Genomic DNA, 55,972 nt, shown 5'->3' on the forward strand with positions numbered 1-55,972 from the left:
GTCGTTCAAGGAGACGACGTTCACCAACGATCCGGGCGTCGCATCGCTGCGCGAACAGGTGAGCAAGGCCGTCGCCATCGGCCTGTTGCAGCCGCTGAACATCGACGGTCTCTTCGATCCGGCCCCGCTCAACGCGGTGCTGGCGGCATCAGGCAAACCGGCGGTTGCGGCGTGACCCGCTGTGCGGACGCCGGTGAGATCACCGTGACTGTTCCCACGCCGCCTCCGGTACCGCAGCCGGCATTGGAACTGGTCGACGTGACAAAGCGCTATGGGAAGGGATCTGCCGCGGTAGCAGCCTTGGACCCGGTCAGCCTGACGGTCACCGAAGGCGAATTCGTCTGTCTGGTCGGCAGTTCCGGTTGTGGCAAGAGCACGCTGTTGTCGATCATCGCCGGACTGGACGCGCCGTCGAGCGGGACGGTCGAGACGTTCGGTCGCCGGGTGGCACTGATGTTTCAGGAGCCGGCTCTGTTCCCCTGGCTGACGGCAGCAGCCAACGTCGATCTCGCGCTGCGGGCGCGTGCGGTGCCGCGGGACGTGCGCCGCGAGCGGGTCGCCCGCCTGCTGACCACGGTCGGGTTGGCCGAATTCGCCGGCAAGCGTCCACATCAGTTGTCGGGCGGTATGCGGCAGCGGGTTGCGCTGGCCCGCGCGCTCGCTCAGGACGCCGACGTGCTGCTGATGGACGAGCCTTTTGGCGCGCTGGATGCACTGACGCGTGATCTGCTCCACGAGGAACTCGAGCACATCGTCGAATCACAGGGATTGACCGTGGTTTTCGTGACACACAATGTGCGGGAAGCGGTGCGGCTGGCTGACCGGGTGCTTCTCTTGGGGGCTCGACCGGGTCGTGTGGTCGAAGAGTTCCAGGTTCGGGCATCGCGTCCTCGTCAGATCAACACCGCCGACGTCGCGGAGTTGGCGGCACACATCACGGGGCGACTGCACGAGGAAGGCAGCGGTAATCGTGGTCGGTAGTGGAGTCGCCGAATTGGCTGGGTCGGCACGGCACACCGCAGGTCGACTGCAGTCGGTGCTGGCATCGCTGTGGGCGAAGGCGCTGGCCCTGCTGGTCGTGTTGGGGGCGTGGCAGCTGGTCTGTCTGAGCGGCTGGAAATCGTCCGTGGTCTTGCCCAGTCCCGCGGCTGTCGGCGCCACCCTGTGGCAGCAGTTGCACGATGCGGTGTTGTGGCAGGCGGCTTCGACGACGATGGCGCGGGCGGTAATCGGTTTCGGCTTGTCGCTGCTCATCGGTACGGTCATCGGTAGCGTTCTGTCCCGTAACAAACTGTTGCGCAACACGTTCGGCCCACTGATCACCGGACTGCAGACGATGCCGGCCATCGCCTGGTTTCCCTTCGCGATCATCTTCTTCGGTCTCAACACCTCGGCCATCCTGTTCGTCATCGTCATCGGTGCCGCGCCGTCGGTGGCGCTCGGCGTGATCTCGGGCGCCGACCACATTCCACCGCTGCAGTTGCGCGCGGCAAAGACCATGGGGCTGAAGCGGTTTGCGCTGTACCGGCATGTGATCCTGCCGGCCTCACTGCCGACGTTCGTCAGCGGATTACGTCAGGGCTGGGCGTTCGCATGGCGCAGCCTCATGGCGGGTGAACTGGTCGTGATGGTCGCCGGCACTGCATCGATCGGGGTCCTGCTGGAGAACGCGCAGAACATGAGTGACATGCCGCTGGCCATAGCCGTCATGATCGTCGTGCTGGTGATCGGCATCATCGTCGACTCAGTGTTCGGCGTGGCGGACCGACAAATCCGCCGGTACTGGGGACTGGTCGACGGTGACCGCGAATGACCGGCGGTGCGGGACCATTCCGCCTCTGGGCCTTCGGCGATGCACACGTGGGCACCGACCGGAGATTCGGCAGAGACAGTCTGGCCGAGGCGATCTCGCAGTCCGAGGCCGGCGGGTCTGAGGGTGGCCCGGCGTTCGACTGGGACATCGCAGTGGACGTCGGCGACATGTCCGGCGCCCATCACCACCTGCCGGACGACGCTGAGGGGTGCGAGCTGCGGCGGCAGTTCGCCAGCCTGCGCCGTCATCGGCGCGAGGACATCTACAGCGTGTGCGGCAACCATGACCGCAGTGGGCTGGACGAACCCGAGGCCTGGTGGTGGCAGAAATGGGTTGACCCGCTCGGACAGCACACCGCATCTTCCGGAGTCGACAACGCCCGCCGGCCCTTTGCGGTCGACGGGGTTTGGCAGCACTACGCGTTCCGGGTGGGGAACCTGCTGTTCCTCATGCTGAGTGACCGCAACGAACCAACCCAGTCTGTCGGTCGCGGCACGTTGGGCGGAAACCCCGGGGGAGTGGTCAGCGGTGAGACGTTCCGATGGTGGAAAGCCATGGTGCTGGCCAATCCCGACGCGATCATCGTCACGGTGCACCACTACGTCCTCAAGGACACCACGGTCGCCTCGGGAGAGTGGGAAGGCGTGCGTCGCGACGCCGACGGCCAGTTGGTCGAGCACTACCACCGGCCGTTCGCGGCAGGCACACCGCAGGGCGCGTCGTACCTGTACTGGGTCGACAGTCAGCCCGACTCCGGCGCCTTCGAGCAGTTCCTGGCCGCGCATCCGGGGCGAGTGCAGCTGTGGATCGCCGGGCACACCCACACCCATCCCGATGACAATTTCGGTGGCAAGAGTCATATCGAACAGCGCTGGGGCACATGGTTTCTCAACGTCGCCTCGTTGAGCCGGCACCACATGCCGATCACGACGCTGCCACTGAGTCGGTTGCTGACGTTCACACCGGGCAGCGCGGAAGTCCGGGTGCAGTGCTACCTGCACACCAGCCAGCACGCGCCGCAGGGCTGGTATGACAAGGCGGAGAAGGTGATTGCGCTGCAGACGCCGTTCCGCTGGACCGGTTCGCCGGCGGAATGATCTACAGCGATTTGCCGACGAGCGCGGCCAGATCGGCGATGCGGTTGGAGTAGCCCCACTCGTTGTCATACCAGGACACGACCTTGGCTTGGTTGTCGATGACCTTGGTCAGCCCCGCATCGAACAGCGAACTGTGCGGGTCGGTGACGATATCGGACGACACGATCGGCGCGTCGTAGTACTTCAAAATTCCCTTGAGCGGCCCCTCGGCCGCCGCCTGCATCGCGGCGTTGATCTCCGCAGCCGACGCCGACTTGCCCAGCTCGGCGGTCAGATCGGTGACCGACCCGGTGGGCACCGGCACCCGCAGCGCGTACCCGTCCAACTTGCCCTTGAGTTCGGGCAGCACCAGGCCGATGGCCTTGGCCGCGCCGGTGGAGGTCGGCACGATGTTGATCGCCGCCGCGCGGGCCCGGCGCAGATCCTTGTGCGGCCCGTCCTGCAGGTTCTGATCCTGGGTGTAGGCGTGGATCGTGGTCATCAACCCGCGCTCGATCCCGAACTCGTCGTTGAGGACCTTGGCGATCGGGCCCAGGCAGTTCGTGGTGCACGAGGCATTGGAGATGATGTCCTGACTGCCGTCGTACTTGTCGTCGTTGACCCCCATCACGATGGTGATGTCCTCACCGGTCGCCGGCGCGGAGATGATGACCTTCTTGGCCCCGGCTTCCAGGTGGCCACGGGCCTTGGCGGCGTCGGTGAAGATACCGGTCGATTCGACCACGATGTCCACACCCAGATCGCCCCACGGCAGCGCCGCCGGGCCTTCCTTGACCGCCAGGGCCTTGATCTTGGTCTCACCCACGATCAGGGTGTCGCCATCGGCACGGACGTCATAGGGCAGCCGGCCCAGGATCGAATCGAACTTCAACAGATGCGCCAACGCATCGGTCGAGGTCAGGTCATTGACCGCCACGATCTCCAGATCGGTGTTCTGACCTTGCGCAATTTGTGCGTCCAGGGCCCGGAAAAAGTTACGCCCGATACGCCCGAAACCGTTGACGCCGATCCGAATAGTCACTGCTGATGCTCCTCGCTTGATCGTTTCAGAACGAACCATACACTCATTGGGACTTTCTGCAAGCCCATTACGTACTTCAAATACCTAAGTGGTGGTGACTTACGCTTGCCTCGGCACGTGCCGCCTTGCTTCAATGGCAGTCATGGCGCTCAGCGGCACGTCGGTGTCACCTACTGCCGGCGAAGTGTTCGCCGTGATCCGGGATCACCGGGCTATTACCCGCAGCGAGATCGGCCGAATCACCGGCCTGTCCCGCACCGCAGTGACCACACGGATCGCGGCACTGGAAGCCGACAATCTGGTGATCGAGCCCGAGCATGTGGCGTCGACGGGCGGGCGTCCGGCCACGCAGCTCATGTTCAACGTCGATGCCGGCATCGTCTTCGCCGTGGCCATCGGGCGCAGTCGCACCCAGCTGGCATTGTGCAACCTCGCCGGCGAAATCCTCGCCACCGCCGAGATCGATCAGGAGCCCGGCATGGGCCCGGACGATCTGATGCCCGACCTGGTGAAACGGCTCGATGAGCTACTCGACGACTCCGGGCGCCGCGGCGACCGCATCTTCGGCATCGGTCTCAGTCTGCCGGGCACGGTCGATCGGCAGCTCGGGGCGAGCCTGGACTCACCGAACATGAGCGGGTGGGACGGTGTGCCGCTGGCGCCGTACTTCCAGCACCTCACCGATGCGCCGGTGGTCATGGACAACGACGCCAATGTGATCGCACTGGCCGAACGCCGTTTCGGATTTGCCGATGTGCAGGACATGCTGGTTGTCAAAGCCTCCACCGGACTGGGTGCCGGCATCGTGATGGGCGGGCAACTTCGGCGCGGCGCGGTGCAGGCCGCGGGCGATTTCGGGCACAGCAAGATCGCCGCGGCTGCAGGTATTTCGTGCCGCTGCGGTGACACGGGTTGTGTCGAGGCGGTTGCCGGCGGTTGGGCGATCGTGCGTGATCTGCGACGTGATGGGTACGCCGTGGGCCATCTGCGGGACGTCGTGGCATTGGCGCATGGTGGAGATGCCAAGGCCCGCAGCAAAATTCGGGACAGTGGTCGGCATGTCGGCGAAGTGCTCGCGGCAGCTGTCAACCTGATCAACCCTGCCGTGTTGGTCGTGGCCGGTGACATGGTCGGTGCATACGACGTATTCGTGGCCGGTCTGCGAGAGACCCTGTACGGCAACGCCAGCACCCTGGCGACCCGCACCCTGCAGGTCGTCCCGTCGGTGCTTCAAGAGCGTGTCGGCATCATCGGCTGCGCGACCACGGCACTCGATCACATCTTGAGCCCTCGGATGATCGATAACTCCCTGCAGGCCAGGCTCCAGCACTCAGGCACCTGATGTTCGCGCCACGCGACGGATGAGTGTTCGGGTGGCTTTTTCCAGGATCTCCTGAGCCGCAGCGTCGTTGCGCTTCTTCTCAGCGCGCCCGACGGCTGCGGAAATCGTCAGACCTTGTTCGTACGCCGAGACCACCCGCGGATCGACGTACGAACTACGCGCTACCGCCGGGGTGTTGCCGAGTTCTTCGGCGACCTCGCGAAAGACCGCAGTCCGGGCACGACGGATGGCTGTCTTCGTGTCTGCCGGTGCAACGGCGGCGAAACCCGCGGCAGCGAGCACGGTGCCGTGCCACGTTCTCAGGTCCTTCACGCTGTACTCCTCGCCGACAAGCTCTTTGAATCGGGCGTTCAGGTCGTCAGCGTGCAGCTCCACGCAGCCCGAACCGGTGCGGCAGTACAGGAATCGGTCGGTCGGGCCTCGTCCCCGGCGCAGCGCTCGGACTGCGCGGACCACTTGTGGATCGGCCAGTTCCAGATGCCGCTGCACACCGCTCTTCGCCGGGTAGTCGAATATCACTGTGCCGCTGCGCACCTCGATGTGTTCGCAGCGCAGCGTGGCGAGTCCGCAGGAATCGTTGTCCTGGGCGTACTCCTCGCCGCCTGCGCGGAAATACCCGAGATCGATCAGATGCAGGGCCAGCGCGAGCACGCGCTCGCGGTGCAGTCCCCGGCCGGTGAGATCGGCTGCGATCCGGCCTCGCCAGTCGGGCAGGACCGTGGAGAGCTCGAGCACGCGGTCGAACTTCTCTTCGGTGCGTTCCTGTTGCCACACAGCGTGATAGAGGTACTGCCGGCGTCCCGCGGCGTCGGTACCCACGGCCTGGATATGACCGTTGCGGTGCGGGCTGATCCAGACTTTTCGCCACGCGGGTGGTATCACCAGGTCCTGGATTCGTTGCAGCGTCGCTTCGTCGGTGACGGGTGCGCCGGCGGTGTCGTAGTACGAGAAGCCGTTGCCGCGCCGCCTCCGTGTGATGCCGGGCGACGAGATGTCACTGTGTCGCAGCCTCATGGCAGACCTGCCCGGTGTCTGTGTCGCACCGTCGGTCCTTACCCCGGATCGGCTTCGGCGACACCTCTCCGACGCGGGCGTCAACCCCGGCGGTACCGGACAAAATGATGCGTAGGTCACAGTGTCCTACGTCACACTCTGAGCAGACTGCTCAACATTTCCGCTGGCTGTTGACGTGATCTCGGCAACACGGCAGATTTCGCGGCACCGATTGCTTGTGGTTTGGCCATGCCGATCCCGATCTGCTCGTGGAGATTGCGGGACACAAGGGTCGGCGGTGCGAGTGGCTCGGGGCCGCGGGCACCAATCCTGCACAGGCAACAACACACTGAGGAAATTGATGTCTCGTTCACGTCTGACCAACGCCGTCACCATCCGTCGCGTGGCAGCGGCCATCGGCGCCGGCGCTCTTGTGGCCATGGGGGCCGCCACTGTGGCGGTTGCCGAACCGGCGCGGGAGAACCCGGTTGGCGCCAATGGCTCGACGACCACCAAGGAGGCGCCTCCCACCGCGCCGCTGACCCCCTCCGCCAGCCCGGTCGTCAAGGCCGCGCCCTACGGCAAGAGCTAGGTACAAACGCCGAAAGGCCAGCTATTGCAGTCGCTTTCGGTAAGGTAGCAATAGCCGGCCAGCCGGACGACGAACTCAGGCGCGCGGCATGATCATCACTGGGACCGGTGAATGACGCAGAATCTTCGCCGCGGCCGATCCGAGGAACACCCGCGCCGACTGCCCGGCCGCGCCCGACCCGAGCAGCAGCACATCGCCCGGCGCCCAGCCCGTGTTCTCCACGGCCTGCTGCCAATCCCGCCCGCTGCTGACGACCATGTCCACGTCGGGCACCGCCAGATTTTCACGAACCTTGTTGAGCTGCTTGGTGACTTCGTCGGCCGTGCGCTTCGACCATTGCGCGACGACCATGTCCTCGGCACCCACCTCGAGTGAGGGCCCGCCGAACGCCCACGCGGGCCGCACGGTGAATGCCACGATCCGCAGCTTGGCGTTCCAGTCCCGGGACAGCTCCGCGGCAGCGCGGACCAGTCCATTGGTGTCGGCCTCACCGCCATACGCCGCAGTGAGCCGACGGATCGGTTCGTGGCTGAAGGCATATCCGCGCGGCGCGATCGCTACCGGAACCTGCGCGGTGTGCACCAGCCGCTCCGTCACGCTGCCGAGGGCCACGCGTCCCAGTAGGCCGGACGACGACGATCCGAGAACCACGGCGCGGGCCTGAAACTCCTGGGCCTGCTCGAGCAATCCGGTTGGGATGGAACCGGATTCGTGCACCAGCGTCGGGACGTCCGGTCGCCCGGGCAGGCTGTCGACGACGGCCTGCAAGGACTGGGCCGTCTGCGCCTTGATGTGCCGCAGGTACTCGTCCTCGACCGGGTCGTTGCGTGGTGGCCACGAGCGCTCGAGAACGGCCGCCGCGATGACCTTCTCGCCGGTGGTCTGTGCGATCTGCACGGCGAGGTTGATCGGTGCGCTGCCTTGCCGGGACGCGCTGAACCCGGCGATGATCGTCACGCGACAGGCTCCTCGGAGGGCGCCATCGCGATCACGTTGGTCACCGGGATGTGGTAGTCGGACCGGGCGCGGTCGACGACGTCGAAACGGTGCCAGATCGACTGCTCCGGCGGCTCCGTCGCGATGACGATCTGGTCTGGATCGAATTCGGCGACGGCGGCCGCCAGCGCGCGCAGCGGTCGGTAGTCGCCCAGCTTGCCGTCGGCCTCCAGGTTCGCCGAGTGCAGTGCGGCCAACGTTTGGTCAAGGCGTTGCTGGGCAAGGACTTTGGTGGCCTCCCAGACATCGAGGGGGCTGTGCGAGGCCGCGGCTCCGGTCTCGATCGGGCTCACCGGCACGACGACGTGATACGTCGTGGCGTTGTCGGCACCGATCGCGCGCAGTTCGTCGAGCAGCTCCTCGGAGCCGACGGTTTCGTTGGCCAGCACGAGCACCCGGTGCGGCCGCTCGGTAGCGGTGACGGGCTCCGGCACCGGCCGACGGGAGTTGAACCAGCGGTTTGCGAAGAACAAGCCGATCACGACGGCCCAGGACAGCAGGCTCAGCGTCAGGGCCCTTCTGTTGTCGCCACCCTGAACGAACATCTGGACCAGGATCGCCGTCATCGCCAAGGCCGTGATGATGGACAACACGGGGAACAGCCACATCTTGACCTTGAGCTTGTCGCCACCATTGCGGTACCGCAGCACGATCTGGGAAATCGCGATCAGCAGGTAGACGAAGAGGATGACCGCACCGCTGGAATCCAGCAGGAACTTGAAGATGAAATCCGGCGAGAAGGCCGAGGCGATGACGCCGAGGAACCCGATGACCGACGACGTGAGAATGGCGGCGGCCGGCCGCCGATCGCGATCATTGACAGCTGGCGCTGACTCAGGGCCTTCTTGAGGGCCGGTGTCCCACTCACGTCGTCTCCTTCGCGCTGCCCTGACGGCATTTGTCAGGGCAGTAACGCGCAACCATGCCGTACCGGGGGAGCGGTGGGATCGCGACGCCCGGGTCGGCGTCGTCGATTCCGAAGGCTCGAAGTTCGGCAATGACTTCGGGTTTCGTCGTGCGCTCGAGGAGGCTGTGCATCCGCACGTCGTCGACGGTCCCGAGCTGGCGGCTGAAGGTCATCGGCGTCATCGCCGTGTCGTCCAGTAGCACCGCGCGATTCAGCGATCGGGCCAGCAGGTCGACGATCAGCTGAATCTGGGCACTGGGATCGGTGCCGTGCGGTTCGGCCATGCGCCCCCATTCGGATCTGTGTCGGCGGCACCGCGCTCACAGGAACCGCAACGTTTGTTGCCGGTATCGTCGCACGGGCTCCGCGGCGGACGGGGCGTTGACGGTGGAGATGGACGATGTTGCCGGCAGTGTGGTCGGAAGTGCGGTGGGCCTTCACCCCGCCGCGCAGCTGGCTGCTGGGCGTGGCGGCCAACGTCGTGCTCGCGCTGCTGTGGCTCGCCGTGGAGCCATTGACCTCCGGGGGACGGCATCATCAAGACTGGGTGATCCTCGTCGGCACCTACTTCTCGTCCTTCGTCCTCGCCGACACCACGACGACCAATGTGCTTGGCGCCGACCATGATCGGGTCCAGCGGAGTCTGGACGCAGCTACGGCGCCCTGGCGGATATTGCTGCAGAAGAACCTGGCGCTGCTGATTCTTGTCGGACTTCCCACGCTTGCGGCCGCAGCAGTGCTCACCGTCTGGCTGGAAACCCCGGCCCGGCTCGGCGTGACGATCCCGAATGTCGCGGTGCCGATCGTGTCCTGGCTGGGCGTGGGCAACGCGGTGTCGGTATTGCTGCCGGTTGCCGAAGTTCCGCTGGTGCAGCGGTGGGGCCAGCGTCGTGACCGGCGCCGTATCGCACTGTGGTTGTCGTCGCTGGCGTTGCCGTACGCCTTGTATTTCGTCGCCGACCCGGTCGGCGGCGTCGAACACCGTGAACTGTGGCGGTCGCTACCGAACGCCGTCGCCCACGTCTTCGGGCCCGTCCTCGGCCGCGACACGAAAAGTGCTGTGCACCTAGGTATCGCGGTTGTGGTGTGGCTCGCCGGGACGCTGTTTGCCGACTGGTGGGTGCGGCGCCGGGGCGTGCGGTTCCGCTGACCGCTACTGTGGTGGCGCTGTGTCCTGTGCGGTCTGCTCCGGGCCTGGGAGCCACGGCGCGCTTGCCGGCATGTGGGCCGGCGCCGCGGTGGTCGGCCGAGTCCCGGCAGGCGCGGGACCGCGGCCGGCCTGATCGGCGGCCTGCACCGTCGTCGATGACCATGGCGCGGGTCCCGCCAGTGCGTCGGCCGCCCACCCGGCCTGCAGTTGACTCACCGCGAAGTTGACACCCTGTGTGACCAATCCGCTGTCCTCGTAACTGTTGTGGGCATCGAAGCTCGACCCGTGCGCGTCGCACACGAGGTCGTTGGGTGCGCACAGATCGATGGTCTTGGGCTGGTAAACCGGGCCGACGGTGACCGAGGGGGAGCCGATGGCACGCATGAACCGTGGGGAGGGCTTGCCGAACAAGGCAACTGCTGCAACATGATCCGCCACGTCCGGTGGCATGGGAGCCGGCACCTCAGCGGCGGAGATTCCGTCAGGAATGGTGCCCGCGGTGACGAAGCCGGCAACCGCGGCGCCCTGCGAGAACCCGCCGAGCACCATCTTGGTCCGCGGACAGGCTGCCGCGGTCGTCACGATTTGCCTACGGGCATCGCGGATTCCGTCGACGGCGGTGGGGAAGTCGGTTGTCGCGGGATAGTCGACCGCATATACGTCAAGGGTTTTCGGGCTGATGGCGGTACGCAGTGAATTGATGAACGCCGTCCCGACCCCGCCAGGTCCCGGCGCTTCGTCGGTACCACGGGCGAAGACGACCTGGGCGTCGGGGCAGTCGGCTGCATGTGCTGCCAGTGGGAGCGCTGCGGACATCAATCCTGGTGGTAGCACCAGGATTGCGACCAGACTTCTGATTCGGCTTTTGCTTTTGCTTGGCCTCACCGGTCCATGCTGACACATCGGCATCTCGTCCGCGCGTTAGCTGAGCTCGGCGCGTTCAAATCGTGACATACCAAAAGTCCGTTATTGCGTTTCGGCGGTGACGAATTCGGCGATCGCGTTCCGTATCTGTTGCGGGCCAAGGCTTGCCGGCATCCGTCTGTGCAGGCAGCGTCCGCGGCGCGTGCGGTACTGCCGCCGTGGTTGGTCGGCGTGGGCTTCCGGCGTCGTTGGGTGCCGGGTCAGCTTGTGGGACTGTCGCTTTCACCGTCGTCACCATCTCCGCCCTTGGGTGGGTAGAGCGTCGGGTGGTGATACTGGTTCGTCCTGGGTTGGCCGACATCGAGCAGTGGTGGTGGGGTCCAGTGGGTGCGGCCGTCGGGGCCCATGGTGGTGGTCCAGCCGCCGGTGTCGACGAGGCGGTTGTCGCGGCCGCAGGCCAGGGTCATGGTGTCGATGTTGGTCAGTCCGTCATCGCGCCAGTTGGTGAGGTGATGGGCCTGGCTGCGGGAGGCGGGGGCGGTGCAGTTGGGTCGGGTGCAGCCGTGGTCGCGCCCGAACAGTGCGAGGCGTTGGGCGGTGCTGGCGGTGCGGGCTGCCCGGCCGAGATACAGGGGTTGGCCGGTGTGCTCGTCGAAGACGGCGAGGTAGTTGTCCGAGCCCTGGGCCGCCATCCGGATCAAATCCCTGATCGGGAGCTTGGTGCCGGTGTGCGTGAGCGCCATCCCGGCACGCTTCTCCAGGTCGGTGACGGTGCAGTTGGCGACCACCGCGACGGGGAACCCGTTGTGCACCCCCGAGGTCCCGGTGGCGAGCATCATCCGGCCCACGAACGTGAAGGCGTCGTACTGGCGCTGCGCGAGGGTGCGGGTATCCGCGTCGATCTGCTCTTGAGTGGGTGTGCCGGAGTAGCAGGGGTGTGGGTCGGCGGGGTTGCACATGCCGGGGGCGGCGTACTTGTCGAACAACACTTCCCAGTAGGCCCGCCCTTCGGGGTCGAGTTGGGCGGTGACGTCGGTGCGTCCGTCGGGCCGCTGCTTACCCATCACGAACGAGCGTTTCGGGTCGGGCTCGTTGTCGTCGGGTTCGGGCCCGTCCTGATCCAGCCGATACAACAAGTCCGCCGCGAATTTGCGGAGGTCTTCGGGGGTTTTGACCCTCGCATCGGCCACCAGATCCGCCTCACACTGGGCGAGGGTGATCGGGTCGGCCGCCCACAGCGGCAGCTTGCCGAAGAACCAGGTGATCACCGCGATGTGCTCGGCATTGATCGCACCGTCAGCCAGGGCGGCGGCGACCAGTTCCCACACCGGACCGAGCGGCTCGCCCGTGATGGCCGAGCGCGGGCCCAAATTATCCGTGTCGCGGACCCGGCGGCGGGCTTCCTCCCGGCTGATCCGCAACCGCACATGCAGGACTTCGGGCCAATCCTTGGCCCCGATCTCTTTGGCGGTGGCTTGGGTTTGGGCGGCGGCCAGGATCTGGTGATCGACGGCCTCGGCCGCACACTTAAGGGTTTCGCGGCGGGACTGCACCTCCAACAATGTCCGCACATCCAGGCCGGTGTAGTCCAGGGCTGCGAGCCCGGCCTGCGCAGCCTCGTAGGCGGCGTAGGCCTCCTCGACGGCGGCTGGATCGGTCATTCCCATGCATCGAACACTAGTTCGAAGGTCCGACAAGAAACCGCGGTTTGGGACGCCTGTGCCGAAAGTGACCAATGAGGTCAAATAGTTTGCCCGGCCAGATGATCCGCCTCGTCGAGGTCGTATGCCAGGGCCTGTCGCCTGAGGTCGACTTGACGTTCAGATGTCCGCACTGCATCATTTGAACATGTTCACTGAACACGTTCAGTCGAGAGCCGCGGCACGCGATGAGACTCGCGCGAAAGTGCTCTCGTCGGCCGAACGGCTCTTCCGGCAACAGGGTTTCGCCGCGACGACCGTCCGGCAGATCGCCACCGATGCCGGTGTCAGCACTGGCACGGTGATGGGGGTCGGCGATAAGGACGGGTTGCTCATCGAGGTGTTCGACGAGTGGATCGGCGCCGTGCACCGTGACCGTCAAAGTGGCGGGGGAACGCAGGATTCGTTGACCCCCGAGGGCGCGGTCGACGCCGTGATCGGATTGCTCGCACCGTTTCTCCGGTACTTCGTCGAGGATCCTGCGTTGTCTCGGCAGTACTCGTCGATCATCGTCCGCGGCACCCATGAGTCGGCGATCTTCCGCGACCTCGCCGTCGCACTCGTCGCCGAACTGCGGAATGTGCTGGCGTGCGCCGGACTGCCCGATGCTGCTGCGGAGCGCGCGGCCCGGGTCGTCTACTTCGCCTACCTCGGCATCGTCATGACCGGTGGCAACCACGCCTCGGGTGGCGCGTCGGTGCCAGACCAGCTGCGCGACGTCGTCCGTTGCGTCATCCACGATTCAGTACAAGGAGATGAGCAGTGACCGGAATTCCGCACTACTGGTGGCCCACCGCGATCTTGGCGGCGGCGCTCTTCGGTGATGCCTTGATGTCGATCCGCCCGCCGCAATTCATCCGCGGATGTCTTGAGGGAGTGCGTCTTCCGGAGGATTGGTGGTGGGTGCTGATCGTCGTCAAGCTGCTCGCCGTGGCGGGACTGCTGGCCGGCCTGAAGTATCCCGGCATCGGGGTGGCGGCCAACGCCGGCGTGATCGTCTACTTCCTGTGCGCGGCCTATGCGCACTACCGCGCGAATTTTCTCAAGCAGGAATTCTGGCTCAATTGCCTTGGCATGCTTGGACTCTCGGTCGGCGTCTTCGTGCTGTCGTACGTGATATGACGGCTACCGGAGCATCATGACGGTGAACGCGATGACACTGACCACGACGATGCAGGCGCGTAAGGCGTTGGGGGGCAGGCGGCGTCCGATCTTCGCCCCGATGTAGCCGCCGATGGTCGAACCGACGGCCAGCAGCAGCGCCGGTAGCCACGCTACCTGGCCGACGACGATGAAGATGATGGCCGCGACCGAATTGACCAATCCCACAGAGATGTTCTTCACGCCGTTGAGGCGCTGCAGATCTTCTGACACGAACAATCCGAACAGGGCCATCATGATGATGCCTTGCGCCGCACCGAAATAGCCGCCGTACACCGCACACCCGAACACGCCCGCGTACAGCGGCGCGGCATGGTCGGTGGACCGCGGCGCGCCGCGGCGCGCATCGAGCGCGCGGCGCAACACGGGCTGCACCAGGACCAGTGCGCCGGCCAGCAGGATCAGCCACGGTACGACTGCGGTGAATGCGCCGGGCGGCAGTTTGAGCAGCAACACCGCGCCGACTATCGCCCCAGCCAGTGAGACCACGCCGAGCCGGAGGATGCGGGGGCCCTGGCCGCCGAGCTCGTGCCGGTAGCCGTAAGCGCCGGTGAAGTTGCCCGGCACCAGTCCCACGGAATTCGACATGTTGGCGACCAGCGGTGGGTAACCGACGGCCATCAGTACAGGGAAGGTGATCAGGCTGCCGGAGCCGACCACGGCGTTGATCACTCCCGCGGCGATGCCGGCCAGCAGCACCGCGGTGATCGCGAGGGCGGTCAGGGGCGCGTCTTACTGTGCGGTCTCACCCCGTGAATTCTTCACTGGCGTTCCTGTGAGGTTGCAGCGGCCTGGAAGAACTGCTCGACATCGGCGGTGGTCAGGGTCTCGACGCCGATCAGCGCCAGGTCGGCGAGCCGCTCGGGCGTCACCTGCGAGGTGGCGTCGGTGACCAGCGCGGCGCGGAAGTCCCGCTCGGAGGCGTCGAACAGGGTGGCGCGCGGACAGTTGGGCAGGTTGCAGCCGGCCACCACGACGGTGTTGACGGCGAGGTCGCGCAGATGCTCTTCCAGCGCCGTGCGGTAGAACGCCGACCACCGTGGTTTGAACATGACGACCTCGCCCGCCGCCACGTGCTGGACGCCGCCCGCGAGTAGCGAGTCGTAGTCGAGGGGATGTGCCAGCAGTTCCCCGGGTACCGCGGCTCCGTCGGTGTGCGGGGCGGCGATCTGCTTCCCGGACTCGATGGCGGCCCGGCGTGGTGGGTCGGCATCGCTGCCGCCGGGGACGTACAGCCGCACGATGTGCACGATCGGCCGGTGCGCCGCGCGGAACGCCGCGAGCAGCCGGGCCATCGCGGGCACCCGCTCGCCGGTGCCGTCGACTTGCGACGGGCCCGAGACGAAATCGTTCTGCACGTCGATCAGCACCAGGGCGCTGCGTGCCAGGTCAGGGGAGGTGTAGTCGTGGCCGGCAGACACAGCTGCGATCTTTCCAGACAACCTGCCGACGTGAGCCACTCTTGACGACCTGATCGCGGCAATGCTAAGCAACTGCACAGCATTTGTTGCGTGCCCACCCCGGGGCGCGCGCTCGCTGACGATGAGAGGCACGCGATGACGCTGCAGTCGGTCTTGGAGGACATCCAGAAGCGCCCGGGTACGGGTGAGCTCATCCCGATCATCGATCCGGTGAGCGAAGAGCAGATCGGCGAGTTCACCGATTGCGGACCCGAGTTCGTCGATGAGGCCGTCGCCCGCGCCAAGTCATCCTTCGAGGCCGGCGTGTGGTCCGGGCTGCCCGGCCGGGAACGCGCCAAGATCCTGTGGCGCATCGCCGACCTGATCGACGAGCACACGGCTGAGTTCGCGGCCATCGACTCGGCCAACACCGGCATGATGAAGATGCAGTCCGAGCTCGTTGTGCCGACGTGCGCCGAGTTCTTCCGCTACTACGCCGGCTGGTGTTCCAAGATCAACGGCACCGCCTACGACATCCGCACCAGCGGTATCGCCTCGGACGCCTACGTCGATCAGCACGGTTACACGCTGCGTGAGCCGTACGGTGTCGTCGGCCTGATCTTCCCGTGGAACGGCCCCATCTTCAACGCCTGCGCCAAGATCGCCCCGGCGCTGGCCGCGGGCTGCAGCAGCCTGGTGAAACCCGCTGAGGAGACGCCGCTTTCGGCGTTGCTGCTCGATCGCCTGATTCACGAGGCCGGCGTGCCCGAGGGTGTTGTCAACCTGATCACCGGGTACGGCCACACCGCAGGCGCCGCCATCACGGCGCATCCCGACGTCGAAAAGGTGGCCTTCACCGGTTCGACGGAAGTCGGCAAGGAGATCGTCAAGGCCTCGGCGGGCAACCTGAAGAAGGTCATGCTGGAGCTCGGTGGCAAGTCGCCGGTGCTGATCTTCGACGACGCCGAGCTGGACAAGGCCATCTTCGGCGCGGCCATGGGCATCTTCATCCACTCCGGGCAGGGATGTGTCTGCGGCTCAAGGATTTTCGTGCAGCGCGGCGTCTACGACCAGGTGGTCGAGGGCATCGCGAACGTCGCCAACTTCATGAAGTACGGCGGTCCGGAGGAAGAAGGCGTGATGAGCGGCCCGCTGATCAGTGCCAAACAGCTCAACCGGGTGTTGGGCTTCATCGATGAAGGCAGGAACGACGGCGTCGAGATCGTCGCCGGCGGCTACCGGCTGGACCGCAAGGGCTACTTCGTGCACCCGACCGTCCTGACCAACGTCGACCCCGGCATGCGCCTGTACCAGCAGGAGATCTTCGGGCCGGTGGTCAGCATCCTGCCGTTCGACACCGAAGACGAGGCCGTCGCCATGGCCAACGACACCAGCTACGGCCTGGCGGCCACCGCGTGGACCACCAACGTCAGCCGGGCGCACCGCATCGTCAAGCGCCTGCAGGCCGGCAGTGTTCAGGTCAACTGCCAGTTGGTCTTTGACCACGACCTGCCGTTCGGCGGCTACAAGCAGTCCGGCTGGGGCCAGGAGTTCGGTCGTGAAGGGCTCGAGGCGTACCTCAAGAACAAGAGCGTCGTCGTCCAGCTGTAGTCACCCGCGATTTGTGCACGATTTTCCGCGCCGACCGCGAAGAATCGTGCACAAATCCTCGACGACGCACCATGTGACGGAGGTCACGTGGCGGCGTGACCTCGCACCCTTCGGCTGCGTAACCGTAGGTTGCCGCTACCTACGGTTGCGTACCTTGCGGGCCGGCGCGGATCCTTTGCCGTGTGAGTCACTACATCGCCAACCTGCGCGATATCGAATTCAATCTTTTCGAAGTGCTACCGCTGGGTGCGGCCCTGGATGCGGGCACGTACGGCGATCTCGATGCCGATACGGCGCGGTCGATCCTCGACGAGGTCTCGAAGCTGGCCGAAGATGTTGCCGCAGAGACATTTGTCGAGGCTGACCGCAACCCGCCGGTGTTTCTTCCCGACGAGCACCGGATCACGATCTCGGAGGACCTGGCCAAGACGGTCCGGCTGGTCAAGGAAGCCGAGTGGTGGCGGCTGGGACTCGATGAGCGGGCCGGTGGGACGCCCGCACCGGCGGCGCTGGTGTGGGCGACGCAGGAAATGCTGATCTCGGCCAACCCGTCGGCGACTTTCCTGTACGGCCTCGGGCCGGCGATGGCCCACACGCTGGCTGAAGTGGGTACCGAGGAGCAGCAGCACTGGGCGCGGACGGCGATGGACAAGGGCTGGGCCGGGACCATGGTGCTGACCGAGCCGGATGCCGGCTCCGACGTCGGCGCGGGACGCACCAAGGCCATCGCTCAGGAGGACGGCACGTGGCACATCGAAGGCGTCAAGCGCTTCATCTCCGGCGGCGACGTCGGTGACACCGCCGAGAACGTCTTCCACCTGGTGCTGGCCCGGCCCGAAGGCGCGGGGCCGGGCACCAAGGGCCTGAGCCTCTTCTTCGTACCGAATTACCTTTTCGACCCCGAGACCCTCGAATTGGGCGAGCGCAACGGCGTCTACGTCACCGGCCTCGAGCACAAGATGGGCATCAAGTCCTCGCCCACCTGTGAGCTGACGTTCGGCGCCCACGGCAAGCCCGCCATCGGCTACCTCGTCGGCGGCGTGCACAACGGCATCGCGCAGATGTTCAAGGTCATCGAGAACGCGCGAATGACGGTGGGGGTCAAGGCCGCCGGCACCCTGTCCACCGGCTACCTCAACGCGCTGGCCTACGCCAAGGAACGCATCCAGGGCGCCGACATCACCCAGATGGCCGACAAGACCGCCCCGCGTGTGGCGATCATCGAGCACCCCGACGTGCGACGCAGTCTGATGACGCAGAAGGCGTACGCCGAAGGGCTGCGGTCGGTCTACCTGTATACCGCGGCGTACCAGAATGATGATGTGGCCCAGCTTGTTTCGGGTGCCGACGCCGATCTGGCGCACCGGGTGAACGACCTGCTGCTGCCCATCGTCAAGGGCGTGGGCTCCGAACGTGCCTACGAGATGCTGTCCGAATCCCTGCAGACTCTCGGCGGCTCGGGGTTCCTGCAGGACTACCCGATCGAGCAGTACATCCGCGACGCCCGCATCGACGCCCTGTACGAGGGCACGACAGCCATCCAGTCGCTGGATTTCTTCTTCCGCAAGATCATCCGCGACCAGGGTTCGGCGCTGGCCCACGTGTCGAGCCAGATCACCGCGACCATCGACGGCGCCGGACCGGATCTCAAGCCTGAAACCGACCGGCTGGCAACGGCTCTGGCCGATGTTCAGGCCATGGCCGCGGCACTGACCGGTTACCTCATGGCAGCCCAGGGCGATCCCGAGCAGCTGTACAAGGTCGGCCTGGGTTCGGTGCGGTTCCTGCTCGCGGTCGGCGACCTGATGATCGGCTGGCGGTTGATCCTGGCCGCTCAGATCGCCCAGGCCGCGCTCGACGGCGCCGCCGAACGCGACCACGCGTTCTACACCGGCAAGGTGGCGGTGGCGAAGTACTTCGCCAAGAACATGCTGCCGCTGCTGACCTCGGTGCGTGAGGTGATCGAGACCCTCGACACCGACGTCATGGAGCTGGAGAACGCCGCTTTCTAGCCCGCCTTCCAGCGATTTGTGCACGATTTTCCGCGACAGCCGCGGAAAATCGTGCACAAATCGCCAGTGGTCGAACAGGTCACAGTTCCGGCTCTCGATTGCTGTGGATCCGGTCCCGCCGTGGAAAATGGTCCAAGGCCCACGACAGGACGAGGAGAGTGTGACGTGCGACGCGACACCCCGGCATGGCTCGGCGCCCGCGCACTGACCCGCCGACTGGGTCTGCCGCGCGCCAAGAGTTTCCGGGTGGAACGGTCGCTGCCGGTGCCGATGCGCGACGGCGCGGTGCTGCTGGCCGATCACTACGCGCCGCGGACCCGCAAGCCCGCCGGCACGTTGTTGATGCGCGGGCCCTATGGCCGCGACGGCCTGCCCAACCGGGTGTTCGCCGGGCTGTACGCGGGACAGGGTTTCCACGTCGTCCTGCAGAGCACGCGCGGCACCTTCGGGTCCGACGGTGCGTTCGAGCCCGGTCGCCACGAGGTCGACGACGGTGCCGACACCGTCGAGTGGCTGCGCGAACAGCCTTGGTACGGGGGAGAATTCGCCACCGTCGGCGCTTCCTACCTCGGTTTCACCCAGCTGGCGCTCCTCGTCGACCAACCTGCCGACCTGACCACGTCGGTCATCACCATGGCGCCCCATGATTTCGGTCATTCGGTGTGGAGCACCGGGTCATTCGCACTCGGCGATTTCCTCGGCTGGAGTTATCAGGTGGCGTGGCAGCACCGCGGTGGCTGGATCCGTCAGATCCTCCGTGGCATGGCGACACCGCGCACGCTCAAGCCGGTGCTGGAGACGCTGCCGCTCGATCCGGCCGCCGCCGAACTACTGGGCGGACGCACCCCGTGGTTCAACGCCTGGCTCGAACAGCCGGATCCGTCGTCGCCGTACTGGGCCGAGAACGGTGTGGCGGCCGCACTCGACAACCTGCGGGGCCCGGTACTGCTGATCACCGGCTGGCAGGACGTGTTCGTCGACCAGACCCTCGAGCAGTACCGGCGGCTGCGCGCCCGTGGCGTCGAGGTGGCCCTGACCGTCGGGCCGTGGACGCACGGCTCCGGTGGCACCGAGGCCATCAAGGAATCCGTGCTGTGGCTGGACGGCTCGCGCCGCGCCGCGGCTCCGGTGCGGATCTGCGTCGCCGGCGGTGACTGGCTCGACATGCAGGAGTGGCCGCCACCGACCGCCGAACGGGTGTGGCACCTGCATCCCGGCGCGGCGCTGGCCGAGACTCCACCGGACAGTGGGGCGCCGTCCACGTTCGTCTACGACCCGGCCGACCCGACACCGAGTATCGGTGGGCGCCTTCTGGTTTCGGGCAAGTCGGGCTACATCGACGACACCGCGCTGGCCGAGCGGTCCGACGTCCTGTCTTTCACCAGCCCCGTGCTGCCCGCCGACCTCGACGTCATCGGAACCCCGTACGTCGAGCTGGACCACCGGACCGACAATCCGCATGCCGACGTGTTCGTGCGCATCAGTGACGTTGCGCCCGATGGACATTCGACCAACGTCACGGACGGCTACCTGCGGCTCACCGCGGCTGACGCCCCCGAAGCGCTGCTGCGCCTGGAGCTCGACGCCACCGCGTACCGGTTCGCGGCCGGCCACCGGATCCGCCTGCTGGTCGCCGGCGGCTGTTTCCCGCGGTTCGCGCGCAATCTGGGCACCGGTGACCCGCTGGGAACCGCAACCCGGATGGTGCCCTCGGTGCACACCGTCGCACACGGCGACGGCGGGCAGTCCCGGCTGGTGCTGCCCGTCAGCCCAACGTGACGACCACTTTGCCCTTGGCGGAACGGTTTTCCAGCGAGGCGATGGCGTCTGCGGCCCGCTCCAGCGGATAAACCTCCGGCACCGGCGGGATCACCGCGCCGGAGGCCAGCAGCGGCTCCAGCTCCTCCCACTGCTCGGCGAGGTAACCCGGATGGGTCATGGCCCACGCACCCCAGCCGACACCCACGGCGTCGACGTTGTTGAGCAGCAGCCGGTTCACCTTGACCGTCGGGATATCGCCGCCGGTGAACCCGACCACCAGCAGCCGGCCGCCGGGCGCCAGCGACCGAAGGGAATCGGTGAACCGGTCGCCACCGACCGGGTCGAGGATCAGGTCGACGCCCCGGCCGCCGGTCAGCTCACGCACCGCGTCCTTGAAACCGTCGGCCAGCACGACATCGGAAGCCCCGGCAGCACGGGCGATTTCGGCCTTGTCCTGCGAGCTCACCACCGCGATGGTGCGGGCGGCCCCGAACGCCGACGCCAGCCGCAGCGTCGACGTGCCGATACCGCCGGCGGCGCCGTGGACCAGTACGGTCTCGCCCGGCGTCAGGCGGCCGCGGGTACGCAGCGCGCAGTGCACTGTCAGGTCGTTGAACAGCAGTCCGGCGCCGGCTTCGAACGACACCGTGTCGGGCAGCTTGAAGACCCGGTCGGCCGGTAGCGCAACGACTTCCGCCATCGCGCCGGACAGCATGGTCAACGCCGCGACGCGGTCGCCGGGCGCGACGTGCGCGCCCGCGGGCGCGCTGCGCACCACGCCCGCGAGTTCGGCGCCGGGGGTGTACGGCAACTCGGGCTTGTGCTGATAGAGACCGCGGGACTGCAGCGCGTCGGGGAAGGCGACGCCGGCGGCGTGCACCTCGATCACCACGGCGCCGGTGCCGTCAGGTTCGGGAATCTCGTTCAGTTCGGCTGCTGACGGGCCGTCCAACCGGGCGATCTGAATGGCGCGCATGGTGCTCTTCTCCTGTGGGGCTGCCGGTGAGTCACTGTCACTGTCGCATGTCGCCTTCAGCGTCCGCCCCGGGCACCGAGTAGAAGGCCGGCCACCACCAGTCCGATACCGGCGATCTCGCCCATCGCCGGCACTTGATGCAGGACTGTCAGGCCGATGATGGTCGCGGTAACCGGCAACAGCGCCAGGAGGATCGCAAATCGCGCTTGGCCGACCTGGCGGAGGACGACCTGGTCGAGGCCGTAGGGGATGGCCGTCGACAGCACTCCGACGCCCAGACCGAGCAGCCAGGTGCGTGCGTCGAAGAACACCGCAGCGTTCGTGTGGGCCTGCAGGCCGATGATGATCGGTGCGAAAATGGCTGCAGCGGTGGACATCCCGAGGGCGAGAGCGTCCAGCCCGCCGTGCGCGTCCGCCACGCGTTTGCCCACCAGGATGTAGCCGGCCCACAAAGCCGCGGCGGCCAGTGCCCACGCCACACCGGCGAGTTCGGAGGTGAATTCGATGCCGGCCAACAGGGCGACGCCGCCGGCGGCGAGGGCGGCCGCGAGGAGGTCACGCGGTCGGCGTGAGCCGAGCGTCGCCACCAGGGTGGGTCCGATGAATTCCACCGCGACGGCGGTGCCCAGGGGGATGCGTGCCAGCGCCTCGTAGAAAGCGATGTTCATGCCGACGGTGATCAGCCCGAACAACGTCGCGATCGTGACGCGGCGGCGGGTCGGCCGCATCCGCCACGGCCGGCGCCAGGCCGCCAGCACCAGCGCGCCGGCCGCGGCCCGCAGCCAGGCCACCGTCGCCGGTTGCGTGGTGGAGAACAGGAATACGCCGATCGCGGCGCCGAGATACTGCGATGCGGCACCGGTGACAAAGACGAAGGGCACCGACCACCGCGGCAGATCACGATGCTTCACCCGCGCGGCACCCGGCGGTTGTCGATCCCGGTCACCCGGCGCAGATTACCGTCGACCTACCATCCGTGGATGATCGACGCACGCGCCGCAGTGTTGCTCCACCCGGGTACGACCCCCGAACTGACCGACGTCCAGATTCGTGAACCGCAGGGCAACGAGGTGCTGGTCGGCATCAACGCGGTGGGCATCTGCCATACCGACATCAGCACGGCGGCGCGCTGGCCGGAGAAGCGACTGCCCATGGTGTTCGGCCACGAGGGCGCCGGCACCGTTCTGGCTGCCGGCCCGGACGCCCGCATCGACGTCGGCCGTCAGGTCGTCCTGACCTTCGCAAGCTGCTCGCAGTGTGCCGCCTGCTCGTCCGACACGCCGGCCTACTGCGACAACGCGACACGCCTGAATATGGCCGGCGACCGCGGTGACGAATCGAGCGCCCTGCGGCTGGCCGGTCAGCCCGTTCGCGGTGGATTCTTCGGCCAGTCCAGCTTCGCCACGCACGCGCTGGCCAACACCTCGAATGTCGTGGTGCTGCCCGACGGCATCGACGCCCAGTTGGCGGCGCCGCTGGCCTGCAGTGTGCAGACCGGGGTCGGCGCGGTGCTGAACACCCTGGCTGCGGGGCCCGACGACGTGGTGGTGGTCTGGGGCGCCGGCGCGGTGGGCCTCTCGGCGGTGATGGGTGCCCGCATCGCCGGGTGCCGCGCCATCGTCGCGGTCGATCCGATCGCCGAACGACGTTCGCTGGCAATCGAATTGGGTGCGACCGGGGCCGTCGACTCGGCTTCGGAGACTCTCGCCTCCGAGATCATGGAACTCACCGGGGGCGGCGCGACGCTCGCTGTCGACACCACCGCGCGCGGCGACGTCATCAGCACCGCGCTGGGCATGCTGCGCAAGTGCGGCACGCTCGCGCTCGTCGGGCTGGGCGCGCTGACCGCGGAACTGCCCGTCGGCCTGATTCTGGCCAACGGGCTCCGCGTGCAAGGGGTCATCGAAGGCGACAGCGAGCCGCACACCTTCATCCCGCGGCTCGCCGGGCACGTCCTCCGCGGCGAGTTGCCCGTCGACAAACTGGTGCGGACCTACCAGTTCGACCGTTTCGCCGACGCCTGGTCGGACGCCGCGGCCGGTCGCGCTGTCAAACCCGTGCTGGTTATTTAGGTAGGCTCGCTGGTACGGGATGTCCCGCCGGCAACGTCGCCGAACCCGAACGGAGCAGTATGACCGCCTTCACCTCATCCCAGCTGGTCAGACCCGGACGTCCCGCGGCCCTGCCACCAGGCCGTGCCATGGAGATCAAGGCCGTCGACGGCACCCGGCTCCATGCCGAGGTGTTCGGCCCCGAACATGGACAGCCGATCGTGTTCGCCCACGGCATCACCTGCGCCATCGGCGTCTGGGGCAACCAGATCGCGGATCTCGCGACCGACTACCGGGTCATCGCCTACGACCACCGCGGGCACGGCCAGAGTGCCGCGCCCAAGGGTCGCCACAAGTACAACCTGGACTTTCTCGCCGCCGACCTCGATGCGGTGTTGGGCGCGACGCTCAGGCCGGGGGAGCGGGCCGTCATCGCCGGGCACTCGATGGGCGGCATCGCCATCACGTCCTGGGCGCAGCGCTACCCGCAGCGTGTCGCCGAATGTGCGGACGCCGTCGCCCTGATCAACACCACGACCGGCGACCTGCTGAAGTTGGTCCAGCTGGCGCAGGTCCCGAACTCGCTGGCCAAATCCCGGGCCTACGCCGCCGGACGCATCCTGAAGACGTTCGGCGGGGCCCCGCTGGTGCCGGGTTCGCGGAAGGCGGCGCGCCAGTTCGTCGCCATGATCGCCGTCGGGCGTGACGCCGACCCTGCCGTCGCCGACTACGTCTACGAACTGTTCATGGGCACCTCCGCGGCCGGCCGCAGCGGATGGGTGAACGCCCTGGTGGACAACCTCGATGCGCATCACATCGGACTGGACAATCTGACTGTGCCGACGCTGGTCATCGGCAGCACCAAGGACCGGTTGCTGCCCATCGCGGCATCGCGCCGGATTGCCAGGAGCGTGCCGAATCTGTGGTCGTTCGTCGAACTCGGTGGCGGTCACTGTGCGAACCTGGAACGTCCCGAGCAGGTCAATCAGCATTTGCGGGCGCTGCTCGTCGGCTCGGCCCACAGCTCGACGGCCTAGGACCGCCGTGTCCTAAGGTGATACCGGCGGTACCGGATTTGATCAAGGGAGATTCATGACGGCCAGCGACGGCGAGTTCTTCGATGTGCTGATCATCGGTGCCGGGATCTCCGGCATCGGCGCCGCGTACCGGCTGCACCAGCGCAACCCGCAGACCACCTATGCGGTCCTGGAACGTCGGGCACGCATCGGCGGCACCTGGGATTTGTTCCGCTACCCGGGTATCCGGTCGGACAGCGACATCTTCACGCTGAGCTTCCCGTACCAGCCGTGGACCAGGCCGGAGAACATCGCCGACGGCGATCACATCCGTGAGTACCTCACCGCGGCGGCACGTACGCACGGCATCGACCGTCACATCACCTTCAACACCCATGTGCAGTCGGCCGACTGGGATTCGGCGACCGACACCTGGACGGTGCAGACCCTGCAGGACGGCGAGGCCAGGTCGTGCCGCGCCCGATTCCTGTTCTGCGGCACCGGGTATTACAACTACGACAAGGGCTACACCCCGGACTTCCCGGGCATCGATGCCTTCAGCGGCGACGTCGTCCATCCGCAGTTCTGGCCGGAGTCACTGGACTACGCCGGCAAGAAGGTGGTGGTGATCGGCAGCGGCGCGACCGCCGTCAGCCTGGTGCCCGCCATGGCGAAGACGGCCGCGAAGGTGACCATGCTGCAGCGGTCGCCCACTTATCTGATGTCGCAGTGGCAGATCGACCCCATGGTCAGCCTGATTCGGAAGCTGTTGCCGGACAAGATCGCTCACCGCATCGTGTGGTTCCGGAACGTGCTCATCAGCGTCCTCAGCTACAACTTGTTGCGCAAATTCCCCAAGGGCGGGCGCCGGCTCATCCGGAGCCGGGCCGTCGCCGCACTGCCGGCCGGCTACCCCGTGGACGTGCACTTCAACCCGAAGTACGACCCGTGGGACCAACGCCTCTGCGCCGTGCTCGACCGCGACATCTTCACGGCGATCGGCGACGGCCGCGCCGAGGTCGTCACCGACCACATCTCACACTTCGACGCCGACGGCATCGTGCTGAAATCCGGTGCGCGCATCGACGCCGACATCGTCGTCACCGCGACAGGGCTCGAGTTGCAGGCCCTCGGCGGCATCTCCCTGTCGGTCGACGGTGTCGCGATCACGCCATCGGACCGCTACGTCTACAAGGAGTTCCTGCTCGAGGACGTGCCGAACATGGCATGGTGCCTGGGTTACACCAACGCATCGTGGACCCTGCGCGCCGACATGACTGCCCGTGCCTTCGCAAAGCTGGTGGCGTACATGGACTCTCACGGCTACACGCACGCCTACCCGCATCTGGGTGACGTGCCGATGGACGAGAAGAAGACCTTCGATCTCGACGCCGGCTACATCAACCGCAATCCCCATGCGCTGCCGAAATCCGGCACTCATCGCCCGTGGCACGTCCGGCACAACTACGTGCTCGACGTCATCGACCACCGCTTCGACCGCATCGAAGAGTCCATGGTCTTCGGCCGGGTGACGCAGCGAGTCTGATTTCTCCCGCGAGCGGTCCCCTGCGCGGTGCGGAACGTCGGCCTCGCGTTGATCGTGCGCTGAGGATCTTCACTACTCGAACGTTGTGAGCGTCAGCGCACGGTCAAAGCCCACAAGACATTTGCTTGTCAAGTGCCCAGCAGGGGGTGGGTCGCGACTGTGCCACCTGATCGTCGATTTCACGATTTCGACCGTCTGATTGCACAGTCACGAAGTCGATGAACCACACCCCGCCACGACTGTGCAATCAGCGCGGCTCATCCACAGATCTGACGATCTGTACGCACCTTCGGCGTTCAGGATTCTTGTTGCTCGGTGAGTCTGGGCGGGGCTGCCAGTCGCCACGAGTCGGTGAGAATGTCGGTCAGTTCCTGCTCGTCGTCGAGCGCCGCGAGCCGGACCCGCACCCAGGACGACGCAGCTTCGTGGCGCGGCACCCAGAACTTGTGCGGTTCCGCCGCGATCAACTCTTCGCGGTCGAATCTGGGACAGCGCACCGCAAATGAGGTCTCATCGTCGGGCACGGTGACGAACATCTTGCGCGCCACATCGAACGTCGGATGGCCCCAACGCTCCTTCTCGGTGGTCTCGGGGAGCGAGAGCGCGATGCGGCGCACATCATCGGCATCGAGCACGGTTTTCGAACCTTCCGGGGCTTGCTGTGGTGGGGTGTGTCCGTCGAGGCAGCCTACCGGCGCGTGCTGACAGGTAATCGTCTCGCGCAGTCAGGCGAGGGCAGCGGCGAGTTGGTCGACAACCGCCTCGATCGCGCCCGCATCACTCAGCCGGTCCGGCGCCCACGCCAGCGCGATTCTGGCCGGGGCCCAGGTACTTTCGTCGATCGGGATCAGCTTGAATTCGGGCGGCGAGAAGATGCGGCCCAGCGTCGAGGCGGGCGCGTAGCTGACCAACGCGACGAGGTACCGGTTGAACACGTGGCTGGCCATCTCCAGCTCACCGCCCAGCTGACCGACGGTCCGCACGATGCGCGTGATGCCCCGCTCGTTGAGGCCGCGCGCCATCTGCGCCAGCACCACGGGGTTGGGCCGCGCGAAGTCGATCACGACATCGCGCTCACGCAGGTCCTCGATGGCGATGAGGTCATTGGCGGTGAGTGGGTCGTCGAACCGCACCGCTGCCGCACCCGGATAGGTGGCCACGACGCGGTGCCGAATGCGTTTGTCGGCGGCCGGTAGGTGGATCAGGCCCAGATCCAGGTGGCCGGAGACGAGCTTTGCGATGACCTCCGCCGCGGACCCCGGCACACTGAACTCGGTGGTCATGGTGAGCCCGGCCACCGCCTGCTCGAGCCTGACCAGAAAATCCGACGGCGCATAGGCGGTCGCTCCGATCCGAACAGGGTTGCTCGCCTGCGTGATTCGTGACGCGGTCGCCTTCAGCTCCTCGACCCGGCGCAGGATGTCGCGCGCCGGGTCCAGCAGCTGCCTGCCCAGCGGTGTCAGGCGGACGTCGTGGTAGGTGCGTTCGAAAAGTTCCCCGCCCAGTTCGCGTTCGAGCAGTTTGATCTGCTTGCTCAGCGGCGGCGGCGTGATCATCAATCGATCGGCGGCGCGCTTGAAGTGCAGCTCTTCGGCAACGGCGACGAAGTAGCGCAGCCGGGTGAAATCGATCTCCATGGGGTGCGTCGGTTACCGTCCCGAATGTTCTACCGCCGCAGGTACTTCGAGAACGGCACGGGCGATCAGATCATCGATCTTCTGGTCGTCCAAGCCGAGCAGTTCGCCCGCGAGCTCGCGGGTCTGTTCCCCGAGCAGCGGCGCCTGCCCCAGCGGTGGATCGGGGATGAGGTCAGCATGGATTTGCACGTTCTCCATCATGAACGGTGCGGTGCCGTGCGGATGCAGTTCCTCCCGGAACGCGCGTCGCTCCACGTAGTAGTCCCAGGCGGGGACCTCGACGGCGTGCAGCACAGCTCCGGCCGGGACGCCTGCGGCCTGCAGCTTCGTCATGGCGTCCGCCGGCGCATGCCGAGACGTCCACGCGCCGAGTGCCGCGTCGAGCCGCGTGCGCTGACGATCCCGGCCCGCTCGCGAGCCCAGCTCCACATCGGCACCGAGATCGGGCCGGTCGATCACCTCGCACAGGGCGGACCAGTCGGCGTCGTCGCGGACGGTGACCGCGATCCAGGTGTCGTCGCCGGCGCCGGGAAAGAGGCCCCACGGTGCGTCCTGCGCCGGCTGGTCGTCGCGCGTATGACCGCGGCGGCTGAGCACCTCGCCGGCGATGTCGTCGGCCAGGTGACTCAGCATCACTTCGGCTTGCGCGATGCTCGCCGATCCACCGCCACCGCTGCGTTCCCGGCGGAGCAGGAGCGCGACGGCACTCAACGCCCCGATCCGTGCCGCCACGTGGTCGGGGTACACCGTGACGGTGTCGCAGAAGGCCTCGGGGTCATCCGGATAGGTCCACAGCTTCGTGAAGCCCGCGGCGGCGCGAACCAACGGGCCGTAGCCGAGTCGTTTCGCCCACGGTCCGGTGGCTCCGTACGCCGAGCTGTCGACGACGACGATGCCCGGATTCACCTGCCGCAGCGTGGCGAAGTCCATGCCGAGCGCAGCTGCCACACCGGGTTTGAAGTTGCTCAGCACGACGTCGGACTGCGCTACCAGCTGGTGTGCCAGCGCCCGGCCTTCCGCGGACCGCAAGTCGATGCCGATCGACCGCTTGTTGCGGTGGCCGGCGGCGTAGGCCTGTGTCATCCGCGTGAGGCTGATGCGCAGCCCGTCGGGGAAGGCGGAATTCTCGACCTTGACGACGTCGGCGCCGAGGTCGGAGAACAGGCGGCCGGTGTCGCTGCCGACGACGATGACGCCGAGGTCCAGTACCCGCAGCCCCTCGAGCGGCAGCCCGAGCTCGCCGCGTTCGCGCGCGGTGAGGATTGGCGCGTCGCGGAGGCGACGGTGACTCGGTTCCTCGATGTTGAGGCTGCTCGCCCGGTGCCCGTCGATCTCGACGATGCCGACCGGCACGGGTGCCGTCAGCCCGGGGGAGAGTTCGGTATCGCGGAAGAAGCCGCGCGCGGCAACCTGTTCGGTGGACAGCGCCTCGGCCAGGCTCAGTACCGCGGCCGTCGGCACACCGTGCCGCTGTCCGGCCAGTTCAAGCTCGGCGCGGGTCTTGTCGGCACAGAACTGCTCGATGGCGCCGAAGAGAGTCGCGGACGCGAGACGCTCGCGGAGGCTGTTGAACTTCGGGTCCGCGAATTCCGCGGGCCGTCCCATCCACTCGAACATGCCCTGCCACTGGCGTTTTGCCAACACGCACATGCGGACGTGGCCGTCCTTGCATTTGAAGATCGGGTAGCGCTGCTGCTCGGCGATCCAGTCGCGCTTCTGTTCGCTGATGGGCACGCCCGCCGCCGCGCTGCTCGCCGTACCGAATGGCGGGTCGAGGGTCTGCATCGCACCCTCGAGCACCGAGAAGTCGATGAGATCGCCTGTGCCCGTGCGGAGCCGATCCAGAAACACGCAGAGGGCGAAGAAAGCGGCCTGGGCCGCGGCGACGTGATACGGCAGGTCCGCGCTCGGCGGGACCAGCGGCGTCTGTCCCGGGATGCCCGACCGGGACAGCTCGCTGGTCAACGCGTGCAGTACCGGAGTGGTGGCCTGCCAGTCGCGGTAACGCGTATCGCGGCCGAAGTCACTGATGGACAGGATGACCAACGCCGGATGGTCGGCGTGAATCTGCTTGACCGACAAGGACTTCTCGGCTGCCGACCCCGGGCGGGTGTTCTCGATGAGGATGTCTGCGGTCGCCACCAGATCGGCCCACGCCTGCCGCCCGCCCCGTGTCGACGTATCGATCTCGACCGTGGGGAGGCCGTGGCGGTTGATGGCGGTGCCGATGGGCACCCCGTCGATGCGCGGTCCGGTGGTGTCCGCCGGCGTCACGCCGGCCAGGTGCACCGACGTGACGTGGGCGCCGAGATCGGCCAAGAGCCGGCCGACGGCCGTGATCGGTCCGGCGGTCAGGTCGACAATCTCGATACCTGACAGCGGTGGGTCGTAGGCCATGTTCGTCAACTGCGCCGCGCCTGGCGGAACGGGATGTCGCGGTCGGGTTCGGGTTCCTTCGCCAGCCCCAGGACACGCTCGCCGATGATGGTGCGCTGAATCTGGTCGGTGCCGCCGCCGATCGAGGTGAAGAACGCGTTGAGCGAAAGGAAGTTCACGTCGTCGGCCTCGGGGTTGTCGGGGCCCGCCAACAGTGATTCGGTTCCGATGATCTCGGTCTTAAGCGCCGCCTCGGAGTGCAGGATGCGTGACATCGCCAGCTTGCCCAGCGACATGATCGAACTCGACGTGCCCTGGCTGGTGGCGGCCTTGGCGCGAAGATTGTTGAGCCGGTTGAGTTCTCGCAACGCCAGCACATCCGCGAGCCGCTCCCGCAGGGCGGCGTCATCGAGGCGTCCGTGCTCGCGGGCCAGTTCCACGAGGCTGTCGGCCTTGGACTTGTTGCGCGATCCGCGTCCACCGTCGCCCATGATGGATCGTTCGTATGCCAGGGCGGTCTGCAGGACGCGCCAGCCGTTCCCTTCTCCACCAATGAGATTCGCGTGCGGAACCGTGGCGTCGGAGATGAACACCTCGTTGAAATGCGCCTCACCGGTGATCTGCACGAGAGGCCGCACCTCGATGCCGGGCTGACGCATCGGGATGATGAAGTAGCTCATGCCCTTGTGCTTGGGTGCATCCCAGTCGGTGCGCGCGATCAGCAGACCGTACTCGGACGTCGCCGCACCCGAGGTCCACACCTTCTGGCCGTTGACCACCCAGCGGTCGCCGTCGCGTATCGCGGTGGTGCTCACGCCGGCCAGGTCCGATCCGGCGCCGGGCTCGCTGTAGAGCAGACAGGTGCGCGCTGCCCCGGTCAGAAAGTCCCGTAGCAGTTGGTGTTTCAGCTCGTCCGAGCCGAACGCGAACAGGGTGTTGGCGGGGATGTTGTGCTTGTCCTGACAGGCGCCGGTGGCCTTGACGGCGCGGAACTCCTGGTGGATCACCGCGGCGAGTTTGCTCGGGTAGCCGCGGCCGAACCACTCGGCCGGATAGGTGGGCACGGCGTAGCCGGCGTCGAGGACCTTTTCCCGCCAGGCGATTTCCTCGGGCGAGCTGACCCAGGGGTCGTCCGACGGCGGCAACGCGGTCCAGTTCTGCGCGAGCCAGTCGCGTACCTCGGTACGCAGGTCAGCGGGATTCGGTGCGGTGGTGCTCATCTCAGGCGCCCTTCGCTGCCAGGTAGCGCTCACGATGATCACGTGAGCTGCCGAACAGTTGACGGCCGGTGCGCGCCCGGCGCAGGAACAGATGCGCGGGGTGCTCCCAGGTGAAGCCGATGCCGCCGTGCATCTGGATCGACTGCATGGCGGTGGTGTGATAGGCCTCGGCGCAAGCGAATCCGGCCAACGCGACGGCGCCGTCCGCGTCGGTCGGGTCGGTATCGAATTGCGCGGCCGCGTGCTGTGCGGCCGAGGTGGCGGATTCGACTTCCAACAGCAGGTCGGCCGCCATGTGCTTGATCGCCTGGAAGCTGCCGATGGGCCGCCCGAACTGGATACGGGTCTTGAGGTATTCGACGGTGACATCGAACAGGTGTCGGGCCCCGCCGACCTGTTCCCCGGCGAGGGCGATCACCGTGAGGGACAACGCGTGTTCGACGGCCGCCCAGCCTCCGGTGCCGATGCGACGGGCCGGGGTCCGGTCGAAGGTGAACGTCGACAGTCGGACCGTGGCGTCGAAAACTGTTGCGGCGGTTCGGTCGAAGCCGGCCGCGTCCGGGGCAACCTCGAAGATGGCGATGCCCTCGTCGGCCTTCGCGACGACGATGATGACGTCGGCGATCTGCCCGTCGAGCACATAATGTGCGGCGCCCGTGAGTTGGTGCCCGTCACCGTGCCGAACTGCCTGAACCGCAACACCATCCGGTGCCCATGTGCCCCGGGACCCGGTGGCTGCCACGGTTGCGATCGAGGAACCCTCGGCCAACGCGGGCAAGAGCCGCGCCTTGTCGTCGTCGGTGCCGGCAGCCTGGATCAAGGCCGTGGCGAAGACCGCACTCGACAGGAACGGGGCAGGAAGTAAGGCGGCACCCGTGACCTCGGCGACCGCCTCGAGTTCCTGCGCGCCCAGCCCTACGCCACCGTATTCCGGGTCGACGATCAGGCCCGCGACGCCCTGGGCGGTCAGCTTGTTCCACAGGTCGCGGTCGAATCCACTGTCGGTGCTCATCACCCGGCGGACGTCGGCTTCGGTGCAATGCTCACTGAGGAGGTCTTTGACGGCTGCGGCGAGTTCGGCGCGTTCGGCCACGCTCATCGTCATGTGTTCACCCTTCTGCATGTCAGGTCCATGCAACGTGCACGCCGCCGCCCTGTAAATCGCATTGTGCGACACCTGTCCGTTTCCTCATGCGACATCTGCGGGACCTGAGGGCCACTGGATGTCCTGAACGCTCATGTGTGGGTTTCCGTGCTGGTCGTTTACAGCGACGGCCGCAGCCCGCCAAGGTGGAGGTATCCCGGTGAAGGTCCGGCGCCAGAAGAGGAAATATCAGTGTCACTTGATCCCAGAACCCCGGTGCTCGTCGGCTACGGCCAGGTCAACCAGTACGACGAGAACCCGGGTGGCGAGCCGGTCGACCTGATGGAGGCGGCGGCGCGAGAAGCCGCCGATGCGCGCGTCCTCGAGGCCGTCGACGCCGTGCGGATCGTCAACCTGCTGTCCGTCCGCTACCGCGATCCGGGCCTGTTGCTGGCGCAGCGCATCGGCGCCCCCGGCGCCGTGACGCGCTACACCCCGATCGGCGGCAACGTGCCGCAATCGTTGGTGAACCAGGCATGTCTGGACATCCAGCAGGGCCGCAGTGACGTGGTGCTGATCGCCGGCGGCGAGACCTGGCGGACGCGCACGCGGTTGAAGGCGCGCGGTGAGCGGTTGACCGGCACCGAGCAGGACCAGTCGGTGCCGCTCGCCCCCAGTGACCCCGAGTTCACCATGGCCGGGCCCGCCGAACTTCGGATCGGGCTGGTGGCGCCGTCGCATGTGTACCCGATGTTCGAGCAGGCGCTGCGGATCGCCGCGGGGGAGGCCCCGGAGGAGCACCGGCGCCGGATCGGCGAGTTGTGGGCGCGGTTCAGTCAGGTCGCCGCGGGCAATCCGCATGCGTGGAGCCGGGAGGCGGTGCCTGCCGAGCAGATCTGGCAGCCGGGTCCGGACAACCGGATGATCAGCTGGCCGTACACCAAGCTGATGAACTCCAACAACATGGTCGACCAAGGCGCGGCCCTGATCCTGACCTCGGTGGGCAAGGCGGAAGCCCTGCAGATTCCGAAGGAGCGCTGGGTCTTCCCGTACGCCGGCACCGACGCCCACGACACCTATCTCATCGGGGAGCGGGCGAGCTTCTCCGGTTCACCGGCGATCCGGATCGCGGGTCGCCGGGCATTGGAGCTGACCGGCCTCGGCATCGACGACATCGACACGGTCGACGTGTACTCGTGCTTCCCGTCGGCGGTGCAGGTCGCGGCCCGCGAACTGGGCCTGGGCCTCGATGATGCGGCGCGGCCGCTGACGGTGACCGGTGGTCTGACGTTCGCCGGCGGCCCGTGGAACAACTACGTGTCGCATTCGATCGCCACCATGGCCGAGCAGTTGGTGGCCAATCCGGGTCAGGTCGGCCTGATCACCGCCAACGGCGGGTACCTGACCAAGCACAGCTTCGGTGTCTACAGCACGCAGCCGCCTGCGCACGAATTCCGTTGGGAGGATGTGCAATCGGAGGTCGATGCCGAGCCGACGGTGGTGGCCGAGGACGACTGGTCGGGCACCGGCACCGTGGAATCCTGGACCACACCGGTCACCCGTGACGGCGTCCCCGAGAAGGTGTTCGTCTCGGTCCGCACACCCAGCGGTAGCCGGGCGCTGGCGGTGATCGCCGATGCCTCGCAAGCCGAGGCCAGCACTCGCGAAGACCTCGCCGGAGCTGCCGTGACCGTCAAACCGGACGGCACCGCCGGGCTGGAGTAAGCCGACAGCGAACAACGGTGCGCCGCAGGGAATAGATCGACGACCTCCCTCGCTGAATCTGTGCACTAGTGCCGACGTTGCCCGTCGCCCAGGTGTGCGATCTCAAAAGCATTGTCGGAGTTCGTGAAGGGATACCGAGATGGCTACCGACGCTGCGTCAGTTGGCTTCCACCCCGCCGCGGCCGCGATGCGCACTGGTGGTCGGACAAGACCACCGCGTTCGTGACCAGACTGCATCTGGCCGCGAAAGTGCGCCAGCCGGAGACATTCCGCCACAGAGCATTCGAGCAGGCCGCCACCGAACGCGAAATGTGGCGGCTCTGAGCCTTTTCGCCTGACGACATGACTCGCGTGCGTCATGCTGATTGTCTGTCCGTCGTCAGGAGGTAGCGGTGTCAGTGGCGTCCAACGTCGTCGTCGGCGTCAATGCGGTGTTCTTTGCGGGCATGGGCGTGCGGGCCCTGACCGCACCGGCGGAGATGTTGCGACCATTCGGAATCACCTTGGGCGAAGCGGCATCTCGGGCCGAGGTGCGGGCGGTCTATGGTGGTTTCGGATTGGCCATCGCGGCGATCCTCGGATACGCCATCGCGGCGCCGGAGCAGATCCGTATCGGCATCGTGGTCACCGTGAGCGTGGCCTTGCTCGGTATGGCATTCGGGCGGGTGTGCGCGGCGCTCGCCGGTGATCGAACGTCGTTCTACCCCAACCAGTTCTACGGCATCGTCGAAGTGATTCTGGCGGCGTCTCTGTTGTGGGCCGCATAGCGAACAAGACAAATGTCCCCGGCACGCCGTTGTGCCGGGGACATTTCTATTGCGCGGCCGGGGAAGCCGCGCAAATCTAGGGGGCCATGGTCAGCCAGTCGGGGAAGCCCGACGGGTCGTGGCGGCCGAGCGCACCGTGCTCGAACAGGCCCCAGCCTTCGGCGGGCGGCTTGTTGCCCTCATGGCACACCGCACGCCCGACGTGGTCGATGACGCCGAAGCCGGAGCGCGCGATGATCCCGGGGTCGGTCATGTCGTAGGTAAGGCGTTCGGTGAACTTCTCGCCCTTCCACATGCCGTGCAGCCAGTCGGCGTCACCGCCGTAGCCGCCGCCCACATGGATCGGCACCGGCAGCTTGGATTCCACATCGAAGCGGACCGGGGTGCCGTCCAGCGCCGTCGCCTCGATGGTGGCACCGGTGGGAATGCGGGTACCGGAGACGTAGTGGATCTTCACGCGCGGCCAGCCGAGCTGCTCGACGCGTCCGTCCTTCCAGACGCGGCTGCAGTCGTTGAGCGACCGGAAGCCGTCGGGAGCTTCCTGGATGATCATCACGAGCGAGAACTCCTCGAACGCGATCGGCACGTACAGCCACCACATGCCCTCGAAAGGTGGATCCGCCGGGCGCCCGGCCGGCTCGGCCTCACCGACGGGGCGGATGCCCCAGGACCGGTCACGCGAACCGATCCAGGTGTCCGGGCTGACCTTGATGTCTTCACCGTCGATGGCGAGGGTGCCGCTCCACGAACCCAGCTGAGCGAAGCGCTGCGCATTCAGCGTGACGCGGTTGCCCTGCCGCATGAGGTGCGGCTGTTCCTGCACCACGTCGAACAGGCCGTTCCACGTCAGGTCCGCGGCAATGCCCTCCGTCTCATCGAGCACGATGCGCACCTGGTGCAGCGGGTCGGTGACCTCGATGCGATAGCCGACGACGTGCTGGTTCAACCGGTCCTGGTCGATCGCGTCGGACAGGTGGACAGCGGTCTGGGTGTCACCGCGGCGGACGAGGAAGTAGGCGTCCTTCACCCCGAGGTTGGGGTAGTAGCCCATGCCGGTGATGACGAAGATGTCACCGGTGCGGTCGTGGGCGTTGAAGTAGCAGCGGTCGTAGAAGTTCCGGTCGCTGGATCCCGGCCACGCGATGGGCTGCGGGACCTGGTGGATCGGATATTCGTCCATGGGGCCGAGCATCAGGCGGTTCCTTCCAGGAGCTTCTCCAGCAGAGACTTGTGGTAGAAGAGCGATTCGAGGTCCTCGGGCTGTTCCATCTCGCCGAAGTGCACACGGCGGGCGCCGGTGCGCATGAATACGCAACACCACACGACGCCGGAGTAGATGTAGAACCAGTGCAGGTCGCCGACCTCGATGCCGGTGAAGTTCTTGTAGGCCGCGCGCACGTCCTCTTCGCGCAGCACGTCCGGCAGCCCGGGCAGCCCGGCCAGCCCGCCCAACTCCTGGAACACCTTGTGCGCGAAGATGATCCACGAAACGTCGAACTCGCGCGGGCCGACGGTGGCCATCTCCCAGTCCAGCACCGCGGACGGCCGGAAGTCCTGGTACATCACGTTGCCGATGCGCGAATCACCCCACACCAGAACCGATTCGGATGCCGCGACGTCCTCGGGGAAGTTCTCCTCGAGCCAGACGAGGGCGCGCTCGACCAGCGGCGAGCGGCCCAGGCCCGACGCCGCGAACTGGTACCAGTCCTTGAGCCAGCCGAAGTGCCGACGCAGTGCGGTGTCGCCGGGCGGGTCGATCTCTTGCAGGAAACCGAAGGTCTTTTCCGCATCGGGGATCGAGTGCAGCTTGGCGATGGCCTCGACCGTGCTGTCCTGCAGCGTGCGCTGCTGCTCCGGGGTGGCGTCGGCGAACCAGTTGCCGCCGAACGTGTACGGCATGACGTCCGGCGGGACCACGCCGTCGACGCAGTCCATCAGGAAGAACGGCGAACCGAGGACCTCTCCGGTGTTCTCCAGCCAGCGGACGCGGGGGACCGGGACGTCGGTGAGCTCGGCGGCCAGGCGCATGACGTCGAACTGGTGGTCCAGGCGGTAGGAGGAGAAGACGGGGACGTCTTCGGTGGTCGGCGCGACGCGGGCGACCCACTTCTGCTCCACCGGCGTGCCGTCCTCGGTCCAGCGGCCCGTGAGAATGATTGTCTCAGAGGACATTCCGTTGGAATCGATACCGCTCTCGACGGTGATGTCCGGCTTGATGCCGCCTTCCATCACTGTGGACAGCCACTGTGACAGGATGTCCGGAACTGTTGTCACATCGCGGCTGGAGCGCTGAATATGTTCGACGTTCGTTTCGACCGTGACGGAGCCTTCCGCCGGTTGGTTCGGCACTGAACCTTCCTTCCCGAGATAATTACGATACGATGCGTAGCGTTATGAAATCAGACCTGCAACCGGTTGACAAGCCCTCTGGCGCTGGACGACCTCGTGACCCACGGATCGACGCGGCAGTGCTGACCGCTGCCGCCGAACTGTTGCCTGAGGTCGGCTACGCCAATCTGACGATGGCGGCCATTGCCGAACGTGCGGGAACGACGAAGACGGCGCTGTACCGCCGGTGGTCGAGCAAGGCCGAGTTGGTGCACGAAGCGGCGTTCCCGACGACGCCGTCCGCACTGGACACTCCAGAAGGGGACATCGTCGGCGACATCCGCGCCATGATCGCCGCGGCGCGCGACGTGTTCACCAGCCCCGCGGTGCGGGCCGCGCTTCCGGGGCTCATGGCCGACATGAGCGCCGACGAGGAACTCAACGCCCGGGTCGTCGCGCGCTTCCACGGGCTGTTCGACGTGGTGCGGGTGCGGCTCGAGCACGGCATCGAGCGCGGCGAGGTCCAGGCTGACGTCGAACCCGAGCGGCTCATCGAAATCATCGGTGGCGCCACGATGTTGCGGATGCTGCTGCATCCCGAGAGCGAACTCGACGAGCTGTGGGTCGACGAGACGGCGGCCATCGTGACGCATGGTGTGATCAGCTGAGGTTGACGGTTTCGCTCGGAAGCTCTTGAACGCCAACGCCTTTGAATCACCATGCCAGTTGCCATGGACGTGATTTCGGTGTTGCCGCGCGCTGTTCTGAACACCGTCATCAGCGGCCCCCGGGCTGTTGGTAACGAATAGCGGTGGACGTCCACCGGGGCGGCGAGCACGAACACTCCTGCAATTGGGTTGCTTGGTTAGCGGTCTCGCGACGGTGCGTCGCCTACGATTGCTGGTGTGCCGGCTATGGATCGTCGCAGGATCATGATGATGATGGGCCTGGGCGCGGTTACCACAGTGCTGGGTGCCGCGAAGGCTGACGCCGACCCGCTGCCCGTTTTCCCAGGTCCGGTTACTGGTCCGGGGGCCGCGCCCGCTGCGCCCGCCGGCTCGTCGGCAGGCCCGGCGATGCTGTTCCGGGAGGAATTCAACGGCCCCGCGGGGGCACCGCCGGATCCGGCGTGGTGGTTCATCGTGCCTGAGCGCGAGGTCATCCGGAATCCCGTCGAATGGGACCAGCCCTACAACATGGGCCGTTACGTGACCGATCAGGAGCACGTGTTCCAGGACGGCAAGGGCAACCTCGTCATTCGGGCCACCCGTGGTCCGGGCGCGAACATTCAGGAGCGTTATGCAAGCGCCAAGGTGGTCGGAAACTGGCGCGGCGGGGTCGGCACCACCTGGGAGGCGCGGATCAAGCTGAACTGCCTGACCGACGGCGCCTGGCCGGCCTTCTGGCTGCTCAACGACGATCCGGCCCGCGGCGGTGAGGTCGACCTGGTCGAGTGGTATGGCAACAGAGACTGGCCATCGGGGACAACGGTGCACGCCCGGCTGGACGGCACGTCGTTCGCCACCGATCCGCACCCGATCGACAGCGGGTGGCATACCTGGCGGATGACCTGGCAGCCGACCGGCATGTACTTCTGGAAGGACTACGCGCCGGGGCAAGAGCCGTTTTTCACGGTGCCGGCCAATTCGTTGGACGACTGGCCCTTCAACGATCCGGGCTACACCTTGGCCCCGGTGTTCAACCTTGCTATCGGTGGCTCTGGCGGGCGCGAGCCCGCCGGCGGCAATTACCCCGCCGAGATGCTGATCGACTGGATTCGCGTCTTCTGATCAACGCGCCGACGGTGGTCGGTGTTGCCAGGTCTCTTTCTTTGGGCCGGCCCATGATCGCTGGCTCTTGCGGTACTGAGCGTGACGTGCGCGGGGAAGCCTTGGGTGCCATCGGTTTCGATCACCACCGCGCCAGAACCTGCGTCCACCTGTCCGGCATCGGCTGCGGATCGGCGATCACCACACCCGCAGCGCATACGCACGCCACGACGGATGCAGCGAACACTGTCGACGCCGTCATCAGGCGGCGCGCGGACACTCCAAATGCGGCCATGTATAGATCCCCCTGTGAAGACCAGTCCCAAGCCCCCCGGCTCGCTTGGTCTTTCACTCAATATCGCGAACAATCGCATAAGCCGACTGGCGCGTCAACCCGTACGCTCGCCGGCCAATGTGGGCAAACCAGATAGGTAATCTAGGAAAGTGCGCGGCACGGCGGCGACGGCAAAATGGGGGATAACGTGAGCGTGCATAGTGTCTAGGGATGGCAGCGGCCAGGATGGGCCTGGGATAAATGCGGCGTTGGCGCGCGCCAGCATCTTCCACGGCGTCGGGCCGGATGTTCTGGCCGCGGCGGTCGACCAACTTGACTGGGTGTCATTTCCGCAGAGGCACAACGTGTTTCGTGAGGGGGATGCCGGTGATCGGCTGTACATCATCACTTCCGGCAGAGTCAAAGTCGCATGCGCGAGCAGTCAGTCCGACAGCCTGATCGCCGTTCTTGGGCCCTCCGATGTTTTCGGTGAACTCGCCCTCCTCGACCCGGGCCCCCGCACATCGACCGTCACCACAATCACGGCCGTGCGCGCCGCGACGATGACCCGCACAGCACTGCGCTCCTGGATGAGCCAGGAACCCGAGGCGGTTGAACAGATGCTTCGTCTGCTGGCACGTCGTCTGCGCCGAACCACCAACAAGCTGTGCGATCAGACGTTCAACGACGTCCCCGGGCGCCTGGCCACACTGCTCCTCGACCTGGCCAACCGATTCGGAGAATCCGACCACGGGACACTGCGTGTCGACCATCAGCTTAACCAGATCGAACTTGCCCAACTCGCGGGCTCAACCCGTGAGTCGGCCAACAAGGCCCTTGCGACGTTTGTCGATCGGGGCTGGATTCGTATGCAAGGCAAGGCGATCTGCATTGTCGATCCAGCGGCTCTGGCCAAGCGCGCGAGATGATGTCGGGATGCGCGGGCGTGACCGGCTCGAGGCGGGTGCCTTGGTTATCGCCGAGCGGGTTCTGCCATCTAGTTGGCCGACAGCGCCCGCGACGGTCGCCAGGCCACAAATCCGACGACGAGCCCGAGGAACGGGATCGCGGCCAGAACCGTGCTGAGCGTCGCGCTGCCACCGGTGACCAGGGTGAAGTTCGACAGCACCAGCCACAGGCTGCCCAGCAGACCGAGCACCGCCAACGCCGGAGCGATGCGCGTCGTCCACAAATGGTCTGTCCTCAGCTCTCGGTTACGCAGGAAGAACACCAGCACTGCCACCGAAGTGGTCAGCATCAGTAGGACCATGCCGACCGTTGCGACGCCGGCCATCGAGCCGAACACCCCGACCAGCGGATCGATGCCGAGGATCGCCAGTAGGGCGACAATGATTGCGGCGGTGGCGGTTTGCACCAGCGAAGAGAACGACGGTGATTCGTGGTCGTCGTGCACGGTGGCCAGTCGTGCGGGCAGCAGGCCCTTGCCGGCCAACACGAACTGATAGCGCGCGATCACGTTGTGGAAGGACAGCACGCAGGCGAAAAGGCTGCTCAGCAGGAGCACGTTGACGATGTCGCGGCCCACGATGCCCAACATGTCGCCAGTGGTGTCCAGCAGCATATTGCCTTCGCCAGCAAGGGTTTTCTGCGCCACGGTGGCGACCTGATCCGGCCCGACGGCCACCACGAACGCCCACACCGTGATGGCGTAGAAGGCGCCGATGATGATCACCGCGGCGTAGGTGGCCCGCGGGATGGTCTGCTCGGGATCGCGGGCTTCATCGCGGAACACGGCGGTGGCCTCGAATCCGATGAACCCGGTGAGGGCGAACAGAATGGCGATGCCGAGGGTGCCCTGAGTGAAGGTGGCGGGTGCGAAGGACGTGAAAGTGACACCGGCCGGGCCGGGTTTGGCGACCATCACCGTGTCCAACACGACCACGATGCCGATCTCAAGGGCCAACGCCACGCCGAGGACCTTGGCGCTCAGCTCGATGTGCCGGTAGCCGAGCACGGCGACGATCACCAGCACGACGAATGAGTAGACGGGCCAAGCGATTACCGGCCCGTGATAGTGGGCGACGGTGTCAGAGATCGCCCATCCGATGTAGCCGTAGATGCCGACCTGGATGGCGGTATAGGCGATCAGCGCGACGACCGCGATGCCCTTGCCCATGCGCTCGCCCAGGCCGACGGTCACGTAGGAGAAGAACGCCCCGGCCTCGGGGACGTGTGGCGTCATGGTCACGAAGCCGACGCTGAAGACCAGTAGCACCAGGGCGGCGATCGCGAATCCCACGGGGGCGCCGGCGCCGTTGCCCAGGCCCATTGCCAACGGCATATTGCCGCCGATCACGGTCAGCGGGGCGGCAGCCGCGACCACCATGAAGACGATGCCGACGGGGCCCAGGCGCCCGGAAAGCCGCCGTTTCTCCGTCTCGGCCGGTGCAGTGGTCATGAAATCTCCTCGAGTGCAGAGGTATTGGGGTCCAAGGCGTGGCGCAGCAGATCGTGGTCGATGGCGTGGGCGGTGAAACCGTTGTGTCCGGTCATCGTGGTGGCGGCGACCATCGCGTTGACGATCGCCTCCTCGGTGGCCTCGATGGTGAGGTCGAACAGCCGGGTCATCAGCTGCGGTGCGACCATCCGCAGGGCCACCTCTGGGTGTGCAGTGGAGGCGTCCTCGTCCCACGCGTACGGCGGGATTCCACGGTTGCCTGTCGAGAACGCGAGCATCAGGTCACCGCTGTACTGCTCGCCGGTGCCGCCGAGGCGACCCACCGCCAGCGCCGAGCGTTGCGCCAATCGGGTGCACTGATGGGGGAGTAGCGGGGCGTCGGTGGCGATGATGACGATGATCGAGCCCGATCCCGGGGCGTACTGCTTGGGCAGGTCGGGCAGCGGCACTTGGCTGGCTCCGATGAGTTCGCCGACCGGCACGCCGTTGATCCGGAGGCGTTCCCGCCGGCCGTGGTTGGCCTGGACGAGGACCCCGACGGTGTACTGCCCGGCGGCTGTCTCGGTGCTGCGCGACGCCGTACCGATGCCACCTTTGAAGCCGTGGCAGATCATCCCGGTGCCGCCGCCCACGTTGCCCTCAGTGGGCGGTGCGGTGGACGCCGCCTCGAGCGCTTGGCGGGCGTGCTCGGGACGGACGTGAAAGCCGTTGATGTCGTTGAGGAGGCCATCGTAGGTTTCGCCGACGACCGGCAGTGACCAGTAGAGGCCTGCGCCACGGGCGCGGACCTGGGCGGCCACCAGTTCGTCGCGCACGACGCCGACGCTGTGGGTGTTGGTCAGCCCGATCGCGCTCGTGAGCTCGCCGGATTCGCGGATCCACTCCAGGCCGGTGAGTTCACCGCTGCCGTTGAGGCGGTGCGAACCGGCGAACAGCGGCTCGGTCCAGATGTCGTCATGCGGAACGACGACGGTGACGCCGGTGTTGACGCCGCCGTGCTTCAGGGTTGTGTGCCCGACCCGCACGCCTTTGACGTCGGTGATGGCGTTGGCCGGGCCGGTGGGATGTTCCCCGATGACCACGCCGAGATCTCTGGCACGCATTGCTTCTCCCGAGTTTTTTTCCTAATTGGAAAAGAACTATGCGCCCGCGTTCCACGTCTCGCAATAGAACGGGCAAGATTGGTGCCATGGCCCGGCCCAACAAGCAGGAGGAGCGGCGTCGCGAGATCATGGACGCCGCGATCGCACTGATCGAGCGACACGACCTGGCCACCCTCAAACTGGCCGATGTCGCCGAGGAGCTGGGGCTCACCACCAACGCGGTGCGGTACTACTTCAAAGACATGACGCAGTTGCTCTCCGAGCTGGCGCTGCGCTCCGACGTGCGGTTCTACGACGCGCGGCTTGAGTTGCAGCGGTCATCGGCCGACGTCCGCGAGCAGCTGGTGATGACGATGGCTGCCGGCCTGCCCACTGGGCCCGAGGACGCCGAGTGGCGTGCGATCTGGCGGGCCGTGCTGTCGGCCGGCTTCGAGCTTGACCGGCGCAGCGACGTGCAGGGCATTTATCACCGGCAGGTCGGCCTTTACGCCGATCTACTGTCGGGCGGCCAGGAGAGCGGGGTGTTCCGGTTGCTGCACCCGGCGCGTGATATCGCCATGACCTTGATGTCGATGGAGGACTACTTCGGCTACCGGATCGCCGCACGCGATCCGGATCTGAGCCGGACGACGGCGCTGCGGCTGATGCGCCAGTATGCGGAGCTTGTGGTCGGAGTGCCGCTTCCCGAAATCGACTGAGCTGCAGGCCGATTACTGGTCGGCGAACTGCTCATTCGGCTGGATCCTTTGTTGCCACCACGGGTTCAGAACATCGCCATCCGGGCCCAAATGCCCGGCTGTTGCTGAGACGTCATGCCCTGTTCCTTTCAGGGTGGCGTCGGAGTTCGCGTCGACTGCAAATGTTGCCGCCGTTCGTGATTGGGCTCTTTTGGTCGGTGTCGTGGTACCGGGAGTCCACCGCTGTCGAGTCGGGACTCGTGGTGCGTGGTGCCGAGTCGAGGAGCTGGTCGCGCACGGCGGGCGCCACCGCTATGAGCGCGGTGGTGAGTTCGCGGACGCTCTGGTCGTGAACGAGGCTCAGCCAGTCGAGGTCTGCGTCGACGGCGCGGGCGTAGCCGCTGTCGGTGTCGAAGTACTCGACTCGAACACCGAAGAATTCGGCCAACATCTCCACAGTCCGAGCGGACGGCCCGCTGCGAACCCCGCTGCGTAGTTGCGACAGGTAGGGCGCGGACAGCCGGTATCCGCGGCCGGCCAGCGCCTCCGTCACCTCGACATTGCGATAGGGGCCGCGCCCGGGCGGGTAGACAACTGCGAATAATCGATTCAACCGTTCGGTGAACGCGTCGACATCGACCGACATTCCGCGGTGCTTCCTGGCAGCCATGAACTCTCCCGGATTTGATTGTGGTGCAGGGACTTACGATCCATCGCCCGCTCGGCGGGAGGGGCTGGTTGGGTGGCGTGCAAGCGCCTGGTGATGACCGCCCGGGGGTGCGGCATCGGGGTTGACTGCTGGTTCGGTGGAGCCGCAGACGGTACTCCACGGACTGCGGCGCCGCCGCAACGCGGCCCGAGCCGAGCACGTCGTCGGATCCGCTACGGCACCATACGCGGCACCAGAACGCCATGACGCTGGCACACCTGTTGTCGCGGAAGGTGTTTCATCGATGATCTGCGGTCCGAGTCAACGCCGGGATCGCGATCTGTCTACGAAGTGTGGCTGCCACATGTGGTGGTTGGAAGAAGGGTTTGGTTGTGCGAACCGCAACTAACTGGCTACTGTGCGAAACCGCGCTCGCATCCGATGGCGGCGTCGTCGTCATCGAAGATGCTGGAACGGCAAATGTTTCAGACACATACGTGCACGCCGAAATCGCGCCCGCCCCAGAGGCCGTACACAGGGCGTTGTGGGTGCACACCATGAATGTCCACGAATGCGACGTCGTCGGCCGACGCGTATACGTACGCGTACTCTCCGGTTCGGACGCCGGCGGCCTCGGTGTCCTCGCCTTCGATGGGCACCTGAACATTGCCAGCGGAATCGTGGCGACCGGCGAACTCCGAAACCCAGACCGCCAGCTACTTGTTGGGCCGCCGGGAGTGATACGCGTCAGCGTGTTCGTCGCCCACGACATCGACGCTGTCTATTTCGATGACTCCGGCGTCAGCTACCCCGCATCAGGGCCCAGTGAGATCACCCTGTTGCTGCACGGTGTGTCCTGGCACACCCGCGCCGTCAACAGCACGCGGTGGAGCCGCATCTCGTGGCGGCGTGGCCGCAGAGGTGTCCCGCCAGGCCTGCCGCCCGTTGTGACCTAGATCACCGTTCGGTTTTGCTGCTGATTCCCGACTACACCTTGCACAGGCTCGTCATCGGCGACGGGTGTGCGGAGGTCGGTCTGCTGGACGGGGGATGTGGTCATGGGTGATTTCTCACCGACGAAGGTGAAGCAAGCGCCGCGGGCGTCGGCGCCTTCCGGGAGCTGACGTCGATGACTGAACTATCACGCAACCGCCCTTTTGGGCCGGACACCCATCAGGATTGGGCCCCGTACTCCGACCTGGTGCAAGCGGCGGAGGCGTACCTGCGCGATCCGGCGATCGCGCTGGAAGCGTTGTACCGGGTGATGGATCCCTCCGCGATCAAGGCGTTCGTCATGGAACGCACGCTCGAAGAGAAGGATTCGCGTGAATCGTTGTACCAAGAGGTTGCGGTGACCGACGGCCGGACATTGCTGCTGTGGATGGGCGACGATGAACTCACCGACGACGACGATCCCGAGCCTGGCGAACCCTTGCTGACATCGACGCTGCGCTCGATTCCGTTGTCCGCGTTGACTGACCGCAATCTCAAGGTCGGGTACCGCATCGATCACCGTGGCGGACGGTCGCTGCACAGTGTGGAACTGCGGCTGGTGACCACGACGACCGACTACGCCCTCGCCAAGACCCCGTCGAGGACCGAGTCTTTCAGCGAGGAGCTGCTGTTCACGAAGTCTGTGACCGACGGCGGACGAGCGCAGATGGAACGGCTGATTCAGTTCGGAAGGGTGCTAGCCGCACATGGCTGATTGGGCATCGCACAGACATCTTCAGCAGGCGGTAATGCTCGGCGTCCGTAATCCCGAAGCGGCGCTGAACAACTTGCGCGCCTTCATCAACTTCGACACTGCCTACTCATTCGTGCTCACGCAGCGCCCCGCATGGCAAGAAGTCGCGGTCACCGACGGTCGACGATTGATCCTGTGGCACGGCTCTGACACTGAATGCGCCGGCCACGATGATCGGTTGCCGCACCCGATGTTCCAGTCCTCGGTGCGGACGGTGCTGTTGTCGCGGCTCAGTGATCAGGCCGTGCACACCGACTACGACGTCATGCCTGACGGCTCTCACGAGCTGGTGTCGGTACGCCTGCGGCTGTACACGCCGATAGTCAACAGCACGACCCGAACCACTCCCGAGGACAGTCAGCACTACGTCGAGTGCTACCTCTTCGACAAGAACGCAGACGACGGTCAGGAAGAAATGGAACGACTTCTCGAATTTGCGGCCGCACTGTCGATTTCGACCAGTGCGTGACGGGCCGCCAGGCGTGACAGGGCCTGACGCCGCCGATATCACCCGAAGAGCCTAGGAGGTCAATGTGTTTCGGGACGTGCCGAGGATTCTGCAGTGTCTCGCATCGATACCGATGGTGTTGTGGACCGTGATCACCACAGCCGCTCGCAAACCGGGAGAAGCGGCCGACCGGAGAAGTCCGCACGATTCTGGGCAGTACTTCGCGGACGATCCATGGGTGGATTGAGCAGCATCGGTCACCGCTCGGCATGAGGCGCGGTCGTGCGGGGGTCGAGAGAGAGTGAATGCGGCTGTGAAAAGAGGAGACGTGGCGGCACGAACGGCGGCGAACAAGCTGCTGTGCGACATCATGATCGCACCCGACCGCGGCGTCGTAGTCGTTGAAGATGCTGGGGTACAGGGGATTACGGGCACCTATATACAGGCCGATATCGACCCCGAACCCGCGCCGGTGCAGCAGGCACTGTGGGTACGAACCATGAGTGCCGGCGAGTGCGACGTCGTCGGCCGGTTGATCCGGGTCCGCGTGTTCTCTGGCTGGGACACCGGAGGGCTTGGTGTCCGCGCATTTGATGGCCGGCTCAATATCGCCAGCGGGCTGTTGGCCATCGGTGACCGCCGTAATCCCGAGCGTCAACTGCTGGTAGGTCCATCTGGTGTGATCGGTGTCAGCGTGTTCGTGGGCCACGACGTCGACACCACCTGTTTCGACGAATCCGGTATCGGTTACCCACCATCGGGTCCCAGCGAGGTCACCGTGCTGCTGCACGGAGATTCGTGGCACACATACACGTTGCGCAACACGGTCGATCGGTGGCGGATCCGGTGCTAGCAGTTCTGTGGCAGCTGAGACCGACGTGACGTAGGGCTGCGGTTGGGCTGAGCGAGATCGACCCCAGAGCTCAGGGCAGTGTGCTATTGAAAGTCATGCTGCCGAAAATCTCTCTCGCCCCGGCCTTGGCGTTGTTGGTGGCCGTGCCGCAAGCGCACGCCGATCGCCCGGAACCGGTGCCGCTGTACGGCAGCTACGACACGTTTCTCGATCATTCGCGTCAGACGTTCAATGGGCGCCCGGATACATCGGACCCGTCGACCCAGGCGGCCCTGTTCCGGACCGTGTGCGACGCCGGCGGTTGTGTTGCGCACTGGCTGAGAGTGACTGAGCTCAAAGAGAATCCGAATGCGCCGGCGCTGTTCGACTATCGGTGGACGGGTGACCGCTGGGAATCATCGGGAGACTACCCGTTCCATTGCGGCCCGAATGGCGTTGCGGTGACGGCATTCCGGTCCGATTTCCTGAAGCCCAATGGTGACGGCAGTTTCACCGGGGAGCGGACGTTCACCGTGGCAGCGCCGGGCTGCCCCGGTGACGGGGCCGGAACCTACTGGTTGCTATTCACCCTGACGCCGACCTAGTCGGCTGGATTGGCCGTTCGGGCTCGGACGTGTTGCTGCGCTGCCGTCGACCGGCGATCAATGCGGCGACGCCGGCAATGGTGAGGATCGACAGTGCCGTGATGTCGAAGGCAGGCCGGCCGCCAAGATCCCGGTCGATCACGTGTGACACGACGTGGAGCGCTTCGAACGCGATGAAGCCGCCGAGCGCTACCTCTACGGGCGACCGCCGAGCCGCGGCCAGCAACATCGCCACTCCGACGCCGATCTGCAGGACGCCCGCGTCATGCAGGAAGTGGCGGTTGTAGGGCTCGAACGGTGCGAGAACCTCGAAGAACGACATCGGTGCGACGAACGCCCAGATACCCAGGGCCAGCGTGATCAAGCCGAGGATCGCGCAGGTGACCAATACGATCCGCAACGGTGTCTGCGTCGTCATTCCTCGAGACTAAGCGCGCAATGGCCCAGTGTCAGGCGCCATTGCGTGACCAGAATCGGGTACCACTTACGTCGGGCGGCCGGCCGCGGCGGCGATGGCCCGTACCCCGGTGTCGATCTGTGATTCCGTGAGGTTGGCGTAACCGAGAATCAATCCCGCTGGAGCGCAGGCAGGTTCGGTGTAGCACCACGAGAGCGGATCGATGCGCACCCGCTGGTTGGCGGCCTTGCGCACGATGTCGTCGACATCGCAGTCTGTGGGCAGACGCACCGTGAGATGGACACCGGCGGCGGCACCGAGCACCGAGGCTTCTGGCAGGTGTTCGCGCAGCGCCCGCAGCAGGCAGTTGCGCCGGGCCAGATAGCGGCGACGCATGAGCCGCAGATGCCGGTCGTAGTCGCCGGACCGGAGCAGGGTCGCGAAGGCGAGTTGATCCATGACGGAACTACCAGTATCGGCAAGACTTTTCGCCGATACGACGGGGCCGACAAGGTCCGGGGGCAGGACCATCCAACCGAGCCGCAAGCCGGGGGCCAGCGTTTTGCTCACCGAGCCGAGGTAGACGACGCGGTCGGGAGCCAGGGCATGCAGCGCGCCGACGGGTGCGCGGTCGTAGCGGTATTCGGCGTCGTAGTCATCCTCGATGACGAGATTGCCCGCCCGCGCCCATTCGAGCAGCGCGGTGCGGCGGGCGGGGGACAGCACGACGCCGGTCGGGGATTGATGGGCCGGGGTTGCCAGCACCGTCGATGCCGCGGTGTTCGCGAGTGCCGTGACGTCGAGTCCGTCGTCGTCGACCGGGATGGGGACGGGATCAACGCCGTGGTGGCGGAAAACAATGCGGTGCAAACAGAATCCGGGATCCTCCATCGCGATGGTGCGATGTCGTAGCACCTGAGCCAGTAGCGCGACGGCCTGCGTCGCTCCGGAACACAACACGACGCGCTGCGGATCGGCCAGCACGCCACGGGTGCGCCGCAGGTAGTCCGACACCGCGGCGCGGGCGTCCGGTAGGCCCTTGGGGGAGGCGTATCCGAGCGACGGGGATTCGATGGAGGACAGCCCCTGACGCAGCGCGCGCAGCCAGCCGTGCCGGGGGAAGCTCGACAGGTCGGGCACGCCGGGTGCGAAGTCGATGTCGAATGTTCGGCGGTCTGGACTCGACGGATGCGACACCCTGGTGGTCGTGTCGACAGCGGCAACCGTTGTGCCAGAGCCTTGTTGGCTCTGCAGGAAGCCCTCGGCGACGAGCTGGCTGTACGCGTCAACGACGAGGCGTCGCGACACCTGGAGGTCTGCGGCGAGCACGCGACTGGAGGGCAGTCGGGTTTTCGGTGTGAGCCGACCGGTCCGGATCGCGTCCCGTAGGCCGTCGGTCAGCTGGCGATGCAGCGCGTCGGCACCACTGGTTCGGTCCAGCTCGATGAGCAGCTCCGGACCTGAAGTGGTACCCGATTCAACTGAAATATTGGTTCCTAACTTGCGTCCAATGGCGACCTAACATGAGGCTATACCGCAGCCGCCGTGCGCTGGTGACGGAATCGAGGAGAACGCGTCGTGAGAATTCTGAAGCGCATCTGGGTACACCTTGCGGTCCTGGCGAAGTCCCGCCAAAACCGTTGGGACCTCCCGGGTTGGCTGATCCGACGTCCGCTCATCGCGGCAGCGAATGGGCTCTACGAAATGGCGCTGTTGTTCAGTGGTCGGGCGCCCACCGAACTGAAGCTGCTCGCGGGGATCAAGGCGGCGATGTTGACGCACTGCGAATTCTGCATCGACATTTCGGACACCCTCGGCCGGAGTGAGGGGTTCTCGGAGGAGAAACTGATCGCCTTGGTGAACTACCGCGACAGCGATGTGTTCACTCACCTTGAGAAGCTCTGCATTCAATTCGCCGAAGAGATGTCTCGCACGCCTGCGATCCTCTCCGAAGGCTTGCGTGAGGAGCTGCTCACGCACCTCAGCAAGGCGCAGCTGATGGAGATCGCTGCGGAAGTCGCTTGGGAGAACCAGCGTGGTCGCCTAAACCAGGGGCTGGGTATTCGGCCGATGGACACGGCGGACGGAACGCTGTGCCTGATCCCGCAGCCCGAGCTCCGAAGGGGCACAGACGATTCCGTCGCGTGACGGCTTGGCCGTCGCGGCCTCACGTTGGCGGGGCGCGCAGGGCCTTCATACTCGAACTCGCGGAGCGTCTGCGCCGAGTGAACGTTCACGAGGCATTTTCGGTTACGCTCTGGCCCAGGTGATTTCGCGTCGCGACAGCCGAGCCCGGCGCGGGGAAGGTTCCGCCTCTTCGCTCGGCGAGCGCCCCGCCGGGCCCAGAGCCGTCATCGATGTCACCTCCCACTCGGCCGGGACATCGAACTCGCGCGCGACAGCGTCACGATCGAAGGCCCGGAACTGGTGTGCACCGAGACCCATGAGGAGTCCCTGAATCGTCATGTGCGCCACGGCCTGTCCGAGGTCGTATCGCGCGAATTCAGAGAACTCCCAGTCGGTGTCTTCGACGAGGATGTGAGCCAGATTCACGACCAGCAGTGCGGCATCGAGAGCCCAGCGCGCCGAGCTGGGGGCGAGGTGTTTCGCGATCCGCGAGTGGACCGGGTCGTCCCGGCGACCCACGATGAACATCCACGGTTGCGAGTTCCCTGCCGATGGCGTCAACCGGGCGGCCTCGAGTAGCACGTCGACCTGTGCTTCACTCAGGAACGCGGTTCGATCGAACGAAACCGGGCTGAACCGCTCCACCAGGAGGGGATGAACTCCGTCAGCCGCGGCATTGTCACACTCGGTCACACCAGCATCATGAGCGGAAACGCCTTGTTTCACAACCAATGTGGCCTGCTGCAGACTAGTGATGCCCGTTGGAGCCGTTGGGCGAGATCTCGTTCCTGGTACTCCTTGAGGGCGGTGAGTGCCTTGTGCTCGGCGGCGTGTTCGGCGTCGGCGAGGGCGGCTTGTTCGACGGCGGAGTCGGCGAACAGGAAGCTGCCGGTGCCGGGGGAGCCGGCGGAGCCGAGCTTGTTCATGCGTTTGGGCAGTGCGGCGCCCTGGTATTCCAGCGGGATGGGGTGGCCGTGGTCGTCGACCGGGCCCAGGGGCTGGTGCAGCTCGACATAGGCGCCGTGGGGCAGGCGCTTGATGATGCCGGTCTCGATGCCGTGTTCGAGGCCGGCGCGGTCGCTGCGCTGCAGGCCTACACACCAGCGGTAGGTGAGGTAGTAGACGATGGCGGGCAGGACGACCATGCCGATGCGGCCGATCCAGGTGGTGGCGTTGAGGGAGATGTCGAACTTGAGCGCGATGATGTCGTTCATCGCGGCCAGGGTGAGCACCATGTAGAACGCGATGGCCATGGCACCGATGGCGGTGCGGACCGGCACGTCACGCGGACGCTGCAGCAGGTTGTGGTGGGCATGATCGCCCGTAACCCTGGCTTCGATGAAGGGATAAGCGACGAGCAACGTGAAGACCAGACCCATGATCAATGCCACCGCGACCACAGCGGGGATGGTGTGGCCGAAGGGGTAGAACTCCCAGGCCGGCCAGATGCGGGCGAGGCCTTCGGTCCACATCATGTAGAAGTCGGGCTGGCTGCCGGCGGACACCTGCGAGGGCTTGTAGGGGCCGAGTTCCCAGATGGGGTTGATCTGCAGCAGACCACCCATGATGCCGAGGACTCCGGTGACCATGGCGAAGAACGCGCCGGATTTGACGGCGAAGACCGGCATGACGCGGACACCGACGACGTTCTTCTCCGTGCGGCCGGCACCCGGGAACTGGGTGTGCTTGCCGAACCACAACAAGATCAGGTGCGTGGCGACCAGCCCCAAAATAATTGCGGGAATGATCAATACGTGGAGCGCGTACATACGCGGGATGATGGTCTGCCCGGGAAAGTCGCCGCCGAACAGGGCCCAGTGCATCCAGGTGCCGATGACCGGGATGCCCAGGGTGATCGAGGACAGCGCGGCGCGCAGACCGATACCGGACAGCAGATCGTCGGGCAGCGAGTAGCCGAAGTAACCCTCGAACATGGCCAGGATCAGCAGCAACGCACCCGTCACCCAGCTGGCTTCGCGTGGGCGCCGGAAGGCTCCGGTGAAGAACACCCGTGCCATGTGCACCATGATCGATGCGGCGAACATCAGCGCGGCCCAGTGGTGAATCTGGCGGACGAACAGGCCACCGCGGACCTCGAACGAGATCTCCAGGGCGGATTCGTAAGCGCGCGACATCTGCACGCCGCGCAGCGGCTGGTAGACGCCGTTGTAGATGACCTCAGTCATCGACGGGTCGAAGAACAACGTCAGGTACACGCCAGTGAGCAGCAGGACCACAAAGCTGTACATGGCGATCTCGCCGAGCAGGAAGGACCAGTGCGTCGGGAAGACCTTGTTCAGCTGCCGGCGCACCGCCCCCGACGGGTGGTACCGCGAGTCGATCGCATTCCCCTGGACGGCAGGGGGATTCGACGCCCGCGACTGTCGTTGCGTTCGCATGACCGAGCCGGCCTTCATGTCCTGCCTCCTTTGCGATGAACGCCTTACCTCTTAGATGCATCTGGAGCTCGTTTTGTGACAGGTCCACACTGTGACCTGTATCACAAAATGGGAGGCGCTATTTTTCGGCGAGCTGCTTGAAGTTGAGCAGCTGCCGCCGTGCCATCACGAGATCGCCCACGCTGAGTAGGGGAGCGGCGAGTCGCCAGGATTGCGGCGCAGTAACTTTCAGCACCAGCCGGGTTCTGTGTTCGTCGACCGGGGTGAGCCGATAGGACATGTGAGCGCTCATGATCTGCGCCGTCAACTCCACCTGATGCTCCACCGAAAGCACCTTGCCCAGTGGCCGGCCGGCGCTGGCGGTGAACGGACCACCCGGCCGTGGATCGTTCAGGTTGTGCAGCTCGTGCGGTGATTCCCGGCCCAGGTTGTCGATCCAGTCATACGAGTACGGCGCCAGGCGTACCTGAACAACCCACGGCCACAACCGTTCTGGTGTGGTGTTCACGGTCACTCCGCGCCACGCCTCGAGTGATGGGTTGGCGACGTAGTTGTCACAGCCATAGTGCGCCTGAGTCTCGGCGTCGGTGACGCCCCAACGGTCACCGATCACCGGATGACCGCCTTGTTCATCAGGTACGGGGCGGCCGTGCGATGGATGGGGCCGATGGCCCGCCAGATCGCCGCCGCAGCCCGCCGGTGTTTGTAGTGCAGCGCGGTGATGAGTTGGCCTGTCGAGGCATTCGCTCGCCGGAGGATCAAGGTTCCTTCCATCAGCGGCGAATCAGCCTCCAGGCGAACGGCATCGGATGTCGATTCCGCGATGCGCCACCCGAGGACATGCTGCGGTGAGTTCGCCGGCGCGAGCTGGAACAGCAGGAATGCCTTGTGTGCGAATCGGATTCCCTCGCGGATGGGTGGTGCCGACTGCTCGAGCGCTTCCCGCGCCAGCATCTCAGGTGTGCGAGTGTCGGATTCGGCGACGGTGACTTCGAAGACGTCGAGGTAGTCGGCCTGCTGGAGGCGCGGAGGCAGTGCGACGCCCGCCAGGCTCACCTGGCGGGCATGCCCAACTGCCAACTCCGTCGCCATGTCTACGAGGCTAGGTACTGATTGGCCGCTTGTCAGGGGCCAGTTTCGTGGCGAAACCGGGTACCACTCGGTGGATGCGGTCGCGGCTGTGCTGGGGTGCCGGTGGAGCGCTCCGCCACGACCGCGCATCCGGTGCGTCCGTCGTGCTGGGTGCCACTTCGCGCCTGCTCTCACGTCGCGTCCGGCGCCATGTCGCGTGTGCCGCGACTTCGCGTCCCGCGCCGTCTCGCGTCTACCGCCTTCGCGTCCGGCGCCTTGTGGGGGAGTCGGCGACGGCGCTAGTCCCGGTCTGGGACTGCAGTGTCATTTTCAATACGCCTGTCATGTCTCGGCACCGCCGTGAAAGCCTCGAATGCACCCGAAAATCCGTGCATCCACCCCTTGCTATTCGAACATTTGTTCGATACGGTGTGTTATGGGAATCGCACCGGATCTCAACCCACTCCTCGACCAGTTGCGCGGCGTGGCCATCCCCGAGAACATGTCGGGCGAGGACGCTGTCAACCTCGTGCGGGTGCTGCTGCTGATCCGGGGCGTGGTCGACCATCTCGCCGCGACAATGACCGGGGTGCTGGACCGCTGTGGTGTGGCGGCATCGCAGGGCCGGTCGCCGCGCGAACTCCTGATGTCGCTGGGGTGTGCACCCTCGGTGGCCGAGCGGCTGATCCGGGTCGGTGCCGCGCTACCGCTGTTGCCCGCGCTCGCCGCCCATGCCGGCGATGGGGCGATCTCCGGCGAGCATGTCGACGCGATCGTCAAGGGCATCAACCACATTCACGCCCGCGCACCCGGACCGGTCGACGAGGAAGCCCGGTTCGCGCAGGTGAGCGACCTACTGGGGCAGTTCTTCTCGGGGGCGACGCCGGCTGAGATCGGTAATCGGGCGCGGCGGCTGGGCAACCGGCACGCCGCCGCCGAAGGCGGGCTGCCCGCCGCCGAAGACCGGTCGATCAACACCGTCGACCACCGCGTCACCTCCGATGGCCGGGTGCAGGTCCGCGCGGACCTCGACGCCGAGGTCGGCGCCAAATACCTCGCCGCGATGGAGGAATTGTCGGCGCCGCGACCCGAACCCGACGGCAGCCCCGATCTGCGTTCCGCCGGGCGGCGGCGGGCCGATGCGCTGGAAGCGGTGCTGGACATCGCCGCCCGCGGCGGCGACATCGCCTCAGCACCGCGCACCCAGCTGCTGGTGACGGTGCCCGCCGACACCCCGGACCTGGCCACGTTGGAGTTCATCGGGTCGATCAGCACCATGACCCTGGACCGGCTCACCTGCGACACCACCGTCACCACGATCATCGTCGACGGCGAACAGGTGCCCCTGGACATGGGCCGGGAGAAACGGCTGTTCCCGGCCCATCTGCGCAAAGCCCTGTATCTGCGGGATCAGTGCTGCATCAAATGCGGCGCCCCACCCGGACGCACCCACGCCCACCACATCGTGCACTGGACCCACCACGGCGAAACATCACTGAGCAACGGGTGCCTGCTCTGCCCGGCCTGCCACGCCAACGTCCACCACGACGGCTGGGACGTCGTCATGGGAATGGACAAACACCCCTGGCTCATCCCACCCGCCACCGTCGACCCGCAGCGAAAACCCATCCCCGCCTACAACCGCCGCACCATGCGACTCGACAACGCCGCATAACACTAAAAGTGTTGCGCACCTTGATAACTGAACAGTGTACCGGGCTGGGTGTCGGCCCGAAGCCCGGTCGAGTAGACCGGCGGTGGCCAGCTGCTCACCGCAGGAACTGACCGGCGTGGTTGGCCAGGTCCAGCACCGGTTGCGGGACGGCACCCAGCGCGAGGGTCACGAAGGCGGTCAGCCCGATCATCGCGGTACTCAGGGCGCCCGACTGCACTTCTGGGCCGTCCTCGACCGGATCGGTGAAGAACATCAGGACGATCACCCGGACGTAGAAGTACGCGGCGACGGCACTGACGATCACGCCGATGACGACCAGAGAAGCGGCGCCACCTTCGGCCGCGGCCTTGAAGACGGCGAACTTGCTGACGAATCCACTCGTGAGCGGAATGCCGGCGAAAGCCAGCAGGAACAGCGCGAACACCACACCGAAGAACGGATGCCGGCGTCCGAGTCCGGCCCACCGGCGTAGGTCACCTTCCTCGTCACCGTCGGCGCGGCGCACCACGCTGACGACCGCGAATGCACCGAGCGTGCTGAACCCGTAGGCGAACAGGTAGAACAACGACGCCGACAGCCCGTTGTCGTTGAGCGCGATCACGCCGGTGAGGATGAAACCGGTGTGCGCCACCGA

At 66.1% G+C, this 55,972-nt stretch carries 57 protein-coding genes and 1 pseudogene (2 of these 58 running past the window's edge); 29 read left to right on the top strand and 29 right to left on the bottom strand.

Annotation, left to right across the window (positions count from 1 at the left end):
* From G6N46_RS27700 to G6N46_RS27715, 4 genes are all read left to right on the top strand, one after another.
* Window positions 1-175, top strand: the 3' portion of a protein-coding gene (locus tag G6N46_RS27700; protein ID WP_138249980.1) for an ABC transporter substrate-binding protein. The gene continues 854 nt to the left of window position 1, outside the view; the window shows 175 of its 1,029 coding nt (coding positions 855-1,029); the start codon falls outside the window, past its left edge; its stop codon occupies window positions 173-175.
* 68 nt (window positions 176-243) lie between these two features.
* A complete protein-coding gene (locus G6N46_RS27705) occupies window positions 244-981 on the top strand; it encodes an ABC transporter ATP-binding protein (protein WP_082934801.1) in 738 nt (245 codons plus the stop codon).
* Window positions 971-1,813 (top strand): ABC transporter permease, encoded by an 843-nt coding sequence (locus G6N46_RS27710; RefSeq protein WP_082934796.1) that lies wholly within the window; start codon window positions 971-973, stop codon window positions 1,811-1,813. Before G6N46_RS27705 ends, G6N46_RS27710 begins: the two co-directional genes overlap by 11 nt.
* Window positions 1,810-2,910: a metallophosphoesterase gene (locus tag G6N46_RS27715; RefSeq protein ID WP_064859912.1), complete on the top strand. Its 1,101-nt coding sequence runs from the start codon at window positions 1,810-1,812 to the stop codon at window positions 2,908-2,910. The genes G6N46_RS27710 and G6N46_RS27715 overlap by 4 nt, the downstream gene beginning before the upstream one ends.
* A 1-nt stretch (window position 2,911) precedes the next feature.
* Here the strand turns inward: G6N46_RS27715 and gap are convergent, their stop codons facing one another.
* Window positions 2,912-3,931 (bottom strand): type I glyceraldehyde-3-phosphate dehydrogenase, encoded by a 1,020-nt coding sequence (gene gap / locus G6N46_RS27720; RefSeq protein ID WP_163693069.1) that lies wholly within the window; start codon window positions 3,929-3,931, stop codon window positions 2,912-2,914.
* Between the two features lie 142 nt (window positions 3,932-4,073).
* On the opposite strand from gap, the gene G6N46_RS27725 reads away from it, so the two are divergent.
* Window positions 4,074-5,273: an ROK family transcriptional regulator gene (locus tag G6N46_RS27725; RefSeq protein WP_163693071.1), complete on the top strand. Its 1,200-nt coding sequence runs from the start codon at window positions 4,074-4,076 to the stop codon at window positions 5,271-5,273.
* Here G6N46_RS27725 and G6N46_RS27730 read toward each other — a convergent pair.
* Complete coding sequence (locus G6N46_RS27730) at window positions 5,262-6,287, bottom strand: DNA topoisomerase IB (protein ID WP_138249977.1); 1,026 nt, start codon at window positions 6,285-6,287, stop codon at window positions 5,262-5,264. The two genes, G6N46_RS27725 and G6N46_RS27730, sit on opposite strands and share 12 nt — an antisense overlap.
* A gap of 340 nt (window positions 6,288-6,627) precedes the next feature.
* Between G6N46_RS27730 and G6N46_RS27735 the strand changes: the two genes are divergently transcribed.
* The gene (locus tag G6N46_RS27735; protein WP_131808796.1) at window positions 6,628-6,858 is read left to right on the top strand and encodes a hypothetical protein; all 231 of its coding nucleotides are present in this window, start codon (window positions 6,628-6,630) and stop codon (window positions 6,856-6,858) included.
* Between the two features lie 75 nt (window positions 6,859-6,933).
* Here the strand turns inward: G6N46_RS27735 and G6N46_RS27740 are convergent, their stop codons facing one another.
* The 3 genes and pseudogenes from G6N46_RS27740 to G6N46_RS28900 all read right to left on the bottom strand — a co-directional run bounded on the left by G6N46_RS27740 (window position 6,934) and on the right by G6N46_RS28900 (window position 9,045).
* Window positions 6,934-7,815 (bottom strand): universal stress protein, encoded by an 882-nt coding sequence (locus tag G6N46_RS27740; RefSeq protein WP_138249976.1) that lies wholly within the window; start codon window positions 7,813-7,815, stop codon window positions 6,934-6,936.
* A pseudogene (locus G6N46_RS27745) lies at window positions 7,812-8,690 on the bottom strand (amino acid permease); the annotation flags it as partial. The gene G6N46_RS27740 and the pseudogene G6N46_RS27745, both read right to left, overlap by 4 nt.
* Window positions 8,691-8,718: 28 nt before the next feature.
* On the bottom strand, window positions 8,719-9,045 hold the full coding sequence (locus tag G6N46_RS28900; protein WP_138249975.1) for a hypothetical protein: 327 nt from the start codon (window positions 9,043-9,045) through the stop codon (window positions 8,719-8,721).
* Window positions 9,046-9,161: 116 nt separating this feature from the next.
* Here G6N46_RS28900 and G6N46_RS27755 point away from each other — a divergent pair, with 116 nt between their 5' ends.
* A complete protein-coding gene (locus G6N46_RS27755; RefSeq protein ID WP_138249974.1) occupies window positions 9,162-9,911 on the top strand; it encodes a hypothetical protein in 750 nt (249 codons plus the stop codon).
* 3 nt (window positions 9,912-9,914) lie between these two features.
* On the opposite strand, the gene G6N46_RS27760 is transcribed toward G6N46_RS27755, so the two are convergent.
* Complete coding sequence (locus tag G6N46_RS27760; RefSeq protein WP_138249973.1) at window positions 9,915-10,727, bottom strand: cutinase family protein; 813 nt, start codon at window positions 10,725-10,727, stop codon at window positions 9,915-9,917.
* A gap of 308 nt (window positions 10,728-11,035) precedes the next feature.
* Window positions 11,036-12,442 (bottom strand): HNH endonuclease signature motif containing protein, encoded by a 1,407-nt coding sequence (locus G6N46_RS27765; protein WP_163693073.1) that lies wholly within the window; start codon window positions 12,440-12,442, stop codon window positions 11,036-11,038.
* Window positions 12,443-12,623: 181 nt separating this feature from the next.
* Between G6N46_RS27765 and G6N46_RS27770 the strand changes: the two genes are divergently transcribed.
* Both G6N46_RS27770 and G6N46_RS27775 read left to right on the top strand, forming a co-directional pair.
* A complete protein-coding gene (locus tag G6N46_RS27770; RefSeq protein ID WP_138249971.1) occupies window positions 12,624-13,241 on the top strand; it encodes a TetR/AcrR family transcriptional regulator in 618 nt (205 codons plus the stop codon).
* 5 nt (window positions 13,242-13,246) lie between these two features.
* Window positions 13,247-13,597: a DoxX family protein gene (locus tag G6N46_RS27775; RefSeq protein ID WP_138250123.1), complete on the top strand. Its 351-nt coding sequence runs from the start codon at window positions 13,247-13,249 to the stop codon at window positions 13,595-13,597.
* Between the two features lie 3 nt (window positions 13,598-13,600).
* Here the strand turns inward: G6N46_RS27775 and G6N46_RS27780 are convergent, their stop codons facing one another.
* Window positions 13,601-14,335, bottom strand: coding sequence for a sulfite exporter TauE/SafE family protein (locus G6N46_RS27780; RefSeq protein ID WP_138249970.1), 735 nt, complete (start codon window positions 14,333-14,335; stop codon window positions 13,601-13,603).
* A 62-nt stretch (window positions 14,336-14,397) separates the two neighbouring features.
* Window positions 14,398-15,057, bottom strand: coding sequence for a cysteine hydrolase family protein (locus tag G6N46_RS27785; RefSeq protein ID WP_163693074.1), 660 nt, complete (start codon window positions 15,055-15,057; stop codon window positions 14,398-14,400).
* Window positions 15,058-15,192: 135 nt separating this feature from the next.
* On the opposite strand from G6N46_RS27785, the gene G6N46_RS27790 reads away from it, so the two are divergent.
* From G6N46_RS27790 to G6N46_RS27800, 3 genes are all read left to right on the top strand, one after another.
* Complete coding sequence (locus tag G6N46_RS27790; protein ID WP_135357273.1) at window positions 15,193-16,647, top strand: aldehyde dehydrogenase family protein; 1,455 nt, start codon at window positions 15,193-15,195, stop codon at window positions 16,645-16,647.
* A 182-nt stretch (window positions 16,648-16,829) separates the two neighbouring features.
* Window positions 16,830-18,659, top strand: a complete 1,830-nt coding sequence (locus tag G6N46_RS27795) for an acyl-CoA dehydrogenase (protein WP_138249968.1) — start codon at window positions 16,830-16,832, stop codon at window positions 18,657-18,659.
* Window positions 18,660-18,824: 165 nt separating this feature from the next.
* The gene (locus G6N46_RS27800) at window positions 18,825-20,438 is read left to right on the top strand and encodes a CocE/NonD family hydrolase (RefSeq protein WP_138249967.1); all 1,614 of its coding nucleotides are present in this window, start codon (window positions 18,825-18,827) and stop codon (window positions 20,436-20,438) included.
* Here G6N46_RS27800 and G6N46_RS27805 read toward each other — a convergent pair.
* Both G6N46_RS27805 and G6N46_RS27810 read right to left on the bottom strand, forming a co-directional pair.
* Window positions 20,425-21,396 (bottom strand): NADPH:quinone oxidoreductase family protein, encoded by a 972-nt coding sequence (locus G6N46_RS27805; protein WP_138249966.1) that lies wholly within the window; start codon window positions 21,394-21,396, stop codon window positions 20,425-20,427. The genes G6N46_RS27800 and G6N46_RS27805 overlap by 14 nt on opposite strands.
* 56 nt (window positions 21,397-21,452) lie before the next feature.
* On the bottom strand, window positions 21,453-22,307 hold the full coding sequence (locus G6N46_RS27810; protein ID WP_138249965.1) for an EamA family transporter: 855 nt from the start codon (window positions 22,305-22,307) through the stop codon (window positions 21,453-21,455).
* Between the two features lie 69 nt (window positions 22,308-22,376).
* Here G6N46_RS27810 and G6N46_RS27815 point away from each other — a divergent pair, with 69 nt between their 5' ends.
* Genes G6N46_RS27815 through G6N46_RS27825 form a run of 3 tightly spaced genes read left to right on the top strand, consistent with a single transcriptional unit; the run spans window position 22,377 to window position 26,009 of the window.
* Complete coding sequence (locus tag G6N46_RS27815) at window positions 22,377-23,468, top strand: NAD(P)-dependent alcohol dehydrogenase (protein WP_138249964.1); 1,092 nt, start codon at window positions 22,377-22,379, stop codon at window positions 23,466-23,468.
* A gap of 59 nt (window positions 23,469-23,527) precedes the next feature.
* The gene (locus G6N46_RS27820) at window positions 23,528-24,484 is read left to right on the top strand and encodes an alpha/beta fold hydrolase (protein WP_163693076.1); all 957 of its coding nucleotides are present in this window, start codon (window positions 23,528-23,530) and stop codon (window positions 24,482-24,484) included.
* A 55-nt stretch (window positions 24,485-24,539) separates the two neighbouring features.
* Entirely contained in the window at window positions 24,540-26,009 is a 1,470-nt protein-coding gene (locus tag G6N46_RS27825; protein WP_138249963.1) for a flavin-containing monooxygenase, read from the top strand.
* 296 nt (window positions 26,010-26,305) lie between these two features.
* Here G6N46_RS27825 and G6N46_RS27830 read toward each other — a convergent pair whose 3' ends face one another.
* The 5 genes from G6N46_RS27830 to G6N46_RS27850 form a co-directional block, all read right to left on the bottom strand.
* Window positions 26,306-26,644 (bottom strand): MmcQ/YjbR family DNA-binding protein, encoded by a 339-nt coding sequence (locus G6N46_RS27830; protein WP_138249962.1) that lies wholly within the window; start codon window positions 26,642-26,644, stop codon window positions 26,306-26,308.
* A gap of 90 nt (window positions 26,645-26,734) precedes the next feature.
* Window positions 26,735-27,646: a LysR family transcriptional regulator gene (locus tag G6N46_RS27835; RefSeq protein WP_138249961.1), complete on the bottom strand. Its 912-nt coding sequence runs from the start codon at window positions 27,644-27,646 to the stop codon at window positions 26,735-26,737.
* A 12-nt stretch (window positions 27,647-27,658) separates the two neighbouring features.
* Window positions 27,659-30,043 carry a CaiB/BaiF CoA-transferase family protein gene (locus tag G6N46_RS27840; protein ID WP_138249960.1) on the bottom strand — a complete coding sequence of 795 codons (2,385 nt, stop codon included), beginning with the start codon at window positions 30,041-30,043 and terminating at the stop codon, window positions 27,659-27,661.
* A 5-nt stretch (window positions 30,044-30,048) separates the two neighbouring features.
* Window positions 30,049-31,242, bottom strand: a complete 1,194-nt coding sequence (locus G6N46_RS27845; protein ID WP_138249959.1) for an acyl-CoA dehydrogenase family protein — start codon at window positions 31,240-31,242, stop codon at window positions 30,049-30,051.
* Between the two features lies 1 nt (window position 31,243).
* Entirely contained in the window at window positions 31,244-32,347 is a 1,104-nt protein-coding gene (locus tag G6N46_RS27850; protein WP_138249958.1) for an acyl-CoA dehydrogenase family protein, read from the bottom strand.
* A gap of 231 nt (window positions 32,348-32,578) precedes the next feature.
* On the opposite strand from G6N46_RS27850, the gene G6N46_RS27855 reads away from it, so the two are divergent.
* The 3 genes from G6N46_RS27855 to G6N46_RS27865 all read left to right on the top strand — a co-directional run bounded on the left by G6N46_RS27855 (window position 32,579) and on the right by G6N46_RS27865 (window position 34,818).
* Window positions 32,579-34,051 (top strand): acetyl-CoA acetyltransferase, encoded by a 1,473-nt coding sequence (locus G6N46_RS27855; protein WP_138249957.1) that lies wholly within the window; start codon window positions 32,579-32,581, stop codon window positions 34,049-34,051.
* Between the two features lie 123 nt (window positions 34,052-34,174).
* On the top strand, window positions 34,175-34,375 hold the full coding sequence (locus tag G6N46_RS27860) for a hypothetical protein (protein WP_138249956.1): 201 nt from the start codon (window positions 34,175-34,177) through the stop codon (window positions 34,373-34,375).
* A gap of 74 nt (window positions 34,376-34,449) precedes the next feature.
* Window positions 34,450-34,818, top strand: coding sequence for a DUF4345 domain-containing protein (locus tag G6N46_RS27865; RefSeq protein WP_082762067.1), 369 nt, complete (start codon window positions 34,450-34,452; stop codon window positions 34,816-34,818).
* 76 nt (window positions 34,819-34,894) lie between these two features.
* Here the strand turns inward: G6N46_RS27865 and G6N46_RS27870 are convergent, their stop codons facing one another.
* Entirely contained in the window at window positions 34,895-36,010 is a 1,116-nt protein-coding gene (locus G6N46_RS27870; RefSeq protein WP_061006343.1) for an Rv3169 family protein, read from the bottom strand.
* On the bottom strand, window positions 36,010-37,167 hold the full coding sequence (locus G6N46_RS27875; protein WP_138249955.1) for a phosphotransferase family protein: 1,158 nt from the start codon (window positions 37,165-37,167) through the stop codon (window positions 36,010-36,012). The genes G6N46_RS27870 and G6N46_RS27875 overlap by 1 nt, the downstream gene beginning before the upstream one ends.
* Before the next feature lie 44 nt (window positions 37,168-37,211).
* On the opposite strand from G6N46_RS27875, the gene G6N46_RS27880 reads away from it, so the two are divergent.
* Both G6N46_RS27880 and G6N46_RS27885 read left to right on the top strand, forming a co-directional pair.
* Window positions 37,212-37,814 carry a TetR/AcrR family transcriptional regulator gene (locus G6N46_RS27880; RefSeq protein WP_138249954.1) on the top strand — a complete coding sequence of 201 codons (603 nt, stop codon included), beginning with the start codon at window positions 37,212-37,214 and terminating at the stop codon, window positions 37,812-37,814.
* A gap of 246 nt (window positions 37,815-38,060) precedes the next feature.
* Window positions 38,061-38,936, top strand: coding sequence for a glycoside hydrolase family 16 protein (locus G6N46_RS27885; RefSeq protein WP_138249953.1), 876 nt, complete (start codon window positions 38,061-38,063; stop codon window positions 38,934-38,936).
* A gap of 121 nt (window positions 38,937-39,057) precedes the next feature.
* Here the strand turns inward: G6N46_RS27885 and G6N46_RS27890 are convergent, their stop codons facing one another.
* On the bottom strand, window positions 39,058-39,210 hold the full coding sequence (locus tag G6N46_RS27890; RefSeq protein ID WP_163693079.1) for a hypothetical protein: 153 nt from the start codon (window positions 39,208-39,210) through the stop codon (window positions 39,058-39,060).
* A 236-nt stretch (window positions 39,211-39,446) separates the two neighbouring features.
* Here G6N46_RS27890 and G6N46_RS27895 point away from each other — a divergent pair, with 236 nt between their 5' ends.
* Window positions 39,447-40,118, top strand: a complete 672-nt coding sequence (locus G6N46_RS27895) for a Crp/Fnr family transcriptional regulator (RefSeq protein ID WP_163693259.1) — start codon at window positions 39,447-39,449, stop codon at window positions 40,116-40,118.
* 68 nt (window positions 40,119-40,186) lie between these two features.
* Here G6N46_RS27895 and G6N46_RS27900 read toward each other — a convergent pair whose 3' ends face one another.
* Window positions 40,187-41,608 carry an APC family permease gene (locus G6N46_RS27900; protein WP_138249951.1) on the bottom strand — a complete coding sequence of 474 codons (1,422 nt, stop codon included), beginning with the start codon at window positions 41,606-41,608 and terminating at the stop codon, window positions 40,187-40,189.
* On the bottom strand, window positions 41,605-42,711 hold the full coding sequence (locus tag G6N46_RS27905) for a DmpA family aminopeptidase (RefSeq protein WP_138249950.1): 1,107 nt from the start codon (window positions 42,709-42,711) through the stop codon (window positions 41,605-41,607). The genes G6N46_RS27900 and G6N46_RS27905 overlap by 4 nt, the downstream gene beginning before the upstream one ends.
* Before the next feature lie 86 nt (window positions 42,712-42,797).
* Here G6N46_RS27905 and G6N46_RS27910 point away from each other — a divergent pair, with 86 nt between their 5' ends.
* On the top strand, window positions 42,798-43,409 hold the full coding sequence (locus G6N46_RS27910; protein ID WP_110767723.1) for a TetR/AcrR family transcriptional regulator: 612 nt from the start codon (window positions 42,798-42,800) through the stop codon (window positions 43,407-43,409).
* Between the two features lie 112 nt (window positions 43,410-43,521).
* Here the strand turns inward: G6N46_RS27910 and G6N46_RS27915 are convergent, their stop codons facing one another.
* The gene (locus G6N46_RS27915) at window positions 43,522-44,058 is read right to left on the bottom strand and encodes a helix-turn-helix transcriptional regulator (RefSeq protein ID WP_174814097.1); all 537 of its coding nucleotides are present in this window, start codon (window positions 44,056-44,058) and stop codon (window positions 43,522-43,524) included.
* A 536-nt stretch (window positions 44,059-44,594) separates the two neighbouring features.
* Between G6N46_RS27915 and G6N46_RS27920 the strand changes: the two genes are divergently transcribed.
* From G6N46_RS27920 to G6N46_RS27940, 5 genes are all read left to right on the top strand, one after another.
* Window positions 44,595-44,993: a hypothetical protein gene (locus tag G6N46_RS27920; protein ID WP_133428278.1), complete on the top strand. Its 399-nt coding sequence runs from the start codon at window positions 44,595-44,597 to the stop codon at window positions 44,991-44,993.
* A gap of 173 nt (window positions 44,994-45,166) precedes the next feature.
* The gene (locus tag G6N46_RS27925; protein WP_133428279.1) at window positions 45,167-45,745 is read left to right on the top strand and encodes a hypothetical protein; all 579 of its coding nucleotides are present in this window, start codon (window positions 45,167-45,169) and stop codon (window positions 45,743-45,745) included.
* Window positions 45,738-46,253: a hypothetical protein gene (locus tag G6N46_RS27930; RefSeq protein ID WP_133428280.1), complete on the top strand. Its 516-nt coding sequence runs from the start codon at window positions 45,738-45,740 to the stop codon at window positions 46,251-46,253. The genes G6N46_RS27925 and G6N46_RS27930 overlap by 8 nt, the downstream gene beginning before the upstream one ends.
* A gap of 307 nt (window positions 46,254-46,560) precedes the next feature.
* The gene (locus G6N46_RS27935; RefSeq protein ID WP_061006355.1) at window positions 46,561-47,085 is read left to right on the top strand and encodes a hypothetical protein; all 525 of its coding nucleotides are present in this window, start codon (window positions 46,561-46,563) and stop codon (window positions 47,083-47,085) included.
* Window positions 47,086-47,180: 95 nt separating this feature from the next.
* On the top strand, window positions 47,181-47,669 hold the full coding sequence (locus G6N46_RS27940; RefSeq protein ID WP_061006356.1) for an MBOE_33420 family protein: 489 nt from the start codon (window positions 47,181-47,183) through the stop codon (window positions 47,667-47,669).
* Here G6N46_RS27940 and G6N46_RS27945 read toward each other — a convergent pair.
* The gene (locus G6N46_RS27945) at window positions 47,650-48,087 is read right to left on the bottom strand and encodes a hypothetical protein (protein ID WP_061006357.1); all 438 of its coding nucleotides are present in this window, start codon (window positions 48,085-48,087) and stop codon (window positions 47,650-47,652) included. The two genes, G6N46_RS27940 and G6N46_RS27945, sit on opposite strands and share 20 nt — an antisense overlap.
* A gap of 66 nt (window positions 48,088-48,153) precedes the next feature.
* The gene (gene pdxR, locus G6N46_RS27950; protein WP_322790408.1) at window positions 48,154-49,578 is read right to left on the bottom strand and encodes a MocR-like pyridoxine biosynthesis transcription factor PdxR; all 1,425 of its coding nucleotides are present in this window, start codon (window positions 49,576-49,578) and stop codon (window positions 48,154-48,156) included.
* Between the two features lie 66 nt (window positions 49,579-49,644).
* Between pdxR and G6N46_RS27955 the strand changes: the two genes are divergently transcribed.
* Window positions 49,645-50,214 carry a carboxymuconolactone decarboxylase family protein gene (locus G6N46_RS27955; protein ID WP_135357279.1) on the top strand — a complete coding sequence of 190 codons (570 nt, stop codon included), beginning with the start codon at window positions 49,645-49,647 and terminating at the stop codon, window positions 50,212-50,214.
* Window positions 50,215-50,316: 102 nt separating this feature from the next.
* Here the strand turns inward: G6N46_RS27955 and G6N46_RS27960 are convergent, their stop codons facing one another.
* From G6N46_RS27960 to G6N46_RS27975, 4 genes are all read right to left on the bottom strand, one after another.
* Window positions 50,317-50,886, bottom strand: a complete 570-nt coding sequence (locus G6N46_RS27960; protein WP_061006360.1) for a nitroreductase family protein — start codon at window positions 50,884-50,886, stop codon at window positions 50,317-50,319.
* Between the two features lie 29 nt (window positions 50,887-50,915).
* Window positions 50,916-52,592: a cytochrome bc1 complex cytochrome b subunit gene (gene qcrB / locus G6N46_RS27965; protein ID WP_163693261.1), complete on the bottom strand. Its 1,677-nt coding sequence runs from the start codon at window positions 52,590-52,592 to the stop codon at window positions 50,916-50,918.
* Window positions 52,593-52,710: 118 nt separating this feature from the next.
* Window positions 52,711-53,205 carry a hypothetical protein gene (locus tag G6N46_RS27970; protein WP_061004763.1) on the bottom strand — a complete coding sequence of 165 codons (495 nt, stop codon included), beginning with the start codon at window positions 53,203-53,205 and terminating at the stop codon, window positions 52,711-52,713.
* The gene (locus tag G6N46_RS27975; protein WP_131808865.1) at window positions 53,202-53,684 is read right to left on the bottom strand and encodes a hypothetical protein; all 483 of its coding nucleotides are present in this window, start codon (window positions 53,682-53,684) and stop codon (window positions 53,202-53,204) included. Before G6N46_RS27975 ends, G6N46_RS27970 begins: the two co-directional genes overlap by 4 nt.
* A gap of 415 nt (window positions 53,685-54,099) precedes the next feature.
* Between G6N46_RS27975 and G6N46_RS27980 the strand changes: the two genes are divergently transcribed.
* Window positions 54,100-55,338: an HNH endonuclease gene (locus G6N46_RS27980; protein ID WP_163693081.1), complete on the top strand. Its 1,239-nt coding sequence runs from the start codon at window positions 54,100-54,102 to the stop codon at window positions 55,336-55,338.
* A gap of 94 nt (window positions 55,339-55,432) precedes the next feature.
* On the opposite strand, the gene nuoN is transcribed toward G6N46_RS27980, so the two are convergent.
* Window positions 55,433-55,972, bottom strand: the 3' portion of a protein-coding gene (nuoN, locus tag G6N46_RS27985) for an NADH-quinone oxidoreductase subunit NuoN (RefSeq protein WP_061002996.1). 954 nt of this gene lie beyond the right edge of the window; the window shows 540 of its 1,494 coding nt (coding positions 955-1,494); its start codon lies off the right edge, out of view; it ends in the stop codon at window positions 55,433-55,435.

The sequence above is a fragment of the Mycolicibacterium phocaicum genome, from assembly GCF_010731115.1.
Taxonomy (GTDB): domain Bacteria; phylum Actinomycetota; class Actinomycetes; order Mycobacteriales; family Mycobacteriaceae; genus Mycobacterium; species Mycobacterium phocaicum.

Coding starts and splice junctions, on each gene's coding strand:
- G6N46_RS27715 (WP_064859912.1), top strand. CDS start 1,810: ATGACCGGCGGTGCGGGACCATTCCGCCTCTGGGCCTTCGGCGATGCA.
- G6N46_RS27725 (WP_163693071.1), top strand. CDS start 4,074: ATGGCGCTCAGCGGCACGTCGGTGTCACCTACTGCCGGCGAAGTGTTC.
- G6N46_RS27730 (WP_138249977.1), bottom strand. CDS start 6,287: ATGAGGCTGCGACACAGTGACATCTCGTCGCCCGGCATCACACGGAGG.
- G6N46_RS27735 (WP_131808796.1), top strand. CDS start 6,628: ATGTCTCGTTCACGTCTGACCAACGCCGTCACCATCCGTCGCGTGGCA.
- G6N46_RS28900 (WP_138249975.1), bottom strand. CDS start 9,045: ATGGCCGAACCGCACGGCACCGATCCCAGTGCCCAGATTCAGCTGATC.
- G6N46_RS27755 (WP_138249974.1), top strand. CDS start 9,162: ATGTTGCCGGCAGTGTGGTCGGAAGTGCGGTGGGCCTTCACCCCGCCG.
- G6N46_RS27760 (WP_138249973.1), bottom strand. CDS start 10,727: ATGTCCGCAGCGCTCCCACTGGCAGCACATGCAGCCGACTGCCCCGAC.
- G6N46_RS27765 (WP_163693073.1), bottom strand. CDS start 12,442: ATGGGAATGACCGATCCAGCCGCCGTCGAGGAGGCCTACGCCGCCTAC.
- G6N46_RS27770 (WP_138249971.1), top strand. CDS start 12,624: ATGTTCACTGAACACGTTCAGTCGAGAGCCGCGGCACGCGATGAGACT.
- G6N46_RS27790 (WP_135357273.1), top strand. CDS start 15,193: ATGACGCTGCAGTCGGTCTTGGAGGACATCCAGAAGCGCCCGGGTACG.
- G6N46_RS27805 (WP_138249966.1), bottom strand. CDS start 21,396: ATGCGCGCCATTCAGATCGCCCGGTTGGACGGCCCGTCAGCAGCCGAA.
- G6N46_RS27815 (WP_138249964.1), top strand. CDS start 22,377: ATGATCGACGCACGCGCCGCAGTGTTGCTCCACCCGGGTACGACCCCC.
- G6N46_RS27820 (WP_163693076.1), top strand. CDS start 23,528: ATGACCGCCTTCACCTCATCCCAGCTGGTCAGACCCGGACGTCCCGCG.
- G6N46_RS27825 (WP_138249963.1), top strand. CDS start 24,540: ATGACGGCCAGCGACGGCGAGTTCTTCGATGTGCTGATCATCGGTGCC.
- G6N46_RS27835 (WP_138249961.1), bottom strand. CDS start 27,646: ATGGAGATCGATTTCACCCGGCTGCGCTACTTCGTCGCCGTTGCCGAA.
- G6N46_RS27840 (WP_138249960.1), bottom strand. CDS start 30,043: ATGGCCTACGACCCACCGCTGTCAGGTATCGAGATTGTCGACCTGACC.
- G6N46_RS27845 (WP_138249959.1), bottom strand. CDS start 31,242: ATGAGCACCACCGCACCGAATCCCGCTGACCTGCGTACCGAGGTACGC.
- G6N46_RS27850 (WP_138249958.1), bottom strand. CDS start 32,347: ATGACGATGAGCGTGGCCGAACGCGCCGAACTCGCCGCAGCCGTCAAA.
- G6N46_RS27870 (WP_061006343.1), bottom strand. CDS start 36,010: ATGCTCGGCCCCATGGACGAATATCCGATCCACCAGGTCCCGCAGCCC.
- G6N46_RS27880 (WP_138249954.1), top strand. CDS start 37,212: ATGAAATCAGACCTGCAACCGGTTGACAAGCCCTCTGGCGCTGGACGA.
- G6N46_RS27885 (WP_138249953.1), top strand. CDS start 38,061: ATGGATCGTCGCAGGATCATGATGATGATGGGCCTGGGCGCGGTTACC.
- G6N46_RS27890 (WP_163693079.1), bottom strand. CDS start 39,210: ATGGCCGCATTTGGAGTGTCCGCGCGCCGCCTGATGACGGCGTCGACA.
- G6N46_RS27900 (WP_138249951.1), bottom strand. CDS start 41,608: ATGACCACTGCACCGGCCGAGACGGAGAAACGGCGGCTTTCCGGGCGC.
- G6N46_RS27905 (WP_138249950.1), bottom strand. CDS start 42,711: ATGCGTGCCAGAGATCTCGGCGTGGTCATCGGGGAACATCCCACCGGC.
- G6N46_RS27910 (WP_110767723.1), top strand. CDS start 42,798: ATGGCCCGGCCCAACAAGCAGGAGGAGCGGCGTCGCGAGATCATGGAC.
- G6N46_RS27915 (WP_174814097.1), bottom strand. CDS start 44,058: ATGGCTGCCAGGAAGCACCGCGGAATGTCGGTCGATGTCGACGCGTTC.
- G6N46_RS27920 (WP_133428278.1), top strand. CDS start 44,595: ATGAATGTCCACGAATGCGACGTCGTCGGCCGACGCGTATACGTACGC.
- G6N46_RS27925 (WP_133428279.1), top strand. CDS start 45,167: ATGACTGAACTATCACGCAACCGCCCTTTTGGGCCGGACACCCATCAG.
- G6N46_RS27930 (WP_133428280.1), top strand. CDS start 45,738: ATGGCTGATTGGGCATCGCACAGACATCTTCAGCAGGCGGTAATGCTC.
- G6N46_RS27940 (WP_061006356.1), top strand. CDS start 47,181: ATGCTGCCGAAAATCTCTCTCGCCCCGGCCTTGGCGTTGTTGGTGGCC.
- G6N46_RS27945 (WP_061006357.1), bottom strand. CDS start 48,087: ATGACGACGCAGACACCGTTGCGGATCGTATTGGTCACCTGCGCGATC.
- qcrB (WP_163693261.1), bottom strand. CDS start 52,592: ATGCGAACGCAACGACAGTCGCGGGCGTCGAATCCCCCTGCCGTCCAG.
- G6N46_RS27975 (WP_131808865.1), bottom strand. CDS start 53,684: ATGGCGACGGAGTTGGCAGTTGGGCATGCCCGCCAGGTGAGCCTGGCG.
- G6N46_RS27980 (WP_163693081.1), top strand. CDS start 54,100: ATGGGAATCGCACCGGATCTCAACCCACTCCTCGACCAGTTGCGCGGC.